We start from the raw sequence: 53,694 nt of genomic DNA, 5'->3' as shown, positions 1-53,694 counted from the left end.
CGGGCGCGCACAAGGGCAAGGCGCCCGCCCGCCGGCCCTCACGCGTATACTTCTGGCTGAGACCACTCGTCAAGACAGGCAAGGGGACACCACATGAGCCAGGAGAAGGACCCGCGGGACACCTGCGTGCTCGTCACGGGCGGCGCAGGCTTCATCGGCAGCCACACCGTTGTCGAGCTGCTCGCCAAGGGCTATAGGGTCGTCGTCGTCGACGACCTCTCGAACGCCTCCGAGAAGGTCCTGGACCGCATCGACCGCATCGTCGGCGAGCAGGAGGCCGGGCGCCTCTCGTTCTATCGGGCGGACGTCAGCGACCGCGACGCCCTGGAGGCCGTCTTTGACGATGCGCCCGTCGACTGCGTCATACACTTTGCCGGCTACAAGGCCGTCGGCGAGTCGGTCAGAAAGCCCATCGAGTATTACGCCAACAACCTGGGCAGCACGCTCACGCTCGTGGACGTGATGCGCGAGCACGACTGTCGCTCCATCATCTTCAGCAGCTCTGCCACCGTCTACGGCGACCCCGACAGCCTGCCGCTCACGGAAGAGAGCCCCAAGAAGCCCGCCACCAACCCCTACGGCTGGACCAAGTGGATGATCGAGCAGATCCTCTCCGACCTTCACGTGGCCGATCCCGCCTGGAACGTCGTGCTGCTTCGCTACTTCAACCCCATCGGCGCCCATCCTTCGGGGCTCATGGGCGAGGACCCCAAGGGCATCCCCAACAACCTGCTGCCCTACGTGGCCCAGGTCGCCGTGGGCAAACGCGACCGGATTCACGTCTTCGGCGGAGACTACGACACGCCCGACGGCACGGGCGTGCGCGACTATATCCACGTCATGGACCTCGCCGCGGGTCACGTGGCGGCCCTCTCCTGGATGGGCGGCCGAAGCGGCGTCGAGGTGTTTAACCTGGGGACCGGCCGCGGCACCAGCGTGCTGCAAGTCATCGAGGCCTTCGGCCGGGCCTGCGGTCGCACGCTCCCCTACCAGGTGGAGCCGCGCCGAGCGGGAGACGTGGCGGCCAACTACGCCGACTGCTCGAAGGCCCGCGAGCTCATGGGCTGGCAGGCGCGCTATGACATCGACGACATGTGTCGCGACTCCTGGCGCTGGCAGTCGAGCAACCCTGACGGCTACGAGGGCTAGGCGGCATCCATGGCTGACGACGCGACCTCCTTCGTGGGCTACCTCGCCGCGCGGCGCCCCCTGATCGAGGCCTACCTCGACGCCCACCTGCCTCGCCCCCGGCACGACGAGGCCTCCGTCGCAGACGCCCTCGAACGCTACCTCTACGAGCCGCTCGCGCGCTTCACGGCGACAGGCGGCAAGAGGATTCGTCCGGCCCTGGCGCTGCTGGGCTGCGAGGCCGTGGGAGGGGACCCCGCCCGAGCCCTCTCGTGCGCGGCGGCCGTCGAGCTCTTCCAGAGCGCGGCGCTGATTCATGACGACATCGCCGACGAGGGGGAGCTGCGCCGTGGCCAGCCCTGCCTTCATTTGAGCGACGGCCTGGGCGTCGCCGTCAACGTGGGCGACCTCGCGCTCGTCTGCGTGCAGGCCCTCGTGCTGCGCGACGAGGCCCTGCCAGCCGTCCTGCGCCTGAGGCTGCTCGACGAGCTGCTGTCCATGGAGGAGCGCACGTTGGAGGGGCAGGCGCTTGACCTGGGCTGGGTGCGCGACGACTGCTGGAACGTGAGCAGCGCGGACTACCTGACCATGGCGGCGCACAAGACCGCCTTCTACTCTGCAGCGACCCCCCTCGTCGCGGGCGCCCTCTGCGGCGAGGGGAATCGCGGCCAGATCGAGGAGCTCCGGACCTTTGGCATGGCGGCCGGCCTCGCCTTCCAGCTCCAAGACGACCTCCTCAACCTGACGGGGGACGGTGCGGCGCAGGGCAAGGACTTCCGGAGCGACGTCACGGAGGGCAAGCGCACGTTCATGGTGTGCCATGCCCTCGAGCGCCTGGACCGCGCCGGGAAGAACGAGCTCGTCGCCATCCTCTCGGCGCACAGCGACGACCCGGAGCTCCTTGAGAGGGCCGTCGCGCTCATGGGAAAGGCGGGCTCCCTCGACGCCGCACGCCGCCGGGCGCGCAGGCTCGCCGACGACGCCAAGAGGATCATCGGCGCGGCAAAGCTTTGCGAGAGGCCGCGCGAGCTGCTTCTCTCGATGACCGACTACTTCATTGGCAGAAGCAGCTAGCCTGCCGCCATCACGACAACAGGAGAGCAGATGGAAGCAATCAGAGCGGGTGCCTCGGGGGCTGCGGTCAGCGACATCCAGGACCGGCTGGGCGCGCTGGGCTATCGCATTGACCAGCGGGAGCTGGACGACCAGTCCTTTGGCGAGTCCACGGAGCAGGCGGTGGCCAAGTTCCGCCTTGACCACGGCATGAGCCTGGGGACCGAAGTTGACGCCGCCACCTGGATGTCCTTGGTGGACGAAGGGTATCAGTTGGGCGACCGCACGCTCTACCTGCGTCTTCCCAACTTCCATGGCAACGACGTCAAACAGCTGCAGGAGCGCCTCAACATCCTGGGCTTCTCCTGCGGCGACCCTGACGGCTACTACGGCGTCTTCACCGAGTCTGCCGTCAAGCAGTTCCAGGAGAGCCAAGGCGAACTTGCCGACGGCATGGCCTTTCAGGACACCTTTGACGACATCGAGCGCCTGCATCACGTATGGTCCGGCAAGCAGGCCGCCGGTCCCCACCCCATGGGCGGCATGAGCTTTGCCCGTGCCGCCGGCGTCCTCGAGGGCACGCGCATCTCCATCACGGCCGAGGACCCCATCTCGCGCAACGTCGCGGGCAGGATATGGAACCTCGCCTCCGCCACCAGCGAGAGAAGCTGTCTGGACCTCATCGACGGCGTCGGGGCGTCCCATCCCGACGACGAGGTGGTGCTCGTGCTCGCCTCCTCGCACCTGCCCCGTTACAGCAAGGTTCCCAATCTCGCGCTCGACGACATCGACACCCTGCCCCAGCGGCTGAGGACCGCCTGCGAGGGCGTCCTGGGCGTCCCTCCCGTCGTGCGCATCGAGCTGTCCCTGGGCCTTGAGTACGACGGGACGTTCACCACGGGCGACGCGCAGACCTTTGCCGTGATGCTCCTGGACGCCATCTGCGCCGCGTTCGACCGCTAGACGCCGCCCGCGCCCACGGCCCCGACGCGGGCGGCACGGGCGCGCGCGATGCTTCTCTGTTAGAATCACAGGGCTGGCAAGACTGCGGCAAGGCGCGTCACAACTGGGGCATCGTCCAATGGCAGGACAGCGGTTTTTGGTGCCGTCAATGGGGGTTCGAATCCCTCTGCCCCAGCCATCGCGTGACGTTCCGGCAATCTTTTGTGCCGGCGTCATCCGTCAAACGTTACACTCCCCTTACGCCGACCCCTGAGCTATCATGGGCCGTGGGCGTCTGCGCGACCGTTCGCAGACCCGTCGGACGTCACCTGCTTGGAGGCAGCATGCCAACTACAGCGATCATCCTCGCCGCCGGCGAGGGTACGCGCATGAAGTCCGCCCACCCCAAAGTGATGCACCCCCTCCTAGACCGTCCGCTCATATGGTGGGCGGTTCGTTCTGCGCGCCTGGCGGGCGTCGAGCGCATCGTCCTCGTGGTGGGCAGCGGCGCCGCGGAGGTTCGCAGCTACTTTACCGACGGTGCGGGGCAAGACGAGACGGTCGAGTTCGTCGAGCAGACCCAGCGCAAGGGAACGGGGCACGCCGTGCTGTGCGTGCGCGAGGCCCTCGGCAGGCTCCAGGGGCCGACCGTCGTCATGTATGGTGACATGCCGCTCGTCAGGCCAGAGACCATCCGCTCCCTCGTCAGCGAGGCGCGGACGCATCACAACGCCTGCACCGTCCTCACGATGACCCCGCCCGACCCCTCCGGCTACGGACGCATCGTCACGGGCGCCGACGGCGCGGTGAGCGCCATCGTCGAGGACAGGGACTGCACCCCCGAGCAGCGCAGCTCCCTCGTCTCGTGCAACTCGGGCCTCTACTGCTTCTGCGGGCGGCGGCTCTTTGACAACGTGGACAAGATGCGCCCCGACAACGCGCAGGGCGAGTACTACCTCACCGACATGGTGGGCATCCTCGTGGGCCTGGGCGAGCCCGTCTGCGCCCTGGCCGCCGAGGACTATCGCGAGCTGCTGGGCGTCAACAGTCGCTCGCAGCTCGCCGCAGCGACGGACGTCATGCGGCGGCGCATCAACGAGCGCCTCATGGGCGAGGGCGTGAGTATGCTCGACCCGAGTCAGGTCTGGGTGGGTCCCGACGTCACGGTGGGACCCGACACGACCCTGCTGCCCCAGACCTTCCTCTGGGGACGCACGAGCGTGGGCGCCGACTGCACCATCGGCCCCAACAGCCGCCTCACCGACGCCATCATCGGCGACCGTTGCCTGGTAGACGAGAGCGTCATCGTCGGGTCGGCCCTCGACGACGACGTGAGCTGCGGTCCGCGCGCGTATCTGCGAGGCGGCGCCCACCTGCATGACCATGCCAAGGCGGGCACCCACGTGGAGCTCAAGGGCACCGAGGTGGGGCGCGGGTCAAAGGTCCCTCATCTCTCGTATCTGGGAGACGCCCGCCTGGGCGACAACGTCAACATCGGCGGGGGCACCATCACCTGCAACTACGACGGCAAGCACAAGAGTCGCACCGAGATCGGCGACCACGTGTTCATTGGCTCCGACGTCATGCTCGTGGCGCCGGTCACCATTGGCGACAACGCGCTGGTGGGCGCCGCGTCGTGCATCACAAGGGACGTGCCGGCGGGGGCCCTCTCGCTGGAACGCTCCAGGCAGCTCGTCAAAGAGGGCTGGGCAGACACGTATTGGGAGCGGTTAGAGGAAGAGGACTGACGGCATGTACGAGAACCTGAGCAAGCCCACGCTCTATCAGAAGGAGATCAAGCTCTATAGCGGCACGAGCAACCCCGAGCTCTCACGAAGCATCGCTGACATTCTCCACCTGGAGCTTCAGGGCCTCAAGATCGAGAAGTTCGCCAACGGCGAGATCTACGCCCGCTTTGAGGAGTCCGTCCGCGGCGACGAGGTGTTCTTCGTCCAGTCCATCGTGGGCAACAGCATCAACGACCTGCTCATGGAGACCCTCGTCGTGGCCGATGCGGCCACGCGCGCCTCGGCCGAGAGCTTCACGGCCGTCCTGCCCCACTACGGCTACGCCCGCCAGGACCGCAAGGCCGCGGCCCGCGAACCCATCACGGCGCGCCTCGTCGCCAACCTGCTCGAGACCTCCGGCGTCGATCGCGTCATCACCCTCGACTTGCACTCCGGCCAGATTCAGGGCTTCTTTGACATCCCCGTGACGCATCTCACGGCCCTCTACCTCTTTGGCGACTACTTCAAGGAGAAGGGGTTCGACTGGGCCAACACCGTCGTCGTCTCCCCTGACATGGGCCGCGCGAAGGTCTCCAAGAAGCTCTCCGACTATCTGGGCTGTGAGCTCGCCATCGCCCACAAGAGCCGTCCTCGGCACAACTCCGCGGAGGTCATGGGCATCATCGGCAACATCGTCGGCAAGACCTGCATCATCAACGACGACATGATCGACACGGCCGGCACCCTGTGCGGCTCCATCAACAAGCTCAAGGAGATGGGCGCGGGCGACATCTACGTCTCGGCGACGCACGGCATCTTCTCGGGCAACGCCATCGAGCGCCTTGAGAGCGCCCCCATCCGGGAGTGCGTCGTCACCGACGCCGTCCCGTGCTCCGCCATCAACGGGCACACATCCAAGATCAGGCAGATCTCCGTCGCGGACTCGCTCGCGCGCTGCATCTACAACGTGTACACCAACAACTCGGTCTCCGAGTCGGCCAGCGGCCATTCCGAGATGTAGCGCCAGTGCTTCAGATCCAAGGCACTCAGGCCCCTTCGGGGCGACTGGCGCGACTGGCGTAGGCAGTGGGGCGCCGCCCATCCCCACGGCGAGCGGTGCCCCACATATAGTCAGACGTGGCTCGTGAGCCTGCCGACGCCCCGGCCGCAGCCTACGCGGGCGAGATGAGTCGCACGCGACGCACGCCCTCGATGGCGGCGAGCTCGTCAACGGGCGCCTTGGTGACGTCGCCCGTGACCTCGATGAGCGTGTAGGCGTTGCCGCCATGGCTCTTGTTGGCCATGTTCTCGATGTTGAGGTCGGAACTGGCGAGCGTGGAGCTGATCTTGCCGATGAGGCCCTGGGCGTTGGCATGAAAGACGCTGATGCGCGCGCGGCCCGCAGGCAGCGGCCCCATGTCGATCGTGCCATAATTGACGGAGTGGCTCAGGTTGCCGTTCTCAAGATAGTCCTTGAGCTCCGTGGCGGCCATGATGGCGCAGTTGTCCTCCGCCTCGCCCGTCGAGGCGCCCAGATGCGGAAGAACGATGGCGTTCTTCATGTTCGCGGTGGCCGGGTTGGGAAAGTCGCACACGTAGCGCGCGACGAGCCCATCGTCCAGCGCCTCGGCCATGGCCTGCTCGTCCACAAGGACGTCGCGGGCAAGGTTGAGGATCACCACGCCGCGCTTCATCTGAGAGAGGGCCTCGGCGCCGATCATGCCCCTCGTGTCGTCCGTGGCAGGCACGTGGATGGTGATGTAGTCGCAGGTGCGGAAGATCTCGTTGACGTCCGTGACGTGACGGATACGGCGGTCGAGCCCCCAGGCGGCGTTGATGGAGAGGTAGGGGTCGTATCCCAGCGCCTCCATGCCAAAGCGCGTGGCGGTGTTGGCGACGGCCGCGCCGATGGCGCCCAGACCGATGACGCCGAGCTTCTTGCCCGCCAGCTCGCAGCCGGCAAAGCGCTTCTTTGCCTTCTCGGTCTTCTTGGCAAGCTCGGGGTCGTCGCAGTTGTCCCGAACCCACTCGTTGCCGCCGATGATGTCGCGGCTGGCCATGAGCAGGCCGCAGAACACGAGCTCCTTGACGGCGTTGGCGTTGGCCCCAGGCGTGTTGAAGACGACGATGCCCTCCTCGGCGCAGCGGTCGACCGGGATGTTGTTGACGCCGGCGCCGGCGCGGGCGATGGCGAGCAGCCCCCGGGGGAACGTCACGCCGTGAAGGTTGGCGCTTCTCAGCATGATGGCGTCGGCCTCGCCAAGGTCGTCCGTGAGCGCGTAGTTGGGCCCAAGGCGGTCCGTGCCGACCTTGGCGATGTTGTTCATGCAGTGGATGGTGTGCACGTGTCTCCCCTTCGTTGGAATGCCGTGAGGTCGCAATCTCGCAAACGCGGGCGCCCGCGGCGCGCCGCGCACGGGCCCTACGCCCGATGATGGGCCGTCTCAAACCCCTTCATGAAGCCGACGAGCTTCTGGACGCCCTCAAGGGGCATGGCGTTGTAGATTGACGCTCGCATGCCGCCCACGCTGCGATGCCCCTTGAGGCTCACAAGTCCCTCTTGGGCGGCGGCGGCAACGAACTTAGCGTCGAGCTGCGAGTCGCCCGTGACGAAGGGCACGTTCATGAGCGAGCGGTCCTTGGGGTTCACCGTGGAGCGGAAGAGGTCGGAGCTGTCCAGGAAGTCATAGAGGAGGGCCGCCTTCTCCTCGTTCCTTGCCTTCATGCCCGCAAGGCCGCCCTGCGCCTGGATCCACTTGAAGACCTTGCCGCAGACGTAGATGCCCCAGCAGTTGGGCGTGTTGTAGAGCGAGCCCGCGTCGGCCTGCGTCTTAAAGCGCAGCAGGGTGGGCACGCCCGGCAGGTCGTCGGGAATGAGGTCCTCGCGCACGATGACTACCTGGACGCCGGCCGGCCCCACGTTCTTCTGGACGCCCGCATGGATGAAGCCAAAGCGCGTGACGTCCACGGGCTCGGAAAGGAACATGGAGGACTGGTCGGCCACGAGCTCGTGGCCCTTCGTATTGGGCAGCTCGTGGTAGGCGGTGCCATAGATCGTGTTGTTCTGGCAGATGTAGACAAAGCTCGCGTCGTCGCGAACGTCCAGGTCCGAGCAGTCGGGAATATAGGAGAAGTTCTTGTCCTTGGAGCTGGCGAGCACCTTGGGGTCACCCAGGATCTTAGCCTCCTGATAGGCCTTGTTGGCCCAGTTGCCCGTCAGGATGTAATCCGCCTTCTTGTTAAGGGCGAGGTTGAGGAAGAGCGAGGCAAAGACGAGGGAGTCGCCACCCTGAAGAAAGAGCACCTTGTAGTCGTCGGGCACGCCCATGAGGTCTCGAAGGTCTGCCTCGGCCGCGTCGATGATCGACTGGAAGGTCTTGGAGCGATGGCTCATCTCGTTGACCGACATCCCCGAGCCCCGGTAGTCGAGCATCTCGTCCGCCGCCTCCCGAAGGACGTCCTCGGGGAGCACGGCGGGGCCTGCGGAGAAGTTGAATACACGGGACATGGGCGCTCACTCCTAACGTTGCGGCGGGCTGATATGCGCGCGGCTTCACAGGTTAGGGCCTCTCATGTCAGATTTTGGGTGACGGGCCGCCAAATTATTCAGTTGCTAACAGACTCGCATGACAAGAGGGCGGCCAGGTCGCCCAGCCTGCGCTCTGCCTGGCGGCGACCCCGCAGGTACAGGTCGAGCAGACGGCCGCCGTTGCTCTCGTTGGTGGACACCTCGACCGGACGCTCCGGGGCGAGCACGAGCACGGGGGAGCGGGGATCGCGCTCAAGGTCAAAGAGGCGCCGGCGACTGGCGTTGTAGCGCTCCGCGCGCGAGGAGAGTGCCTCCAGGTAGAAGGGGTATCCGTCGTAGCGATGGGAGCGCAGGGCCATGACCTCGTTGCCGCCCTCCTTGACGTAGCCGCGGTCCTGCGTGAGCACGACGAGCGCCCTGCGGGCGGGCGGGCAGTCGGGCATGGGCGTGGCGCCGTCAAGGCCCAGCGCGGCGGCGTAAGGTATGGAGTCGGTCGTCCCCCCGTCCAGGTAACGATGGCCCTCGATGTCCACCATCTGCGAGACGAGGGGCATAGAGGCGGAGGCGCGCACCTTGACGATGTCGTCGGGAAAATGGGAGCACTCGAGGTAGGCCGCAGAGCCAAACACGACGTCCGAGGCGACCGCGAACATGCGCAGGGGATTGGCGTTGAACGTGGCGTCGTCGCTGGGATCCAGCTGGTTCTGCACCTCGTCGTACATGAACTCCCCGCCGGCAAGGTTGCCCGTCGTGGCCCAGGACCACAGGCTCATGAAGCGCCTGTCGTCACGGTACGCCAGCATGATGCGCATGGTGCGCCCGAGCTGACGCGACTTGAAGCTGGCGGCATTGATGGCGCCGGCAGACACGCCCCACACGCTCGAGAAGCCCGTGAGCCCCCGCTCCTGCAGGACGTCAAGCACGCCGGCGGTGAACATGCCCCTGAAGCCACCACCCTCGAGCACGAGGGCGACGCCTCCGTCCGCCGTGCGCGGTCGCATCACGTCAGCATCCATGGCACCTCCCGACCATTCCGACCGTCCACATATCACAGTCTACCCAACCCCGTGTTGGACGGGTGACGGGCCACGCGAGCCCCTTGCCCGGGAGACTGCTCGCCTGGCGGGACGGGCATGGCTGGTTGTCATCCTCTTGCCGGCTGCGGCAGCTGGTCGCGGAAGCTGATGGATATCTCCCCGTCGTCGTCCATCGACCAGATGGCGAAGACGTCATCCTCATCGAACCTGTCGTCGGCAGGGGCTAGCCCCCCTCCCCCACTGGGCCTCGAACTCATCCGTCAGCTCAGCCTGTTCACCGGGCACGACAACCTGCGCGAGTCGAAGGGCAAGGCGCCGGTGCTGGACCGCAGGCCGCGGCGCGAGTGGGCCGGCGACATGCCGAGGGTGCGCAGGAGCGACGCGAGCCGCCGGTCCATGAAAAGAGTTCCTGGACGGGGACGGTGTGAAGCGGACGCTCAAGGCGCGGGGCATGACCGAGCGGCAGGCGGGCTTCATGATCTCCGCCGAACTCGGCGACCGCGGCGTTCCAGATGCGAGCTGGAAATACCTGAGTAGGTCGACGCAGCGCGATCTTTTCGCGAAGGCGCTCACGCGCAGGAAGCCGACGGAGCGAGAGCTCAGGAGAGCAAACATAAAGCCCGTGAACGAGTCCCTCTACAACGCGAAGAAGAACTACGTTGAGCGCCACGGCGGAGTCGTCATGCGCGGCGGCGAGGACGTGGAGCGCCACCTGGACGTCGTCGGCGCCGACGCCTCCCACCTCCCGGGCATCATCATGCTCCGGGAGCGCCCAACCACGTCGGACGTCCTGGAGGAGGTCTTCCACTTCCAGCAGGAAGAGCGCGGGGACTACAATGAGTACGGCGCCGAGGTGAGAAGGTTGCTGAGGGAGAGGGACGCCCAGAAACACCTGATTGGCGTCGCCGAGCGGTACAATATCCCCGAGAGCGAGACACGCCAGACCGAGCTCGCTCTTGAGTACTACCTGCGGAAGCTGAAGGAGGCCGGTATCGATGAACGTGACTGACAACTGGAACGTCGCGGGGCTGACCGTCCTCACCCTCTCGGAACCGCTTCCGGACGGCGCATGGAAGAGCGTCGCCGTTGACGGCGAGAAGTTCGAGGCGCTCCGCCCAATGTACGCGGGGGACATCTCGCAAGTGAAAAACAACCCTATCGGGATTCGCGGCGAGCACGGCTTCACCGGCAAGACCATCGAGTTCCTCTAGCCCGGCGGCGTACGACGCCGAGACCATCTGACTGAGACGCAACCGCGAAGGCCGCCCCACGGGGCGGCTTTTTCATGCCGCGGCGACACCCCCGATACCCTCTCCTCGCTTGGGATAGCGAGAAAAACCCGCCTGTCCCGCGCAGGGAAGCGCGCAAACAAACCCAGGAGAGAGGAGAGGGACATGGACCCCGAAAAGAACGATAAGCCCGATAAGGGCGCCGAGGCCTTCGCCGGCGGAGACATGGACGTGACGGACACCCACGCCGACGGCCCCATCTTCGACCTTCCGGGCTACGTGCGGCAAGAGGTCGTCTGCGACCGCCATAACCGCGAGCATCTGCTGCTGACTACAGGGCAGGGCGGCGCGCGCCTCATGCCGTACCTCGACGAGAGCGGAAAGCGGAAGGTCATGCCGCAGACATAGCAAACGAAGAAGAGGGGGCCGCCCAAGCCAGGGCGGCCCCCTCTCTTATCCGACGAGCAGTATGAACGCCCGACGCACGGCGAACACCCCGAGGTGTTCGCCTACTACACTAATGGAAAGGAAATCATATTTTGATAGAATTTCAGCCTATGGGTGCAAATTGATACCCGTGGATGCAATCCAAAGGGTGTGGGTGCAGCCCCATTTTATGCATTTTGATAGAAGCATTTCCATGATTTAGATAAACAACCCGAAAAACTTATCTTCCTATCAACCCAGTAATCAAAGCCTGGATCGCAGCAACAAACGGTATTATCAAAAATGGTGTGACTACAAAATGTTCCCTGATTGCCAAATGCTTCATCCAGTTGCCGAACTCATAGTCAGGGTGTCCTTCTGTGCCGGGAATGACGATTTTATCCTTATATTTTCCCTGAAATAACAGACAATCCAGCAAAAAGAAATCTCCAAGGTTTAATATGCTCCACTGAATATATCCCATCAAAAAAAGATTCCAAAAGCCCGCAATGCCTGTATGTAAAATACTTACTGTTGAATATATGAAGCAAATCCCGCAAATTATAATTGTCAAAATGTGATTTATTTTTTTCTCTTTTTTTGTCATCTGTTCGTGTGCGGCTCTCTGAATTGCCTTTGGATAAGAATCAAAAAAATATCTCGGATCAATAAGCGCTACGGCTGCCACCGAACCGCTAAAGATTGCGGCTATCGCAATCCCGTCTAAAATCGCTCGCATTACATCCATAAAACCACTCCTTCGTCCTATCTCTTTGGAATCCAGAGGATGCACCTGTTTGTTCTATCCTTATAAGCCTCGTACTCTTTACCAAAGATTGCTATCAGCCATTTTTCTTCCGTATTCTTCATCAAAAATGTCATGAAGAGCCAATACAAAGGAATAAGAAAAAATAAAATCCAGTTTCCCCGAATTAGGATTGCTCCGATTACAATAAGGAAAAATGCCGAATAGATAGGATGCCTTACCCATGCGTAAATTCCGTCAGTCACCCCTCTACACTTTGAAAAATGTTATAAAGTTTTTTCACACAGGATGGCAAGCCAATGTTTGTCTGTGTGAAATGCTCTTATATTAGAAAATCCGACCTTTTGAAGTCTCTTTGTCAAGTCGCTCTCCTTATAAATTTTTAGTCCTTCGATGATATTTATCCATTTGTCCTGCTTGGGATTAGTTCCGTCCGACTCATTGACAATAAGAAATGTTCCACCCTTTTTTAACACGCGGAATACTTCTTGAAAGCAGTTTTCAAGCCCGGGCCAGAAATACACGGTCTCGAAAGCGGAAACTGCATCAAAGGTATTTTCGGCAAAAGTCAAACGGGAAACATCGCCCTCAACAATTTGACAGCGATTTTCTGCAATAGCTTTTTGATTGTATTTTTGTGAAGCATCTACGCTTACAGGAGAGTAGTCTAATCCTGTTATATGGCCTTGTGGACAGCGCTTTACCCAACTTGCCACATTTGCCCCGCCACCGCAACCTATGTCAAGGACAGTTGCAGAAGAAGAAACATTGACATGAGAAAAGCCCCATTCAGCTACTTTGGCATGCCCAATATTCATAAATTTAACCATCAACTTTCCTCCAAAGCCGATAGGTTTTGCTGTGTTTTGAAAAAATCCCATAACTGCTCCTTCATCCTAAAACTTCAACTTATGCCGGGTTCATTTTATTATTTTTATTTAATTTATTGACTATATTTACCTTATAAATCTGAATGATGCCACAAAGCATGGCTGTTTTTTCTTTCTTCATTGAAAACCTCATCTCGCATTGTATTTATGCACGAATATAGTCTTCAATGTCATGGCAATAACCTTCTTGATCCTTCGTCATCCTCTCACAATGCCCGTAGCCTCCCCACACTTTCATTCCTGCATGAGGATATGTTTTCCGGAGCATCCTCCTTGCCTTCTTGTAATCGAAATCCTTATCACCATAGGCAAACATACATTTCTTCTGCATCATATCGGACAATGGCGGCAGCTCCACGAATGCACAGTCGTGAACAATATTCCTTATGCTTTCCTCGCTCATGGCGATAAAATGCTTTGCCAGAAGCGGAGCGGCTTCTGTTCCAAACATTGAAGACATCCTTTTTACGCTGAGCGCCGGATCTGCTACGGCCTTTTTATGTTTTTTCAGAAATACGGATCTGAGGATCAGTTCCGGAAGTTTCGCGTTAGTGTAAAAGCTCATTCCCTCAAAGAATAAATGCTCAAACTGAATATCGTCATACTTGAGAAGCTGCAAAAGAATCACGCCTCCCAGGGAGGCTCCGAAACCAAGCTTAAGCTTCATAATCTGATTTTTGCCCAGATAATCATGAATTTGCTTTGCCTCTTCTAAAGCACTTTTGAAGGTGTCTTTCACTGCATCACCATGTGCGGAAAGATCGGGTGCGAGGTAGCGGTACTCATTTCCGATAATGTCGGCAACATAAGTCTTCATTCCATTTGCTGACGAAAGCATCGGATGGATCAGCAGAATGACATCTTTCTTTTCGCTGTTCCAATCATGCATAATCATATTCAATCACCTCAAATTTTAGTTAGTCATGTCTAACATGTAATATTGTATTATTACACACTTTACAGACTACATATTGAACAAAGTTTGAACTGGCAGACGAGTTTTACCTTGCCGTTCTGCGAATTCACAGCCTGTGCCGCATGTATAAAGGATGCCATTTGATTCCTCCATAAAGCAAGTCAAACGATATACCCACAAAGCAAACCTTTACCTAAAAAGCAAACCTTTACTTTTAAGCCAGCCCACACAGGCTATAAAAAACGAGAAAAACCCGTCCCGGAAACGACTCCGGGGCTGGCTAACTTATGCCTTAAAAAGCTGAAATCCCTTGAAATCAAGGCTTTTCGGCAATGAAAAAGGAAACATATTATTCTATCAAAATATGCTTCCTTATTTGGTGGAGCCAAAGGGGAAGCAATCGAACTTGACGGCTTCCCCTTCAGCAAAAGGGTCTTCCATCTCCCCGTTCGATATCTCCATAGGAACCTCGCGGTTGTCCTCCGAGTACCAAGACGTCACCACGAGCCTGTCCTCATGCAGGTAGATTTTGTCGACAAAGTATTCCAGAACGGAATCTCTCACCTCTGGATTGTCAAAGTCTGCATGAAGGAACTTGTCGAAGTACGCCCTTATCGAGTGCTCGCCCTCGAAAAGCGACTGCCTGACCGTCTCAGCCTCTATGGCGTCGTTCAGGGCGTCCTTTCGCTCCTGAAGCTCTGCCATGCGCCTCTGCGTGGCCTCGTTGAATATTCCTGCCTCTATCGCCTTGACGAAGTTGGCAAGCCCTTTCTCAACGTCCCTGCGCTGCTGCTCAAGGCTGAAGAGATACTCGGTGCTCTTGTAATTATCCTCATAATACTTTGCCGCGTCAACGGCGATGGACGCAAGATTCTCACTGTCGTCCAGAAGCCCTTTGAGAACGCCCGTGACGGCGTCCTCTAGCCACTCCTTGCGCACAGGCCTCTTCGTGCACCTCTTCGCCCTCTGCTCCTTGCAGTAGTAGTAATAGTGCTTGGCTCCCGTCTTGCTCGTGCCAGAGACGCCCTGCATGGAGCCTCCGCACTCACCGCAGTAGAGCTTGCCCGTCAGCCAGTAGCGTGGCGCATCCTGCGCCTGTGCGCTCGCCTTTCTCCTTGAGCCGTTGCGCTTGTTCTCGGCAAGCCTCCTCTGTGCCCTGTCGAACAGCTCCTCATTCACAATCTGAGGCATCCCGCCCTCGACGGTAATGCCACCGTGGCGATACTCGCCGATATAGGCTCTGTTCTTGAGCAGCTTGTTCATGGTCTTGACACTGAAGAGCGCTCCGCGCGTCGTCCGAAGCCCTTTAGCGTTGAAGTCGTCGCAGATGGACTGCATCGCCTCCCCGTCGGCATAGCGCGTGAACATGTCCAGCACGAAAGGGGCAACAGAGTCATCCACCACGTAATGCTTCTCATCGTCCACGCCGTAGCCCCACACCCTGTGTCCGTTGTAGAAGGCGTGCTCGGCGTTGTAGGTCATGCCACGTCTGATGTTGACGGACAGCTGCCTTGAGTAGAACTCGGCCATGCCCTCCATCATCGTCTCCATGAGCACCGACTCCGGCGAGTCATCTGGCGTGGGCTCTGCGATGAGGCAGATACGGCATCCCGCGTCGCGAATCCGCCGTTTCGCGTCCGCAAGCTCGAAACGGTCACGCCCCAGCCTGTCCGTCTTCCACAGGATGACGGCGGCCGGCCTTATCGTGCCCACCTCGGAGAGCATGAGCTGGTACTGCGGACGGTCGCTTGTCGTGCCCGACATGGCGGCGTCCTCGTACTCCTTCACGATGTTGTACCCGTGAGCCTTGGCGAACGCCTGTGCCTGCTCCCGCTGCTGGTCTATCGACGCCTCGTTCTGACTGTGGGAAGAGAAGCGATAGTAGGCTATGGCGAGGTTGTTGTCGTTTTGCTTGAATTGTTTGCTCATTGCTAAGTTGCTATCGCCTACAGCGCATCCTCTAGCTCATCTTCTGAATACCCGAACGTGTAATCCTCATCCTTGCCATTTGAAGCCCAAATCAGCGCGGCATCATATACGCTCAAACTTTCGCTATCTTCCTCATCATCCGCATACCCTGAAGAACAGTAATCGCACTGGTACGTTTCTCCGTCCCAGTTACCCCAAGAATCAAGCACACGTCTCATCCTGTGCCCACATTCAGGACACATTGCATATCTACTCATAAAAGTTCTCCTTAAATATTTTTCCTAATCGTTGATGTACTGATGTAGCCATTCGGGCATGTTCGGGTCGTCTACAGACCAAGACTCAACTTCCGTCTCCTCGCGGTCCCAATTATTCTCATGTCCATCAAAAAACTTCTGTCGATGGCACTTATATTTTGTGACTGTGCTCCCCTCGAGTCTGTACTCATTCCAGTAGTAATTTTGCTTGCCATAGCCCTTCCACTCGTTCGTGGTATAGATTGTTGGCATTTGTTATTCTCCTTCTTGAATCGAGTTGCGATTATCTACATACTCCTTCGCCGCAAGGCGCAGGAACGCAGACAGAGAGAGGCCGTACCTCTCGGCACAGCCCCTAAGCTCATCACGCTCGCTGTCCTTGAGCGATATAGACACGGACACGCGCTTCTCTTTCTTCTCTTTGCTTTCCATGGGGTCACCTCGCACAAAACCGCTCGTATATGAACCTATTATGCCATGGAACAGCTCTAAATGCAATAAGTCTTACATAAGGTTTAGTAATACTAGTCCTCGTCGTCCTTCGGTTTGTCCCATTCGGCCACCATGTCTATAAGGCGACGTGCGCGGTCCTTGCTGGCATCCCTCTTGTTCTGTATCGTCTGCCATGCCCTCTCGCAGCCTGCGTAGAAGTTCGGGTACTTCTCTTTGACCTTGTCGATGACGAACTGGGTGAAGCCAGAGGGCGCAGAACCCATCTCCTGCGCATCTTTCAACAGCTCATCGACCTGTTTTGCCTTGTCGGCAATCAGATGCGCTCTGCGGTCGTTTACGGCCTTCTGGCGGGCAATCTCACTCTCGCGTTCCGTCAGGTCGTCAGCCCACCTTTTGGCGTTCGCGATGATTTGCTTGTCGTTGTATATCTCGGGCATCCCCATGGCGTTCTTGAGGGCATATGTCGTCTCGAACACCTCATGCTTCTTCTTGTCAGCTTCCTCAATATCCTTCTTTGCCTGCGCGTGTTTTGGCTCAAGCTCTGCCAGTTCATTCTCTGCGTCCGCGACTCGCTCCTGCACGTCCTCAAGGTCGCCTATCTTCTCGTTGACCTCACCTGTCAGCCTCTGGTTCTCGTCATCCAACGCGTGCCTCAGCTCGTTTGCCTTCTCCGCCTCCTTCATGGCCGCATACTCGTTCGCCGACAGACCGTGACGCTTCGTCTGCTTATTCTGGATGTGCTCCTCTTTATACGCCCTCTTCTCCTCGTCAGTCATGTCTTTGACCGCCTCGGGGTCATACGCCTTCAGCTCATCGACAGGCCAGCCCTTCTCCTTCATTCGCTTCGGGTAGTCACGGTTGAGCTTGGCAAACGTCTTCAGGTTCACGACGCGTGAGCCTGCCAGCTTGCCATCCTTGTCGTACGCCATCGAGATGATGTGCTCGTGAGGCGCTCCCTCGTCGAGGTGGCGTTCCCTCATGCGCACATCCTCATCCCGCACAACTCCAAGCTCGCACAGAACTTCATACGAGTCAGAGAAAAACCTCTCCTGTTCCTCTGGCGTCTGAGAATTTATCCACTCCCCGTCAGGCTTGACGATGAGTGCTATTGCTACAGCTGCATCCGACCTCAGACCTCTTCCGAGATACGACGTCTTCTTGTACTCCGTCTCGTAATCTGCAACTTCTTCCTCTATCGCCTGTGTGGCATTCCACCCCTTTGAGTAGGGGCCGAGATGGAGATTGAGGTCGCTCTTGGAAGGGTCGAGATTCTTCGTCTTCGACGCCCTTTCCTCTCCCGCTTCCATAGCTATCGCCCTGAGGTTGCCAGCGTGCTTTCCGCTCGCGGCACCTCTCTTCAATTTCAACATCGGCATTCCGACTTTGATTCCCATTTTCGACACCTCCTTCGTCTGTGTCACTCATGATTTTTAGGCAGGGGCATTCCCTTCGTGGTAGCCCCGCCATATAAGACCTACTCGCACCCATATCAAAGAATTGTCGTAGTCAAGTGCGAATATCTACCCTCCGGACTTATCTAGCGATAAGTTCCTGGCCAAGAGGGCGCTGCGCCCCTCTTGACTCCCCGCTGGACTCGTATGTTGTCTCGCCACCTTCTGTGCCTGAGAACACATACTCGTCAGCGTCGGTCGCACTCGAAACTTCAGGATAAGCGACAGGCGCATCCTTCCAGTTTTCGAGGTACTCCCGAAGCATCGAGGCATCGTCCGGCACGTCAGGGAACATGTCCCTGAGCGCCTTCCCAAGCCTCTCATCGACTCTTCGTTGTGCCATGGCCTTCGCCTTGCGCACCTCGTTCGCTTTTTCTTGGAGCTTCTTCAGCTCCGCATCGAAATCTCTCATATCGTCACCTCATCCTTCCAATCAATCGCCACTTCGATTTGCAATCCCGAGCGACGCCCTCACGGCCTCGTAGCTGCTTCCGAGGTCTGCTGGTGTCGTACTGTGGGCACGGCAGTACTCGAAGACTTTCGTGCGGTAGAGCCCGCGTCGCCGTCTCGGGCGGTTATAGACATCGTTCACGTAAAGTCTCGGGCACCACTTCTCGCACGGTGTCTTGAGAACTTTCCCATCTGCTCCCTTGTCCTGCATCCATTCACCGTCGGAGCACGCAAGTTCGGCAATACGTGAAGCCAGAGCCTTGTTGCTCATAGGCGACGTCATGCCAGGATGCTCTGTGCGCAACCACTCGGCATAGCGCTCGGACAGGTAGTCATTGGGCACAAAATCCGCCTGCACGGAGTCCTTGAAGTCCTCCCAGAACTCGGCAACCGTGTCGTTCCCCAGCACCCACTCACGCTTGAGCTGAACTGCCTCTTCAGGCTCCGGAAGCTCGTAGTACCAGTCCCACTTCACGAGCGCCTGATAGGCCATGTATTCGCAGAACTCCTTGGACACCACCCACTCGGAGCGGATTGTCTTGTCGTCTGCCTTGCCAATGAACTGACCCGTGAACGGAACGTAGATGTTCCTGTCCAGCCACGCGTCGCCCTTGTCCCTCGTCTTGGGGATGTCATTGGCAGCGCAGACAATCAATGCGTGCGGGGTGTAGTCGAACATGCCCTTGTTCTTGCGCTCAACGCCTATGGCGTCGTGCGAAATGATGGACTTCAGACGGGAGTTGTCCTTCAGATACGAACCGGAATCGGAGTCCTCGCACGTAATGAGCGAGACACCGACGATATTAGACACGCCGAAACGTCCGCCGTCGCCGCCTCCGGCAAGCAGAGCGAGGCTCGATGTCATGCAACCGTCGTACCCAACCATCGCCTTGAGACAGTCAAGGAACGTAGACTTGCCGTTGTGACCCGTCTTGTTGTAGACGGTCACCATAACACGCCAGTTGTAGTAGCTGCGAAGACATGCCCCCGCCACCTTGACCAGAAGGTCACGTCCGCCCTCATACGGCACGTAGGAGTCCAACAACTGCCAAAAATCAATTACAGTGCCATCAGGCATCGTGTGTACGGGAACTGGTGGTTCTGCAGCAGGAAGAGCAGCAGCACTCTTTCTGAGAGCCACAATCTCCGGGTCAAAATCCAGCATGAGACCATGTTCATAATCCCAGATGCCGTTTGCCATGAAGACCAGGTCTGGGTCATCGCACTCGCAGACTCGGTTCTCGCGGCGGGACGCCATGTCGTGAAGCTTCTGGACGAAGTTCTTCTTCCAGTTGCCGTTCACAGCACCTGCTATCTCATGGCACCATGCGTCTATCTGTCCGTCGCCAATCTCATGGTAGATGCCCTCTGACCATTCGTACATAGCGAACACGCCCTCTGACGTCTCCTTCTCGATGGTCTCCTTTGTGCACACCATGCGGATGTACTCGCACGCGAACACAAGCTCTGCCGCCTGCACAGGGTCGATGCTTTTGACGAGCGCCCAGTTGCGGATGCTGCGACCGTATTTCTTGTCCGGCTCGGGATTGCCCGGCGCTTCGTTCATGCGAACCCACTTGATGAGGTCGTTCGTGGTCTTGACCACGTCCTCGGACAGCTCGGACAGGCTCTTTCCTGCTCGTGCACGCAAGGCATAGGTCACCGCGTCGTGCAGTGCCTTGTGATAGTTCTCGCCACCATAGAGATAGGCGGGGTTGTACACATCCCCCTGATTACCGGACGGGTAGCCACGGCCCATCGTCCAGTCCTTATGCGTAGACTTATCTGGTGCTTGATATACGGGTGGAATCGCGTTATTATTTATATATGTTGATGGGACAGTTCCCTTTGCTGACAAGGCGCGGGAGCTGTCTTTTTTATGCCGCTCATGAAATATCACCTCCTCAATCCTTCGGCATTACAGCCCTGTAATGCTTGTCAATCCATGCGTTCAGGTCTTCTGCCTTGTAGAAGACCGCACGGTGGAACTTGTAGAACACAGGCCCCTTGTGCTGTGCCCTCCACGTGCGAAGCGTGGCGGGGGCCACGCCCAGCCTGTCAGCCGCCTCATACGTGTTCAGAAAATCCTTCTTGTTGCTTTTCTCCTCCATGTCCCATACCTCCTGATTCAACATCTTGGACAAACAAAAAAGCCCCTGCCAAAACCAGAAGCGGACACAACAGAAAGTCATGTCTATCTCTGGTTTTGGCAGGAGCTTCGTTCGTCGTTATTTCACCTGCGACGCTCGGCGGTATTCCGCCTTGCGCTCGACTCTTATTCCCGACAGTTACCCCGCATCGAAGACGGGACGGGTGCTGAGTCTTTCTTTATCATACTCAATAATACTCCATCAACAACTAAAACGCAAGGTAAATATTCGCATTTCAGCAGGTCAGAAGGCTGTTCCCCTCATATATGAGCAAAAATAAGCAAAAATATTTTTATAGCTTCTGGTGGGATAGCCAGAAGAGCACACCAACGACAGCTGGAGGCTGACCACATGTGTGACCACATCAAAATAGTATGTGGTCAGCTTTTTTGAAAAATTTACGCTCGTTTACGAGGGGATTTTTTTCATTTTGACCACTTGACCACATGACCACATATAAACCGACTTTTTTTATTTTATATATGCATTTATAACACGTTTCAAATTTTTATAAAAAAGTGCCTAATGATGTGGTCATGTGGTCAGAAATAAAGTTTATCCTCATAAATAAGTCCAAAATGCTGACCACAACCCTGACCACATCAATTTTTCTTGTGGTCAAGTGGTCAGCGAATGCATTCGTTTATGAGGATTCACGTTTTTTTGCCTCTTTTCGCATGTCGTATGGCAAGGTGCATTTCGGACGCTAACGCGTCCTCAATGCAAGATAGGGCGGCCTTGCGGCCGCCAGATTTAGACAGGCGACAGATTAAAAAGGAGCACACTCACGCATGTCATCCCTTCCTGTGTCTACTGTCTTGAGGACAACGGAGACGCGAAGCGCCGCAGTTGTCCGACCCAACTAAAATGTCGCGGACGGCGCAGCCGTCCCGACCCACATCACTCAAACAATTTGCGGCTCATATAGCCGTTTTAAGACACAAAAAGAACTTAGATGAGGTAATCCTCGCCTAAGTTCTTAAAGTCGCTCTACGGCCTTCCTAGAGCGTCATATGCGGTCAATAATCATCCGCAAATCTATATACAAGCGCCAACTCATTCCTAATAAAATAGAGTTCAACGCTTCCTCTTTTGGTGGAGGTGCGGAGAATCGAACTCCGGTCCAAAGCACATCCCTGGCAGGTGTCTCCAAGCTCAGTCACGTGTTGCATCTTAGGCGAGGCGCGCCTCGTGACCCGCGCACCGCGCCCCAGTTGGTTCGGTCTTGACGTGCGGCATACCAACGACGTCCGCACGGGCGTCTCCCTTAGATGACGTCGCGCCGGGGTCGGGAGCATCCCCCGGGTTGACGGCCGCTAGCTAATTAAGCGGCGAGGGCGTAAGAGCCCTGATACGAGTTGTCGTCAATTCAATTTGACGGTACCCCTGTTTAACGTGGCGAGGAGACCACGGCCTGCTGCCCACCTCAGACATACCCTGTCGAAACCAGTCACCCCCACGGATTCTGGGGTCACTGCCACCATGCGAATGTCAACGTACCGTCATGAGCCGCTCGCGGCGAGGCTCACGTCATCATTCTACCCAATGACCCGTCGCGACAGAAGGCGTGTGCAAAAGTCCATGCCACACCACCTGTGACGGCCGACACCAGGCGCGGATGCGCCCGCCTTGCGACGCGCACGCGCCTATGAAAAGGGGGCGAGACGACCGACGTCGCCTCGTCCCCTCTCGCGCGCATGTATGTCAGAGCTTACTTCTTGTCTCCGTGAACGAGCTTGTCAACGCCCTCGGCGATGCCCTCAACGGCACCCTTGGCATCCTCGACGAGCTCGCGCGCCTTGGAGCCGGCCTGCTCGACGACGCCCTCGGACTGGAGCTTGGTGTCGCCCACGACCTTGCCGATGCCCTCCTTGACGCTGCCGATGGCACCGTCAACCTTGGCGTCAATCTTCTCGTTGGACATAGTGACCTTCTTTCCGCCCCCGGGGGCATTAAGGTTCGACCTACTTCGTGTATACCCAAGTGTCGGCCGCCGTTGCCGCGCATCGCGAGAACACACGACGCACATCTGGTCGACCGGGGCATCCCCGCCGTCAGCGTACGCGAAACATCAGGAAAAACGCCACCGCGAGCAGGACGGGGCTGGCCAGGATGGCCTGCAGCCCCCAGGGGCCGACGAGGTGGTTGCCCAGGACGGCCCCCAGTACGAAGCACGCGATCACGAAGTAATACAGCAGCCCCGTCTCAAGGTGGCGCCTCTCGCGGGCGTGCAGGAATGAGACGAGAGCCTGCGTGCCGCTGCGCAGGTTGCCGATGCACATCGTGGTGGCAAACGCATGACCGTGGAGCTTGCGAAACGCCTGCACCTGCATGCCGCAGGCGAGCGACGTCAGGCTGTTGGCGAGGAGGTTGAGGGACTCGGGCAGGGCCGCCACACAGACGAGCAGCAGCATCTCGTACGCGAGCACGATCTGGCGCCAATGCAGGGCACGTTTTGGCGCGCGCAGCTTGAGGGCATGGGCCGCGGCGATGCCCAGGGCAAACGACACGACGGGCAGCAGGTAGCGCAGGCAGCCTCCCAGGTCTCCCTGCGACAGGCCCACGCCAAGCAGCAGCATGTTGCCCGTCTGGGCGTTGGCGAACACGTGCCCGCGCGCACTATAGGAGTAGGCGTCCATGACGCCTCCCGACAGGGCCAGAAAGACGGCAAGCTCCATGGATTCGGATGTCTGCGTCGCATGCCTCACCGGCACGCACCTCTTCTCGTTGACAGTACGTCATCGCGCCCCGCCGCCCACGCATGGCTGCCGACCCCTGCGTGGCCGCCAGCCCATTGTAGGCGCATGCGAAGGGGCCTGCGGCGCACGCGCGCGGCAGGCCCCCTCTTCCTTCCGTACGCCGGCGCCTCATGCGCCGGGCAGGCTACTCCTCGACCAGCTCGAACTGGTCAGGGCCGACGCCGCAGACGGGGCAGACGAAGTCCTCGGGCAGCTCGGGAGTGTCAACCTCGGTCTCGTAGCCACAGACCAGGCAGCGGAACTTGTACGTCTTCTTCTCTTCGGCCATGTTACTTCCTCTCGTATGTCATGGAGGCGCGCCCTCTGCGCGCCAAGTTCGCCGGACACTGCGGGCCTGATGCTACGGTACCCATTTGCGGGTTCCGGCACCGTCCCCTTTCATGCTGCCTTCATATTACCCGATGTAGGATGAAGCCTTGGGCGGTGTCTTGCCCTTGAGCACGGTGTGGTAGTACCCGTAGGTAAGGGGCTGCACGTCAGAGAGCGGCCTCGCCTCCTTGACCTCGCCCACGAAGATCATATGGGTGCCCACGTCGAGCGTCTGCCTGACCTCGCATGCGATGACGCTCGCCGCGTGCTCGCACTCATAGGGGTCGCCCAGGCTGGTGGTCTCGGTCTTGACGCCGTCGAACTTGTCAATGTCAGCGGATGACCTGAAGCCGAAGCGCCCTATGTAGAGCATGTCGACGTCCTGCGTGAGCGGGCAGAGGGCAAAGTGCCCCGCCTTCTCTATGACCTGCTCGGTGTGGTTCTCCTTGTTGACGACGACCTCGACCTGAAACGGCTTGTTGGTCACCTGGAGGCCGGTGTTGATGATGCAGGCCCCCACCTCGTCGCCGTCGGCCGCCGACACCACATAAAGGCCCGACGTGAACTTGAACAGTGCCCTCTCGTCAAAGAGCTCGTCTGTCGCCATCGCTTCCTTCCTTTCCCTGCGGCCCGGACGGACCGTCCCAATATGACGCACTAGCGCACGCGAGCCTTGAGGGCGCGCTGCACCTCTCGCTCCGTGTCGCGCTTGGCCATGTCTCGACGCTTGTCATAGAGCTTCTTGCCTCGGCCCATGCCAACGCGAAGCTTTACGCGATTCCGCTCGTCAAAGTATAGTTCCAGGGGCACGAGCGCGACGCCCTTGGTCTTCATGCGCTGGTCGATGGCGGCGATCTGGCGGCGATGCATCAGGAGGCGCCGACGACGGTCCGGATCGACGTTCCAGACGCCGCCGTTGGAGTAGGGATGGATGTGGACGCCCACGAGAAAGAGCTCGCCGCCGCGCACGATGCAGAACGAGTCGCTGATCTGGCACGGGCGCTCACGAATGCTCTTGACCTCGGTGCCGGTGAGCTCTATGCCCGCCTCCCAGGTCTCCTCGATCTCGTAGTTGTGTCGGGCGGCGCGATTGTGGGCGATCGTCCTCTTCTGACGAACGCGAGCGCCTTGCCCGCCGCCCGCCTTGGGCTGAGCGACGACGCTGGGCCTACCCTTGGCCATGAGCGTCCTCCTCGTCACTTTTGCGCAGTTCGGCGAGGATGCCCTCGACCGTCTGATCGTCTGAGAGGCCGCGCGCCCTGAGCACGAAGGACGTCCGGGCCTCCTCGTTGCCGGCCAGCTCCGCCGTGAGCGCGCACGACAGCAACTCGATCACGACCTCGATGTTGGCGCCGCGCGGGATGCGCGCGTCATCCAGGAGCCTTGCCTCTTCGGCGTCATCCAGGGAGTCTGGGTCAAGGTCGCTGCCCCTGAGCTGATCAATCGTCGATGCAAGCCCCTCGCTGTGCGGCATGAGACGTCGCGCGGCCCGCAGGCAGGCCGCCCCATGGCCTGCGCGTCCCAGCTCGCGGAAGAAGTTCGCAAATATGAGGTACGCCTGGACCAGCTGCGCGGGGTCGCTCGCGCGCTCAAAGGTCTCATAGGCCAGCTGCACGCTGCCCTCGACGTCGCCCGCCTGGCGCAACAGGCTCGAAAGGCGCAGGTAGTTGTCAACGTCCATGGGGTTCCAACGTATGGCCCGCTTGAGCGAGGTCACCGCAAGCTCGCGGTCCCCCTGCTGCGCCAGGGCAAGCCCCAGATCGCCGTAGAGACGGTCGATGGGCTCGCCGACGTCATGCAGGGTGCGTCGGTCGCCTGACACCCGGCGATAGGCGACCCTCTCGAAGTCGGAGCCAAAGCTGAACCACTCCTCCTCGTCCGACGAGGGGCAGTTTTCGCTGACGTACTCCTCGACGTCGGCGGCAAGCCGTGCCAGCAGGTCGCAGGCGGCGTCCGCCTCGCCCTGCATCAGGTAGCCCTCCGCCACCTGGAGTCGCTCCGACATCGCCGACTCATCGCGCTCGTTGTCTAGCCCCACGCTGCCCTCCCTCGGACCTGCGGCGTCATGTGCGTACACGTGCATGTAGTAGCCTACCCCTTTAGGGGTGCGAGAAGCCCCCGGGCGCCGGGGAGGCAGGAGCGGCAGCCTGGCGTCGCGGCGTCAGCGCAAAGGTGATCTGGCCCCGCTCGGGGCTGGCCCCCGTCACCGTGACCTCAAGGCGAGCACCCACGCGCCATGTCATGCCGCTCTCCTCGCCCGTGAGGGTCATGCGCGCGTCGTCGTAGGAAAACCACTCGTCACCCAGCGCGCGTACCGGGACGAGCCCCTCCGCGCAGCTGTCGTCGAGCATCACGAACAGGCCGTAGCGCTCGACCCCGACGACGACGCCGGCAAAGCTCTGGCCCAGCCGCTCTTGGAAGAGCTCGGCCATCTTGACCCTCTGGGAGTCTCGCGACGCCCCGTCGGCGGCCCGCTCGCGGTCCGAGCAGCTGCGACAGATCTGGGCGAGCGCCAGGCGCACCTCCCGCTGCTCCCGTGAGTCGAGCGTCCCGTCAAGGTAGGCCAAAAGCGCCCGGTGGACCGTGACGTCGGGGTAGCGGCGAATCGGCGAGGTGAAGTGGCAGTACGCGTCTGCGCCCAGCGCGAAGTGACCCTCGTTGTGAGGCAGGTAGATGGCGCGTTTCTGGGCCCTGAGCAGCAGCGAGTTTGCAAGGAACTCGCCGTCGCCGTAGCGGGCGTCCGCAAGCACCTGCTGAATTGCCACGGGGCTACCCGCCGCAAGCGCGTCTCCCAACGACCCCTGCGCCAGACCCAGCTCCTGGAGGGCGGGCAGCGTCGCCTTGAGCGCCTCGGGAGACGGCCGCTCATGGACGCGATATGCGCACTCGACGTCGGCGTCCGCCAGCATCTTGGCGACGCCCTCGTTGGCAAGGAGCATGGCCTCCTCGATGAGGCTGGTGGCGCGGGTCCGCTCGCGCACGACCACCCCCGTGGGACGGCCCCTGTCGTCCAGCGTGACCTTTGCCTCCCTGCTCAGGAAGTCTATGGCGCCGCGGTCGTGCCGGATGCCCAGACGCAGGCGGGCGATCTCGTCGAGCACGGCGATTGACGTGGCGACGGCCTGGGCCAGGTCGGCGGCGCAGGGAAGGTCCTCGGCCGTCAGCCTGCCCTCCAGCAGAGCGTCTGCCTGCCCGTAGGTCAGGCGCGCATCGGAGCGGATCACCGACCTCGTGGCGCGGACGTCCAGAAGCCTGCCGTCGGCGCCCAGACGCATGAGGATGCTCAACGCCAGGCGGTCCTCGGCCGGCCTCAGCGAGCACAGGTCATTGCACAGGCGCTCGGGCAGCATGGGGATGACGCGGTCGGCCAGATACACCGAGCAGGTCCGCAGCTTGGCCTCATTGTCAATGGACGAGCCCCACGCCACGTAGTGGCTCACGTCCGCGATATGGACCTCAAGCTCAAAACCGTCCTCAAGCCTGCAGGCGCCGACGGCGTCGTCAAAGTCGCGAGCGTCGGCCGGATCGATCGTGACGACGCAGTGGCTGCGAAGGTCTTCCCGATCGGGGGCCGCGAAGGCCTCCGTCACGTCATCCCTCAACGCCCGAGCCTCGTCCAGGACCGCGTCGGGAAACTCGGTGCGTAGGTCATAGGAGGCGATGACCGACTCTATGGGGATGTCCAAGGCATCCCGGCTCCCGACCCGACGCTCTATGGTGACGATGCCCGCGGAGGCTCGACCCGGATACTCGAGGATGCGAGCCACCACCACGTCGCCCGCGTGAACGCCAAGGCGTCGGGCGCAGTCATCCTGGGGCGTCACAAAGAAGTTGCGACGCAGACGCACGTCAAGAGGCACGACCACGCCAAGGGGGTCGGCCGTGCCGTAGCTGCCGACAAAGGACTGGCAGGCGCGCTCGATCACGTGCTGCACCCGGGCGACGCGCTCCTGGCCGCGACGGGGTCGAGACAGGCTCACCTGCACGGTGTCACCGCTCATGGCCTCTCGCACGCCGCCGCGCACGACGGGAAAGCGACCCTCGGTCGTCTCTACCGTGGCAGAGCCCGAACGGGAGACGCGGATGACGCCTTGTGCCAGCGGCGGACGCTTGCGCGTTCCCGCGCTGCGCTTGCGTCTGCGGGAACCGCGCGGCCGTGAGGTGCCTCTGGACATGTCATGCCACCTTTCCCTCAAACCGGGCCATCCGGGTCGTCCGCCGGGACGGGCGTCATCATCATTCTATAGAATGCGTCGAACGTGGGACGCGTCGGAGCAGGCCCGGGCGCAACGTCTTGCCGGGCCGCGGGGCTTAGCCAAAACACGACATTTGTGTCAGAATCCCGGCCCAAAGCCTGCGATTTTGACACAAATGTCGTGTTTTGGCTACGGGCGGCCCGGCGCGCGGCCGGATGCTCGGCACCCTCGGCTAACGTGTGCGTCGCGATGGCCAGCTTTTGCGTTTTCCCAGGATTCGATTAGTAAGGCCCGTCCAAACGTACGCTTTGAACGAGACCCCCGAAGTATCAGACATAAAATGGGCCGGCGCGGGGATGCCGCGTCGGCCCAAAGCGCACGCTAGGGCAAAGGCCCCGGCTGGGTGCCGTCAGACTCCTTAGGCCTACACCTTGAGGTAGCGCCTCATGGCGATGGCCGAGCCAAACAGGCCCAGGAGGCAGCCAATCGCCACGAGCGCCGCATAGGTCAGCACCAGCATGGAAACGGGAACGTCAAACGACAGAAAGGTCAGGCCGGCCTGCAGCCTGGGCAGCACGATCGAGACGCCCGCCTGCAGCACGGCGATGGCAAGTAGGGACCCTATCAGAGACTCCAGCATGCCCTCGGCCAAAAACGGCCCACGGATGAAGCCGTTGGATGCACCCACCAGCCGCATGATTGCAATTTCGCGGCGGCGCGCGGAAATGGCCAGTCGGATGGTGTTGTTGATGAAGACGAACGCAATGAACGCCAGCAACGCGACGAGCACGACCGTGCCAACGCGCAGGTAGTAGGTCACGCTCAGCAGCTTCTTCACCGTCTCGCGCCCGTACTGGACGGATTGCGAGGGGTCGTTCGCGTCGTCCGCGATGCCTTTGAAGTCGGCGTCGGCAGTGAGGTTCCCCGCGACGCTCTCGACCTTGCTCGGGTCCGACAGCGTGATGACGAGCGAGGCCGGCAAGGGGTTGTCGCCGTCGAGGGCGGCGACGACGTCGCTGGCGTTCTTGTTGCTCATCTTCTGCTTGTAGCTCTCCAGGGCCTCTTCCTTGCTCTTGTAGGTGACGCCCTGGACGTACTCCCATCCCTGGACCTTCTGCTGAAACGCGTCAACGGAGGCCTTGTTGGCACCGTCCGAGAGGAAGGCCTGGATGGTGACCTGGTCCTCGACGTTGCCCGCGATGCGGTTGAGCAGCACGGACCCAACGGCAAAGAGCCCTATCACAAAGAGCGAAAGAAAGATGGTGACGATTGCACCCATGACGGTAGACCAGTTACGACGGAAGTGACGTCCTGCCTCGTGCAGGGAGTAACCAAGATTAGAGGGCACCATAGTAACCGTAGCCTCCCCTCTCCTGGTCGCGGACGATGTGTCCCGCCTCAAGGGCGACGACGCGCTTGCGCATGGAATCGACCATCTCGCGGTCGTGGGTCGCCATGACGACGGTGGTCCCCGCACGGTTGATGCGGTCGAGCAGCTTCATGATGCCCAGTGAGATGGCGGGGTCAAGGTTACCCGTCGGCTCGTCGCACACGAGGAGCGGGGGCCTGTTGACCATGGCGCGGGCGACGGAGACGCGCTGCTGCTCGCCGCCGGAAAGCTGATCGGGATAGTTGTCCATCTTCTCCGCAAGGCCCACCAGGCGCAGCACCTCGGGCACCTGCACCTTGACGACCGAGCGCGGCTTGCCGATGCACTCGAGGGCGAAGGCGACGTTCTCGTACACCGTCTTGTCAGGGAGAAGCTTGAAGTCCTGGTACACGGTGCCAATCTGGCGCCGCAGGTACGGCACCTTACGATTGCGGAGCTTCGTGAGGTTCTGGCCTGCCACGATGACCTGGCCGCTCGTGGCCTTGAGCTCGCGTGTGACGAGCCTGAGGAACGTGGACTTGCCCGATCCGGAATGACCCACCACGAAGACGAACTCGCCCGGGTAGATGTCCAGGCTCACGTCCTCGAGCGCCGGCTTGTTGGGCTGGGCGGGATAGATGAGCGTCGCGTTCCTGAGCGAGATGGTGGGAGTCCCGGTGCGGTCAATCGTGGGCGCGTCTCCGGCGATCATGGGAGAGAAGACGCTCTCGTCGCCCTGGACGTCAACCGACGACTCGTCATCCGCGACCTGAAGGGCCGTGGACTCGTCGGTAAGGTCAAGCGAGTTCTCCCCTGCCGGGCGGACGTCGGTCGCACCCACGTCGCCCGTCGGGCGGACGTCGGGCCCTGCGGCGCTTATGAACTCCGGTTCGCTGATAGGAGCCGTGCCCCCGGACAACGCCGAGGAGCGTACGGCGGCCATGGCCGCCTCAAGCTCGTCGTCCAGCACGGAGCCGTCGCCCTGTCGTTGCGCGGGCGCCTGGGGCGCCGACGACGCGTCCCCACGGTCTCCCGGCCGCTCGCTGCTGCGAAAATGGTTGGCCACAAGTGCTCCTGATTCTACGTAGCAATCACTGACAGATTCGAACGTATTGTAGCAAAGCGTCTCATGGTGCCCTGAATTTGCACGTCACACACAGACGAGCGGCACGCGCGGAGGAGGGGCCGCTCCCACTGCAGGTGGGGCGGCCCCGCCCTCATACGAACGTGGCGCGGCGGCAGTCGGGACAGCTGGCCCCACGTCGTCTCGCTCCCGCCGTCATGTGCGAAAGCGGTGCGACGTTGGCGTTAGCGGACGAACGCCTCGATGGCCTTGGCGACGCCCTCGCCGTCGAGGCCGTACTTGTGGAGCAGATCGAGCGCGGGGCCCGACTCGCCAAAGACGTCGTACATGCCCACCTTCTTGACGGGCGTGGGACGAAGGGCCGAAAGCGTCCCGCACACCGCGTCGCCCAGACCGCCGATGACGGAGTGCTCCTCGACGGTCACGACCCGACCCGTCTTCGTGGCGGAGGCCACAAGCAGCTCCTCGTCGAGGGGCTTGACCGTCGCCATGTTGATGACCTCACAGCTTACGCCCTTGCCGGCGAGCGCTTCGGCCGCCTCGAGGGCAAAGCCCACCTCCAGGCCGCAGGCGACCACGGTGACGTCCGTGCCCTCGCGCTCGACGGTGCCCTTGCCAACCTGGAACTGATAGCCCTCGCTATGGATGACGGGGGCGGCAAGACGGCCCAGGCGCAGGTAGACGGGGCCATCGGCCTCATATGCCGCGACGACTGCGGCGCGCGCCTCGACGTCGTCCGCCGGCACGATGACCGTCATGTCCGGAATGGTGCGCATCAGGGCGATGTCCTCGTTGCACTGGTGCGTGGCGCCGTCCTCGCCCACCGAGATGCCGGCGTGCGTGGCGCCGATGACCACGTGAAGGTGAGGATAGCCGATGGAGTTGCGCACCTGCTCAAAGGCGCGTCCGGCGGCGAACATGGCAAAGGTGCTCGCAAAGACCTTGCGTCCCGTCGTGGCGATGCCCGCGGCGACCCCCATGAGATTCTGCTCGGCAATGCCCACGTCAATGAAGCGGTCGGGATGGGCGGCCTTGAACTTGCCCGTCTGCGTCGCCGCGGCAAGGTCGGCGTCAAGGACGACGAAGTCGTCATGGGCGGCGCCAAGCTCCACCAGGGCGGCACCGTAGCTCTGGCGCGTTGCGATCTTCTGAACGTCTGCCATCTTGCTAGTCCTCCTTCGCAAGCTCGGCCATGGCCTGGGCGTACTGCTCGTCATTGGGGGCCTTCCCGTGCCAGCCGACCTGATTCTCCATGAACGAGACGCCCTTGCCCTTGACCGTGTGGGCGACGATGCAGCTGGGCTTGCCCTTGGTGGCGCGCGCCTCGGCGAAGGCCTCGCGCAGCTGGGAAATGTCGTTTCCGTCGGCGACGTCGATCACGTGGAACTTGAAGGCGGCAAACTTGTCGCCGATGGGCTGGGGGGAGTTGACCTCCTCGAGGGTGCCGTCGATCTGCAGGCCGTTGTGGTCGACGATGACGCACAGGTTGTCCAGCTGATGATTGCCCGCCAGCATGGCGGCCTCCCACACCTGGCCCTCCTCTATCTCACCGTCGCCGCAGAGTGCGTAGGTGCGCCAGTCGTCGCCCCAGATCCTCGCGGAGAGCGCCATGCCCACAGCCGCCGAGATGCCCTGGCCCAGGGAGCCCGTGCTCATGTCAACGCCGGGAGTGTCCCTCATGTTGGGATGGCCCTGCAGGCGCGAGTCAACGTGGCGCAGGGTCGTGAGCTCCTCCTTGGGAAAGAACCCGCGCTCCGCGAGGGTGGCGTACAGGCCGGGCGCGGTGTGTCCCTTCGAGAGGACCAGGCGGTCGCGGTCGGGCTTGGCGGGCTCTGCCGGGTCGATGTTCATCTCCTCGAAGTAGAGGTAGGTAAAGATCTCCGTCGCGGAGAGCGAGCCGCCGGGATGCCCCGACTTCGCCGCGTGCGTGCCCGTGAGGATGCCCTTGCGAATCTCCTTGGCAACCTTTCTGAGCTCGTCATCTGTCATTGCGTCTCCTTGTCCTTGAGAAAGCGGGCGATAAAGAGAAGGCGGCAGGGCACTCGTCCCTGCCGCCAAGGCAAGCCATGCCTACTTGGCGTCGCCGGTGACCTTTGCCCAGTCGGCGGCAAAGAGCTCCAGGCCGCGGTCGGTGAGCGGATGATGGACGCAGTTCTTGAGCGCGCCAAAGGGAACGGTGGCGATGTCGGCGCCCATGAGGGCCGCCTGGGTCACGTGGTGAGGAGTGCGCACGGACGCGGTGATGATCTCAGGACCGCCCTCCTCGTCCCAGTAGCCATAATCGTAGTTGTGGACGGCGTCCACGATCTCCTCCAGGTGGTCCAGGCCCTCGTCGCCGATGTCGTCAAAGCGCCCGACGAAGGGCGAGATGTAGCGCGCGCCGGCGCGGGCGCCCAGGAGCGCCTGGGGGGCAGAGAAGACGAGCGTCATGTTGACGCGAATGCCCTCAAGGGCAAGGTGGTGAATCGCGGGGAGCGACTGCTCGGTGACGGGCAGCTTGACCACGATGTTGGGAGCCAGGGAGGCAAGGTGCTCGGCCTCCTTGATCATCTCCTCCGTGGTCTCGGCCGTGGATTCCGCGGACACGGGCAGCCCCTCGCAGATCTCGCAGATCTTGACCATGTGGCCCTCGAAGTCGGCGAGCTTGCCTCCCGTCTTTGCGTAGAGCGACGGGTTGGTGGTGACGCCCGAGAGGCATCCCCAGCTTGCCGCCTGGCGAATCTCGTCAAGGTTGGCGGTATCGACGAAGAATTTCATGACGTGCTTCCTTTCACCTCTTGAGCCGTTGGAACCTACTTATGACCATTGTATCGTGTCGAGACGGGCCGCCGGCAGTGGCGGGGGCCATAGGTACCAAATTGGCGCCGCATGTCCGTACAAGCCGTCAGGAGCGAGCCTACGCCGCATCGGGCCTACGCCGCCGCGACGGCCGCGGCAGCGCGCAGCGCCGCCTCGATCTTCTCGCGGCAGAAGGCGGAGGCATGGGCGACGTCGTCCTTCCACGCGTCGGAGCCCAGATACCACATCTCGCACACGTAGCGACGTACGCCCTGGGGAACGAGCTGCGAGAGCCCGCCCTCGTAGTCGGTCGTGCCCTCGCCAAAGAGCATGTCGCGGTAGTGTCCCGCCTTGGTGGCCTTGAGGTGCGCGGCAAAGATGTGCCCCGCGCCCAGCGCGATGTCGTCGGCCACGGGCGTCCCGTAGATGAAAGACGCGTTCGTGAGGTTGCCCACGTCGGGATACACGCCCAAAAAGGGGCTGCCGACCTCGTCGACGTACTTCATGGCCTTGCCGACCGTGTCCATGAAGGGCGTCTCCATGGTCTCAAACCCCAGGACGACGCCGCCGGCGGCGGCCATCTCGGTGGCCTTGGCCAGGTTCTCGGAGAAGTACCTCTCGGACTCCCCCCAGGCGTCCTCGTCGTAGTAGGCGTCATATCCCGCCAGCTGGATGATATGCAGGCCGAGATCGCAGGCGAGCTCAAGCGCCTTGTCCATCATCGTCAGGGCGTAGGCGCGCTTCTGGGGGTCCTTGGCGCCCAGGGGCCACTTGCGATGGCCCGAGAGACACATCGACCCCACGGGAACTCCCGTGTTCCGTGCCGCCTGGACCACCTTAGCGCGCTCCTGGGCCGTCCAGTCGAGTCGTGCCTGACGCGCGTCAGTCTCGTCCACTGAAATCTCAAGGTAGTCAAAGCCGCAGGAGGCCGCCACCCCCAGGCGCTCCTCCCAGTTGAGCCCCGCGGGCGTGGCCTTCTCGTACAGCCCCAGCTGATAGGTCTTAGTCATGGTCTCTCCCCTCGAAGGAGAAGGCGCCGACCCTCGCCCACGGCCAGCGCCCCCCTCAGTTTTTCTCGAAACAGCTGCCGCGCGCCGTGCCTCGGCGGCCTACTTCTGGCCGTAGTAGGCATTGGGGCCGTGCTTGCGCTGGTAGTGCTTGTCCTGCAAATACTGGGGGGCAGGGCCCGCCTGAGGTGCGAGAAGCTCGGTGCGGGCGGCCATCTTTGCCACCTCGTCGAGGACGACGGCGTGATAGACCGCGTCGGCCGCGTCCTTGCCCCAGGCGAAGGGGCCGTGGTTGCGCACGAGACAGCCGGGCTGGGCCAGGGGGTCCTTGCCCTCGAAGCCCTCGGCGATGACCTTGCCCGTGTTAAGCTCGTAGGCCTCCTCGATCTCCTGCTGGGTGAGCCCCCGCATGCAGGGCACCTCGCCATAGAAGTAGTCGGCGTGCGTCGTGCCGTAGCAGGGGATGGCCCTGCCGGCCTGCGCCCAGGCGACCGCCCAGCTTGAGTGCGTGTGAACGACGCCGCCCACGGTGTCTCCCCACCTCTGATACAGGAGGGCGTGGGTGGGCGTGTCGGAGGAGGGGTTAAGGTCGCCCTCGACGACCTTGCCCTCGAGGTCGCACACCACGAGGTCCTCGGGCCTGAGGCTCTCATAGTCCACGCCGGACGGCTTGATGACGAAAAGGCCCCTCTCGCGATCCAGCTCCGAAGCGTTGCCCCAGGTAAAAACCACCAAACCGTGCCGAGGCAAGTCCATGTTTGCCTCGTAGACCTTCTCCCTGAGTTCCTTGAGCATCATCGTGTCGTCCTTTCTCGGTCGCGGGCGGCTCGCACGCAACGACTACGTCGGCCCCATTTTACCCTTTAGCCGTCTGAGCGCGGTCCCCTGTGGCATGGTTGGGCCACAAAAGGGCGCAAGTGCGGGGCTGCGGCGAAGGGCTGAGGAACGTCAGAGGGGCGGCTACGCCATGGCTCCGCCGGCCTGACTGGCATGGTCGGCCTCGTCGGCCAGCGCCTCCATGTCATCCCACAGCCCGTCCAGGCATGCCACGGCCTTCCGATAGACGGCGTACTTGCGCTCGTACGTATCTCTGAGCGCCTCGTTGGGCGAGAAGGTCCTGCCCACGCCCACCATGCGCTCGACGGCCTCCTCCATGCTCGCGTAGCGGCCCGTGGCGACGGCGCCGGCAATAGCGCAGCCCAGAGCGCCCGCCTCGTCGGCGAGGACCGTCTGGACGGGAAGCTGCATGACGTCGGCAAAGAGCTGGGACCAGACCTCGGAGCGCGCGGCTCCCCCCGAGAGCCTGATGGCGCGCGGAGCGTCCTTTCTTGAGGCAAGAAGCCGGTCGAGGTGCTGACGGTGACAGAACGTGATGCCCTCGTAGACGCTGCGAGCGAGGTGGCGCCGGTCGTGCGAGACGTCAAGTCCCACGAAGGTCCCCCGAGCGTTCTGGTGGGCGTTGGAACCCATGAGAAAGGGCAGGAACGTGGGAACGAAGCAGTGGGGGCCGACCTCGGCCACCCAGTCGTTGACAACCTCGTAGACGCTTTTGCCCGCGTTCTTCGCCTCCTGGGCCACCTCGGGCAGAAGCCGACGGATGAACCACTCGTTGTTTCCCGCCGACGTGGCGCTCGACTCCTCGATGAGGTACGTGCCCGGCAGGCAGTACAGGGAGTTCATGGCGACGCTGCCGTCGAGGACCGGGGCGTCGCGGATGTACTCGTTGATGGACCAGGTGCCGGCGATCATGCAGACGAGGTCACCCGTCACGACGCCGGAGGCGAGCGCACAGGCGTCGATGTCAAAGAAGCCGCCGATGACGGGCGTGCCCGCCACGAGCCCCGTCTGTGCGGCGGCCTCTTCGCTCACCACGCCCGCGATCTCGACGGAGGAGCAGAGCGGCGGGAGGGCGCCACTCACCTCCTCGATGCCGAAGAGGGCAAGCAGCTCGGGGTCGAACTTTTTGGTGTGGAGGTTCATGAGGCCGCTGCCCGAGTAGTCCGTGAGCTCGGCGCGCGCCTCGCCGGTGAGGCGGAACCTCAGGTAGTCCTTGCACTCGAACACATACGCGATGTTGGCATATGCCTGGGGCTCATGGTCCTTGAGCCAGGCGAGAAGCGCCACGGGCTGGCAGCTCATCACGTGTTGGCACGACAGGGCGAACGCCCGCCGCTCCGTGCCGTCGGCCCGCCAGGCGCGCACGTACTCGTGGGCGCGATTGTCGGTGGACGAGATCGCGGGGCGGACGGGCGCGCCGTCCTTGCCCCACAGGTAGAGCCCCTTTCCGTGCCCGCAGACGCCAACGCTTGCGACGGCCTGCGCGGGGATGCCGGCATCCTTGAGGACGCCCCGCAGGACCGCGCAGTTTGCCCGCCACACCTCCTCCATGTCGCGCTCAACGAAGTCGGGCCGCGGCGTCTGGGAGGAGGTGGCGACCGAGCAGACGGCCAGCTGGGCACCCGTCTCGTCAAAGAGCGCCGCCTTTGTCGCGGTGCCTCCGTTGTCCAGGCCGATGTAGTAGCTCATGCGTCCCTCCTGGCGTCAGCCGTTCGCATGAAGCGGACGGGATGGGGGCTTCTCGACTAGCAGTCTATGCCGGCAAGCTCGAAGCAGCGCTGGAGGAACTTCCTGGCATGCTCCTCCAGCAGCCACAGGTGCGCCCCGGGGTGGCCATGAATCTCCACGGAGGCGTACACGTCGCTCACGCCCGCGGGCGTGTCGAACGAGGCCACGGTCCTCAGGATCTGGGAGCCCACCTCGGGCGTCAGGAAGCCCTCGGTCTCCCAGTCGGGGGCCATGGCGCAGTCCATATGCAGGTCGCCAAAGCACGGGTGCGAGACGTCAGTGATGGCGTCGCAGAGATGGACCTGCGCGATGTAGGGAGAGGCAAGCTCGAGCGATCGCGTGAGGTCGATGCCGCCCAGCGCCTCATGGGCGCTGTCCCAGTGGATGTAGACGTTGGAACACTGCTCGAACAGGGGCTTGAACCAGACGACGTCCTCCTCCATGGGGCCGATGAGCTGCTTCTTGTAGGCAAAGCGGTCGAGAGGCTCGATGGTGAGCTTCTCGCCGAGGCCGTCCATGTGCTCGGCGATCTCGACGATGGACTCGGCGAGCGCCACCTTGGCAAAGCCGCGCAGGGGCGCGCCGGGGTCGTCGCCCGAGGGGATGCAGATGTTGGTGTAGCCGCAGTCGGCGGCATAGCGCGCAAGCTGCTTCACGAGGTCAACGGCGCGGCGACGGCCGTCCTTGTCCAGGTCGGCGAGGCTGAGGCCCTGGGCCTTGACGTAGGGCGTGACCGAGGTCCCGCCAAAGAGGCCCTGCTGCTCGATGATCGAGCGGACGGCTTTGCGATTTTCGCCGTCAAAGAACACGGGAAGCTCGACGCCCCGGTAGAAGTCAAGACGCGCGACCCTCCTTAGCACCTCGAGCATGCGTGCCTCGTCGTACATGTAGGGCATGAACATCTCAAGCAGGTGAGTGGAGGTCTTGATGGTCTGGGACATGGCGTTTTCCTTTTGGAAGTACTGACATTCCAGATTTGGAACACTGGAACAAAAACTAGGATGAACCTGGGGTGAAACTCACTCACATTCAATAGACTATACAATTGATATTTCATATATGCACTCATACATGAACGGTAGTATATCGAGTTCAGACGGAATATATGAGCTCTTTACATTGTGAGTTCACAAAGCATGTTCATACTCGTTTCATTACCTGTAATTTTTGTTTTAGGCGAAAGGAAGCGCTCATGAACATCACCGTCATCGGCTGCGGGGCAATGGGCGGGCTCTATGGTGCCTACCTGAGCCAGCGCCACAACGTGACCGTCCTCGACGTGACGAAGGATGCCATCGACGCCATCAACGCCGAGGGCCTCGAGATCGTCGAGCCCGATGGGACGTCCGCGGTATACCATCCCCACGCTGCAACGACGACCGAGGGCATGGCTCCCCAGGACCTCGTCATCGTCTTCGTGAAGGCGCTGTTCACCGATGCCGCCCTCGCCTCGGACGCCAGCATCATCGGTCCCGACACCTACCTTATGACCCTCCAGAACGGTGGCGGCCATGAGGAGGTCCTGGGCAAGTACGCCGCTGCCGACCACGTAATCATCGGCACGACGCAGCACAACGCCTCCCGCCTGGGCATTCGCTCCATGCGCCACGGCGGCAGCGGCAAGACGGTCATTGGCGGAACCGCCGCCACGCTCAAGCAGCTCTCTCCCATCGCCGAGGCCCTGACCATCTGCGGCCTTGAGACCGAGGTCAGCACAGACGTGCAGAGGCTCATCTGGAATAAGCTCTTCACCAACGTCTCGGCCAGCGCGCTCACGGGCCTCTTCCAGATGCCCCTGGGCTTTGTCGCTACCGATGAGCATGCCTGGCTGCTCTGCACCAAGCTCGTCCGCGAGGCGGTCGAGGTCGCCCACGCGGCGGGCTTCGACTTTGACGCCGACGAGAAGATCGCCGAGGTGCGCCACGTATGCGAGGCGAGCCCCGAGGGCGTCACGAGCATCCAGGCCGACATCGCCGCCGGAAGGAGGACCGAGGTCAACACCATCAGCGGGTTCGTCGTCTCCTGCGCCTCCAGGCACGGCGTCGCCGCCCCCAACCATGAGTTTGTGGTCTCGGCCATCCACGCCCTCGAGGGCAGGGCGCTGGCGCTGCGCAGCGCCTAGGCTACTGCGTCACCTGCGTCCTAAGGTAATCTCCGGCGTCAACTCGCTGTCACCTGGCACGGGCCCGAAATCGAAGTAGTCCGCATGGTCGATCACCATCTGGTCAAAGAACTCGACGTAGTGGTTGAGATGACCGTACATGAACGTGTACAGCTGATCCTTGGTAAGACGGGTGCCAAAGGCAAGCCTCTTGTAAAAGTCCTCATGGTCCTTGTAGAACTCCGTCGCCTCGCTGAATCCGTACACCAGGCCCATGTAGCGCACGCGGTCATAGTGTGACGAGGCGGCCTTGATCAGGCGCCAGGTGAACTCGAGCCCGGACCCTTCGAACACGACGCGATGAAACTCGTCGTCAAGCTCGCCTACGCGATGTATGTCAATGTCGTCCGCCGTGAGCGCCTCCCTTTGGCGGGCGAGGCACTCACCCAGGCGCATGATGTAAGCGCTGGGAAGCCTGCCCGCCATACGAAAGAGCGTGGCGGCCTCGACGTCGGTCCGCAGCAGAGACCCCTGACGCATGGCGCTCACGTTGATCTTGGAGACGTGCGTCGCGCTCTGAGGCTCGACGTCCACGAGGAGCTGCTCGCGCAGCTTTCCGATCGCCTGATGTACGGGCGTCTTCGAAACGCCGAGCTTGCCCGCCACCGAGGCCTCCCTCAGCAGCGACCCAGGCGCCATGATACACATGAAGATGTTGTATCTGAGGCAACGATAGGCGTACTCCGCGCTCGTCTCGCCCTCCAGGCGGTCCAGGACCCTCATCTCGGACGCCGCGTCGTCACCTCCCCGCTTTGCCGTGGGAGTGGCGGATTTCATGACCGCGCGCACCAATGCCGATTCCATCGTGACCTACCATTCGGAGGATTCTCGCCTGTGCCTGGCACTTCACGAACGACAATGCGGGGTGAGGCGCGCGGGGTCGGCTGTGTTTGCCTGCTCGTATGCTGATATATCACATTATAGGGAGGCGCAGCATATCGTAGGGTGACGTGTGCATGTTGCTGCCCAACGGGGTCTACATGCCCCGCCGACGCACGGGGCGTCGAGCATCTTGGCATTGGAGGCCCTGGTTGCCTTTGAACGTCAGCTTGCCAGACGACGAAGGGGGGCGGCCACAGGCGCGGCCGCCCCCTCTTGGGTGCCCTGGAGGCTATGCCCTGTCTTACAAGACGGAACGGTACGGCACGTTGGGCTCGTGATCGAAGCAGTCATGGAAGCCGCGGTCGTACATGTACTCCTTCTTGTCCTTGTCCAAGGGGTAGGTGTAGTCACCGCCCGGCTGCCAGTAGTACGGGTGGAAGGTGTAGCCCAGACGGTCCTTGCGCATCTGGTAGAGAACCTCGATCTCGCGCTGGTCGGCCATGAAGTTGGTCCACACGTCCCAGTGGATGGGAATGACGACCTTGGCCTGAAGCGCCTCGGCCATGCGCAGGACGTCACTGGCCTCCATCTTGTCCTGCATGCCCACGGGGTTGCAACCAAAGGAGCCAAAGGCCACGTCCACGCCGCCGTACTCCTTCATGATGTCCTTGCCGTGCTTGGCAAAGTAGATGGAGTAGTGCGAGTCGCCGCTGTGGTAGATGTTGCCGCCCGGCGTGACGAGCAGGTAGTTGACCGCCTTCTCGTCCATGTCCATCGGGCACTTGCCCCACAGGTCCTCGCGGTCGGGTCCGGTGGAGTCGGTCGTGGTGATGCAGGTGCGGTCAAAGGAGTCGAGCACCACGATCGTCATGTCCTTGACCTTGATCGTGTCACCCGGCTTGACGACCTTGATGCGGTCCTCGGGAACGCCCCACGTGCGCCAGAACTCGGCGGACTTCTCGGGCCCGATGAAGGGCACGGGCACCTCGTTGCCCTGCTCGTCAACCGTGGTCATGCCGGACTGGATGACGTGCGCCGCCCACTCCTTTGACATGTGGTCCTGGTGGTAGTGCGTTGCCAGGACGGCGTCCACGTGCTTGAAGCCAAAGGGGTCAAACACGTAGGGGATGTTGCGCAGGTTGGGCTGCATGGCACGGCATCCCGCCATGTTGGCCATCTGATGGCCGACCTTCATCAGCCCGTTGCCATGCGTGCGCTTACCGTTGCCGGTCCACAGGTCAATGGTGACGTTGGCGTCGCCCGGCGTCTTTACCCACATGCCGGTGCAGCCGAGCCACCACATCTTGACGTTGCCCTCGGGCACCGTGCAATTCTCTATGTCCTCGTTGAGCCAGGTTCCCCACTCGGGGAAGGTGCTCATGATCCAACCCTCGCGGGTGACCTCGTCGATGGCGGACATGCATTCCTCCTTACTCATGTTCCGGGAGCCAGCGTGACCTGTCTCCCGCAGGCGGTCTTGGCCTCTGTGACGCGCGCGCTAGGCCGTGACGTCGTACAGGGCCGCCTCGTCAGTCTCACGGTTGGTCGAGATGATGTGGTCTCCGTGCTCGTCGGAAAAGACGCTGACGTTGGCCGGGCCGTGGTCGTGATCGATGATCTCGACCTGGTAGGCGCCATCGTCAACGTACAGGCGCAGAAGGTCACGACCATCCCTGCGGTTTCCCAGGACGGCACAGGGGCTCCCGGCGAGCGTTCCCGACCAAATTGCGTGCAGGAAGGCGCGCTTCTCAGGGTCCTCCCAGACCTTCTGGTAGCTGTCCTCATGCTCGTTGCGATGCCAGACCGAAAGGGTGTCCCCATGGAACGCGGAGATGACGACGAGCTCGTCCAGACCGTCCCCGTCCAGGTCGACCAGGGTCATGTCGCTCGCATGCTCAACCGCCAGGCAGTCCACCTGCCAGGCCTCGCCCATGCGCGCGGGCGGCGTGTAGCGGAAGACGCCGGCAGCCGTTCCCACGAGCGCGTCGGGGCCGTCGGGCACCGCGCTGAACCCGTGGTTCTGAAGCTGATAGGGGGCGACGCACGTCAGCTCGAGCTGATGGTTCTCGTCATAGTCCTCGAGCCTCTCGGGCAGCGGCGCGACATAGACCGCCCCGGGAGTCTTCCAGTCGTCCTTGAACTTGCGGCACGCGGACTTGATCGTGCAGGCGATGAGCCACCTCTGGCCGTCGGCACCCTTGAGGACGCCAAAGCGATGCACGTACGGCAGGTCGCAGAGGACGCTGCGCCTCCAGGAGCCGTCCTGCTGGCGCGTGTACGTGACGATCTTTGCGTCGTCGGCGCCAAAGTTGGGCGAAAAGAACTGGTACGTCGCCATGAGCTGGTCGCCGCGCCCAGGCGTCTGCATGACGGTCATGACGCCGCCGGGACCATCGCAGACGTTCTCCATCGGCGTTCCGTCAAGCCTGAAGCGGCGAATGGGGCCGTCCTTCTCGGTGGCGATGACAAAGCCCGGCACGTCATCGGCGTCAAACAGGCCGATGGCGTAGCACTTGGGCATGTCCGTCGCGATGACCCTCTTTTCGTAGTTCATATGTCGCCTCTCTTTGGGACGCGTCTCTACTTCGCGAACTTCTTGTCGACGCCGGCCTCGATGAACTTCTCCTCGATCTCCTTGTCCGAGAGAACGTTCTTGAGGCCGATGCAGATGACCTTGCCCGAATCTGCCGCGCTCTTGAACATGTTCTCAAAGTTGCGGGGAAAGAGCGCGATGTCAAAGCTCGTGGCGGTCGAGGTACCTTCGGCGAGCGCGCAATGGTGGACCTGCGAGACGTCCATGCCCAGCTTCTTAGCGACGCGCTCGACCGTCAGCTGCATCATCAGGGACGTTCCGGAACCGTTGGCGCAGGCGCATAGGATCTTTGCAGACATGATCTCTCCTCTCGTTGGCGCCCGAGGGCGCACGTGCGACGGCTGGGAACCGACGTTGCGCCGGCCCCCAGCCCAAGTGCTGCTACGACTTACTTTGCGGCGTCAGCCACCTGCTTGGCGAGGGCCGCGTCACGGAGCTCGGCGTACTTGTCATAGTCCTCAACCTCGAGGAAGTACGCGCTCTCGCCGTTCTCGTCCTTGGGGGCCGAACGGTACTGGAGCTGCGGGATGATGAGCAGGAACACGGCGACGATGGCGATGCCGATCCAGCCGGCGTACTTCATGATGACCGTGAAGAGGGGCCAGACGACCGCCCAGTCGAACATGCCGAGGTAGCCGCCGTACTGGTACATCTGCACCCAGGAGGCGATGAGCGCCGAGCCAAAGACCTGGCAGAGGCCGCAGATGAAGGGGATGATCAGGCAGGCCTTGAGCCCTCCCTTGTTGTTCGCAAAGACGCCGAGCGTGGCGTTGTCAAAGAACAGGGGGATGAAGCCGGCGACCACGAGGACGGGGCTCTTGATGAGAATCAGGACGGCGATGGCGATGAACTGCCCGATGGCGCCGGCCATGAAGCCCAGGGTGACGGCGTTGGTGGAGCCGAAGCCAAACGTGACGGCGCAGTCCACGCCGGGCACGGAGCCCTTGAGGAGCTTGTTGGAGATGCCCTGGAAGGACACCGTGAGCTCGGCCACGAAGGTGCGGACGCCAAGCTGGAGAATCGTCAGGTACACGGCAAACTGGAAGCAGTTGTACATGATGTAGAAGACGAAGCTCTTGCCCGCCTTGAGGGCGGCGTTGCCCGTGAGCAGGTACGTGGCGGCCGTCTGGTCCTTGTCAGAGAGCTTGATCAGGAAGTCAGGGCCGATGACGATGAGGATGATGCCAAAGAAGAGCGTCATGAGCAGCGCGGTGGAGACCATATTCTCGTTAAACATGGAGAGCCAGCCGGGAAGCTCGATGTCCTCGAGCTTCTTGTCAAAGATGGAGGTCTTGCCGGGGTTCTTGGCCTGACGGATCTCGTCACGCTTGCGCATCCATCCAGCGGCCTTGGAGGCCAGGAAGATGCCGAACATCTGCTGATGGCCGATGGCGAAGCCGGCGCCCTCGGTAAGCTCCTGGGCGGGGCCGATCGTAAGGTTGGAGCCGACGGCCCAGTATAGGCCCAGAAGAATCGTCATGACGACGAGCGCAGGCACGCTCATGAGGCTGGGGAAGCAGAACATGATGAGCCACAGGGCCGTGGCCGCCTGCTGCACCTGGACGTTGCCCGTGGTGAAGATGGCGCGCAGCTTCGTGTAGCGCTTGAGGGCGACAAGCAGGATGTTGAGAATGTACGCAAACAGAAGCAGCAGCATGTACTGCGAGACGTTGGCGTTGGCCAGGAAGGCGGGGCCGTTGCCGGCCGCGGCCGCCTTGACGCCGGCATCCACGGCGTTGTTGCCAAAGTAGGGGTCGATGACCATGGCGCTCAGGTTGAAGCGCTGGCTGAGCCCGACGGTGATGGGACGGAACGACGAGATGAGCCCGCCCGAGCCAACCGACAGAATCATGTAGCCGACCGACGCCTTGATGAAGCCGGCGAGGACCTCGTACCACTTCTTGCCGAGCAGGCAGTAGCCGATGACGACGATGAAGCCGATGATCCAAGCGGGCTGCGACAGAATGGTCTTGGAGAACCAGTTGACCGCTGCCAGCAGAATGTCCATTTCCTCTCCTAACGGATAGTGCGGGTACGTTTACTCGTCCCCGACAAGCTTGTCAATCTCCAGGAGCTCCTCGGGACTCTCGATCTTAGAGAGCCTGTCGATGACCTCCTCGTTTGACATGACGGCAGCCAGCCGCTGCATGTTCACCAGATGCGACTCCGCGTCGACGTCGCTCAGGGTGAAGAAGACGGTGGCCGTGGTGTCGGGGTCATCCTCGGCACCAAAGTGGACCGGCTCCTTGACCCTCATAAAGCTGATGGCCTCCTTGTTGGTGCCAACTGCGCCCGCGACCGCATGCGGCATGGCGACGCCGGGGATGAGGACGATGTAGGGACCGTGCTCCTCGACGTTCTTGATGAGGCAGTCCGCGTACTCGCTCTCGACGCTGCCGTCCGCCACAAGCGGCTTGATTCCCTCGCGCAGGGCGTCACGCCACTCCAGGGGCCCGTCCACCAGGTTGAAGTGCTTGAGTTCGTACAGCTGAGAAAGAAGCATGTGTTACACCCCCCTTCACGCAGGTCGTCGTCGTATGCGCACGATCGCCAGGTTCAGGAATCTAGAAACGGTCGTGTTCCAGGACCTCTCTCCCTTACCTCTCGCCCCTGATGGTACTTCATGTGAATGTTTATTGCGCTATTTAATTTCCTATTGAATGTTTGTGATGAATGTAATTATTTTATTTTGAGTTCTTTCGTTCATTAAAATGACGGAATGCAGCGATTCCTCTAAAATGTGCTGCTGGTGGACGAATGAAGATTCATGTGGTTTTTTCCGCTCACCCGGGTGAACGGTGCGTTTTGACTGGTGAACGGTACATTGCCATGGTAACGGCGCGGGCAGGAGGCACCATGCGCGTTCATAACAGGCTCGTCAAAAAGCGGCGCGACGCCCTGGTTGACCTGCTGGCCGAGGGAGGAAGGGCGAGGGTCGCCGACCTTGCCGCCTATTTTGACGTCTCGGCTCTCACCATCAGACGCGACCTCGACACGCTTGCCGACGAGGGAATCGTCAGGAGGATGCACGGCTCCGTGGAGCTGATTGACCCCCTCGGGGGACCCATGAACTCACGAGCCATCACGGCCAAGCTCGCCATCGCCCGCGAGGCGGCCCGACTCGTCGAGGACGGGGACACCGTCTTCGTCAACACCAGCTCAACCGCGCTGTCGGTGCTGGAGCACATCACGGCGCAGAACGTCACCGTCGTGACGAACAACGGAAGGGCGCTCCAGCTCACGCTGCCCCCCAACCTCTCCGTCATCCTCACGGGCGGCGACGCCCGTCTACCCAAGTGGTCGATGACCGGCGAGTTCGCGCTCAAGAGCGTCAGGAGCGTCAACGCGGCGAAGGCGATCATGGGCTGCTCGGGCCTCTCCGCCAAGGGGGGCATCACCACGCTCGTGTCGCACGAGACGAGCATCAACTCGCTGATGATAGAGAACGCTGACATGCACATCGTCGTCGCTGACGGGACTAAGATCGGCATGAGCGCCAGCTTCCGCTACGGGACGCCCGACCAGATCGACATGCTCGTCACGGACGAGAGCGCGGACCCCGCCGAGCTCGCCCGGCTCGGGCGCGCCGGCGTGCGCATGGTCATGAAGCCGGGGGAGCGTCTGCTCGACGCCTGACGCGGCGCGGCGCCTATGCCCCTACGAGCTCCCCAGGCGACTGAAGCCCTCGCCAAAGGCCTCGTGAACCTCCGAGACGATCACTATGGCCTCGGGGTCCAGGGAGGCGACGATCTCCTTGAGCCTGACCGTCTCGTTACGCCCGACAACCACCATCAGGACGGGGCGCGCATTGCCGCTCCACACCCCCCGCGCCTGCAGCTCGGTGCAGCCGCGCCCCAGGGTGTAGAGCACCTCGCGCGCGATGTCGGCATGGAGCTCCGAGATGACATAGCACACACGCGCGGTAAGCGGGCCCTCGAGCACCATGTCCAGGACGCGGGCGGCGACATACATGGCAACCCCGGCGTACAGCGCGTTGGTGAGCGAGAAGACAGGAACGGACAGCAGCAGCACCGACCCGTCGACGAGCATGACGAGCACCCCCATGGAACTGCCCGTACGTCGGGCGATGAGCTGGCAGATGAGGTCGGTCCCGCCCGTGTTGCCGCCGCTCATGAAGACGAGCCCGATGCCGGCGCCCGATATGACGCCGCCCCATATGGCGCAGATCAGCAGCTGCCCCTGAGCCGGCACGGGAACGAGGGGCGCGAGGGCGTCGGTGAAGAAGCCCGAGGCCAGGATGCCGACGATGCTCTGCATGATGTAGCTGACGTCCTTCGTGGACACGTAGACGTAGATGAGCAAAAGCGCGTTCATGCCGATGGTCTGGATGCCCACAGGCAGGTTGACGCCCATCTGCGCCGCCACGGCAGACGTGGTCGTCGCCAGGCCCGTGAGCCCGCCCGCCGCAAGGCCGTTGGGAATCTCGAACATGTCGACGCCCAGCGCGTAGATGAACGACCCCGCCAGAATGAGGAAGAGCTTTCGGGCCAGCTCGCGACGAGAGACGCGCGGAAGGGGCAGAAAGGGCCTAGGCATCGTGCCCCCCTCCCACAGCCCATCGATGGTAGCCGACGACAAACCTGTCAAGGTCGCCGTCGACGAGGACGGAGTCCACGTTGCCCGTCTCGACGCCGCTGCGCAAATCCTTGACGAGCTGGTAGGGATAGAGCACGTAGCTCCTGATCTGATTGCCGAAGCCGATCTGATGCTTGGGCCCCCGCAGCTCGTCAAGCTCCGCCTCGCGCTTTGCGAGCTCCAGCTCAAAGAGGCGGCTGCGCAGGATGTTCATGGCGAAGGCCTTGTTCTGGAGCTGGCTCCGCTCGTTCTGGCAGGTGACGACCGTTCCCGTGGGAAGGTGCGTGATGCGCACGGCGGAGTCGGTGGTGTTGACGCCCTGGCCGCCGTGCCCCGAGGCATGGTAGACGTCAATGCGCAGGTCGGCAGGGTCAATGTCAACCTGGACGTCATCAGGCAGCACGGGAAGCACCTCGACGCCGGCGAACGTCGTCTGCCTGCGCCTCTTGGCGTCGGTGGGCGAGATGCGCACGAGCCGGTGGACGCCCTGCTCGCCACGAAGCATGCCGAAGGCGTTCTTGCCGCTCACCGTGAAGGTGGCGCGGTCAAGGCCGATGACCTCCGCGGCGGGGGCGTCGTTGACCGTGACCTTCCACCCTCGACGGGCGCAGTAGGCCTGGTACATCCTAAAGAGCATGCCGCACCAGTCCTGGGCCTCAAGGCCCCCCTGCCCCGGCGTGATGGTGACGATGGCGTCGCCGCCGTCGAACTCCCCCGTGAACCAGCTCGCAAGCTCGAGGTCGGAGAGTCGGCCCTCAAGCTCGGCGATGAGCTCGTCGGCCTCGGCGAGCACGTCCTCCTCACCGGCCTCCCTGCCCAGGTCATAGGCTGCCTGGGCGTCATCAAGCTGCTCGCGCGCCAGGACGAGCTGCGAGATCTCGTCCTTGGCCTGCGTGAGTTCGGACATGACCTTGCTCGCCGCCTCCGCGTCGCTCCAGAAGTCGGTGGAGCTGACCTGACGCTCGAGACGCGCGACGAGGTCGCGCTTCTGGTCTATGCGGAGGTAGCTCTCGACCTCGTCGAGGCGCCGCGCGAGCGCGTCCATGGACGCCTGGGTGACCTCGGCCATCTATGCGTTCCTGCCATGGCAGTGCTTGAACTTCTTGCCGCTCCCGCAGGGGCACGGATCGTTGCGTCCCACCCCCACATAGGGGTTCGGGTCCTCGGACTTGCGGTAGGTCGCGGGCTTTTCGCCTGCGGGCGCGCCGTGCGCCGGGGCCATGTGCGCCGGGGCGCGTCCTTGTGCCCCCGCAGCGCCGCTGCGGGACCCTTGGTCGCCATCTACCTCGGCCGGACCCGAGAAGCGCGCGCCGCGCAGGCTGGCGCCGCCGTCGGCCTCGACGCTGCGGGGCGGTCGTCCCGACGAAATGCCTATGCGCAGGATGGTGCGCAGGAAATCCTCGTACATGGTGCTGACGAGCTCGGTGAACGCGGCGTAGGCCTCCGTCTTGTACTCGACGAGGGGGTCGCGCTGGCCATAGCCCCTCAGGCCGATGCCGGTCTTGAGATAATCCATCTCCTGCAGGTAGGCCATCCAGCGTGTGTCGATGACGCGAAGCATGACCTGGGACGAGAGGGCCTGCATGGCCCCCTCGGGCAGCAGCTGGGACTTCTCCTCGTAGCAGCGGGTGACGTACTCGTCAAACAGGTCGCAGATCTCCGCCTGACTCATGTCGCCCTCGGGCTGGGGGGCATCGTCCCTGCCCGTGAGCTCAGAGACCCACTTGGTGAGGCCCGAGAGGTCCCAGTCGTCCATGTCCTGGTCCTCGGGGCAGTAGACGGCGACGTTGCGCCGCACCGCCTCGTACGTGACCTCGTTCACGTGACCCACCAGGTCCTTGCCGTCCAGGATCTTGTTGCGCTCCTCGTAGATGACCTGGCGCTGCTTGTTCATGACGTCATCGTAGTCCAGGACGTTCTTGCGCATGGCAAAGTTGACCTCTTCGACCTTGTGCTGGGCGCCTTCCACGCCCTTGGTGATGACCTTCGTCTGAATGGGCAGGTCCTCAGGAACGTCGGCTCGCTCGAGGATGGAGGCCACGCGGTTCATCTTCTCGCTGCCGAAGAGGCGCATGAGGTCGTCGTCGAGCGACAGGTAGAACTGCGTCTCGCCGGGATCTCCCTGTCGTCCCGAACGGCCGCGCAGCTGGTTGTCGATGCGCCTGCTCTCGTGGCGCTGCGTGCCGATGACGCACAGACCGCCCGCCGCCTTGACCTCCTCGCGCTCCCGCGCGCAGATGTCCCTGGCCTCGGCGAGCGCCGCGTCAAGTTCCTCCTGGCTGGGCTCCAGGGGCTCCTGCCCCTCGGCGGACTTGGCAAAGTAGCCACGCTCGCGCAGCATCTCGCGGGCGAGCTCGGTGGGGTTGCCGCCCAGCAGGATGTCCGTGCCGCGGCCGGCCATGTTCGTCGCGATGGTCACGGCGCCCCGACGGCCGGCCTGCGCGACGATCTGCGCCTCGCGCTCATGGAACTTGGCGTTGAGGACCTCGAAGTCGCGAATGCCCCTCTTCTGCAGGATGCGCGCGAGGCGCTCCGAGTTCTCGATGGAGACGGTGCCCACGAGGCAGGGCTGCCCCTTGGCGTGGCGCGCCACGACCTCGTCGGCGACGGCGTTGAATTTGGCGTGGGAGTTGCGGTACACCAGGTCGTCATGGTCCTTGCGGATGACGGGCCTGTTGGGCGGTATCGCCTGCACGGGAAGGTGGTAGATCTCGCGAAACTCGGCGTCCTCGGTCATGGCGGTGCCCGTCATGCCGGAGAGCTTGTCATACAGACGAAAGTAGTTCTGCAGGGTGATCGTCGCGAGCGTCTGGTTCTCCTCGCGGACGAGCACGCCCTCCTTGGCCTCGATTGCCTGGTGGAGCCCCTCGGAGTAGCGCCTGCCCTCCATGGCGCGACCCGTGAACTCGTCGACGATCTTGACCTCACCGTCCACGACCATGTACTGCTGGTCGCGATGAAACATGTACTGCGCCTTGAGCGCCTGCTGGAGGTGATTGACCAGCTGGCCCGAGGGGTCGGCGTAGATGTCATCCACACCGAGCTTTGACTCGATCTTGGAGAGCCCCAACTCGGTCGCCGCAATGGTGTGCTTGGCCTCGTCCATCTCATAGTCGACGTCGGCGGTCAGGCCGCGCACGGCGCGCGCGAAGTCCTTGTAGGTGCTGGCCGACTTGGTCCCCACGCCCGAGATGATGAGGGGCGTGCGCGCCTCGTCGATGAGGATGGAGTCAACCTCGTCGACGATCGCAAAGTGATGTCCCCGCTGCACGCGCATGTCGGCCCGGGTCACCATGTTGTCGCGCAGATAATCGAAGCCAAACTCCGAATTGGTGCCGTAGGTGACGTCAGCGGCGTAGGCCGGCCTCTTGGACGACAGGTCCATGCCGTTCTGCAGCAGGCCGACATCCATGCCCATGAAGCGATAGAGCTGCCCCATCCACTCGCTGTCGCGCTTGGCGAGGTAGTCGTTGACCGTGACGATGTGCACGCCCTCGCCCGCGATGGCGTTGAGGTAGCCCGCGAGCGTCGAGACGAGCGTCTTTCCCTCGCCCGTCTTCATCTCGGCGATCATGCCGCTGTTGAGGGCGATGCCGCCGATGACCTGCACGTCAAAGTGACGCATGCCCAGCACGCGCGACGACGCCTCCCTGACGGCGGCAAACGCCTCGGGCAAAAGCTCGTCAAGCGTCTCGCCGGCGGCATAGCGCTCGCGGAAGCGCGCGGTCATTGCCCTCAGCTGATCGTCGTCGATGCCCCTGAAGCGCTCCCCCTGATCGTTGACCAGGTCCTTGATTCGTTCGAACTCCTTGAGCTGCCTACCCGCTCCACGCGAGAGCAGCCTGGTGAACAGATTAGCCATCGAGCCCCTTCTCAGTGCCCGGCGCAGGCCGTGCCCACGCTCAGTTTCCAGTATCACTGTATCAATTGTGACGTGGGGAGGTGCGCGCGGCCGGCCGACCCATGAAAACGGCACCAGCGGTGTCAGGACTCCGGGCAGAGACGTCCTATCGCCTCGGAAAAGGCCTGCTCAAGCGTCCTCGATCGTCGCCGCGCGCCCCGCGCCGTCATGCGCTGGTAGCGCTCGTACATTGACTCCACCTCGGCGACGCGCCCCAGCTGGGCGAGGGCCTCCACCAGCGAGATGGTCACGTCCTCGCGACGAGGCTCCCCCATGAGCGCGTCGCGGGCGAGCAGGGAGGAGAGATACGGCTTGCCCTGCCTGAGCGCCGCCTCGCTGCCGGCTGCCAGGGAGCTGACGTACAGGCGTTGGAGAGCGCGTGCATGTCGGGAGGCAAAGCCCGACACGTCATCCAGGGAGACCGAGGGTCCCGTCCCGTACCAACGTCGCGCCAGACAGGCATGGGTGACCGTCTCGTCGTCGCTGCCGTCGTTGCCCAGGGAGAGGAGGGCCTCCTCGCGGAACATGTCCACGTCGCAGACGATGAGGCTGACGTTGAGCGATATGGTCCCGTCGGTCCGGCTGCTCAGGATGGGCTCTATGCCGCGACGACGCGCACGCAGCACCTTGCGGACCGTTGAGGTCGCCTCGTACAGGCGCTGCTTGCCCCGCTCATAGTCGATCTCGCCCCAGATGGCGGTCAGCGCGTCGCGCTTGGTCGTCTTATGGCCCTTCACCAGGGCAAGAAGGGCCAAAAGGTCACGGGCTCGTCGCGCGACGAGCCGCTCCGGCCCGATGACCTCCCCGTCCACCTCGACCGAGAAGCTTCCCATGATCGTTAGGCGGACGCGTCGGGGACGCTGGGGGTCCTTGCCCCCCTCGCGCGATCCCAGCGCGACGGGCCTCGTCCGTCGTGGCGGGGCCATGCGCGCGGGACAGGGGGATATCGTGGTGCGCTCCACCCTCAGCCAGCTCTTGGGAAGCCCCGAGCGCAGCACGTCCGCGAGTGCGCCGGCATGGCGCAGCATGAGCCTGAGCGTCCAGGCCAGCTCGCGAGGGAAGCTGGAGCGCGCGAGCACGTCCAATCTCACCTGTCGAGGGTCATCGCCCCGGGCGATGGCGCCGGCCATGCGACACAAGTCTCTCACGGGCGACGCCGCGCCTCGTGCCATGGGCTCGCCCGCGCCCGGAACGTCATTCACCCCGAGGCGGGCGACGAGCGCGATGAGCTCGGCGCAGTCACACAGAAACGGCGCGTTCTGGCGCTCGATTAAGGACTTGACCCGTTGGGTGCGAACGATCGCGCGGGCCTGGGCGCCCGACTTGACGTCTCCCATGCCCGCCAACAGGAGCAGAACGGCCTCCACCATCACGTCCCCCTGCGCATGGGAGAGGGAGAGGAGCCGCTCCACGCCGGGTATGCCTAGGGCGTCGCCGAGCAACACGTCCAACGCCGAATCAAGCGTCCGGGCATAGAGGCCGAGACGACCGGGTGACGCCTCCCACAGAAGCGTCCGCGCCTCGTCCAGGTCGCGCCCCTCTTCAGGGGAGCGGCATGACCCCGACAAGGCCTCGGCAAGCAGGAAGTCGACGCAGAGCAGCGCTCCCGGCACGTTGTCGGGCGCCCGTCGCTCCGGACAATCCATCAGGTCGTTGAAGACGTCAGAGAACCGCCCGCCCAGCAGCCGTTCGGTGCAGCGCAGGTGTCGCTCCAGCAGCTCCCCGTGCTCCCCGAGGCCGGCCAGCACGACCTCGTCGAGCGGCGCGGGGGCGAGGCCCGCGAGGAGGTCTCGCTGGCGCTCCATGACCGCAAGGCAGCATCGTGCGCAGTGCTCGCGATCGGACGGCCGCTGTGGGGGTGGCAGAGCCCGTCCCTCGCCATCGCAAGGCAAGACATGTCGCCCGTTGAGCTCCTCGATCGCCCGACCGAGCAGCGCCGGTCGCACGTCCCCGTCATCCGGCCGGTTGCGCGCATGACCCAGGCAGAGGCTCACAAAATCCGTCTTTCCGCGCATGAGAAGCTCGAATCCCCAGCTCATGCCGATATCATAGAAATCGCCTACGTCCGTGACTTGCCGACAGACCTGCTCGGCGCGAACGAACTGACCTCGCGCGCACAGCACCCGCGCGCAGGCGGTGGCAAGCGGGGAGAACGGCGGCAGCATGCTCTTGAGCATGCCCAGGCAGTAGCCAAAGGGTATCTCCTCGGTGACTCCCGCGACCGAGAAGCTCGAGCGGGACAGATCGACGCCCAGCAGCGGGGCCTGATCCTGCTCCCAGGCAAGGAGCTCTGCGTCAAGGCGGCCCAGCAGGACCTCAAGGTCGTCAAAGCTGCCTGACCCCAGCAGGATCATGGCAAGCCGCAACTTGATCTCATCCGGCGGGAGGGAGTCACGAACGTGCGCGATGACCACCCTCCTGAGCGTGCGTGCGAACCTACCGGGGGCGGAGCTGCTCCCAAAGTCGCCCATCCTGGCGCGCTCGTCATCACCCAGCGCGTCGAGAAGCGAGGGGATGCCGTGCGTCAGCTCAGCCAGACACCCCCCGTCGGGCCGAGAGCTGACGACATCCGCCACGTATGACAGCAAGCTCTGGTTGTCAATACGTCGGGCCTCTGAGAGCAGATGGTAGAGGCCGTCAGCCTCGGGAAGAAGACAGACGACGACCAGCGCGCCGGCGGCGACCATGCGTCTCAGCGCCTGAGCCTCTCGACGAACGTCGCCCTCGGTGCCGGACGGGACGCGATCAACGCCGACGGCAACCCTGCGCCCATGCTCCCTGAGGGATACGACGTCGCGACAGAGCCGATTGAGCCGAACGGGGGGCGTCTCCGCGCCGCACGCGTCAAGCGTCGCGCGGCGAATCTGGGCCCCGCGCTGGGCCTCAGCCAAAAGCAGGGCGTCCATGAAGCTCGTCTTGCCCATGCCCGTCTCGGCGCACAGGACAACGAGGGACGCCTCGTCGTCGCACCCCAGGCCACGGGCCATACCGTCGGCCACGCGAAGAAGGGGCGAGCTGATGCGCAAAAACAGGTCGTCAGTGAGGGTCTCATCCCCGGCAGGCAAGCGCTGTTCGTCAATGGACATGGGGCTCTCCCTTCACAACGGCAACAGGTCCCGGCGACGCGGCCGGGTAGCCCTTTATAAATCCTTTACCATTGCTGAAGAGCCGAAAACCCCGGGAGGCCGGCCGGGCGCGAGCTGAAAAGGCGCCAGGGCGCC

At 62.4% G+C, this 53,694-nt stretch carries 51 protein-coding genes, 1 tRNA gene and 1 other RNA gene; 11 read left to right on the top strand and 42 right to left on the bottom strand.

All coding sequences use genetic code 11. From position 1 onward, the window contains the following. The first annotated feature begins 93 nt into the window (after nt 1-93). The 6 genes from galE to HMPREF2826_RS03460 all read left to right on the top strand — a co-directional run bounded on the left by galE (nt 94) and on the right by HMPREF2826_RS03460 (nt 5,871). Nucleotides 94-1,149: a UDP-glucose 4-epimerase GalE gene (galE, locus tag HMPREF2826_RS03485; protein ID WP_070639250.1), complete on the top strand. Its 1,056-nt coding sequence runs from the start codon at nt 94-96 to the stop codon at nt 1,147-1,149. Nucleotides 1,150-1,158: 9 nt separating this feature from the next. Then, the gene (locus HMPREF2826_RS03480) at nt 1,159-2,202 is read left to right on the top strand and encodes a polyprenyl synthetase family protein (protein WP_070639248.1); all 1,044 of its coding nucleotides are present in this window, start codon (nt 1,159-1,161) and stop codon (nt 2,200-2,202) included. A 30-nt stretch (nt 2,203-2,232) separates the two neighbouring features. Next, nucleotides 2,233-3,144, top strand: coding sequence for a peptidoglycan-binding domain-containing protein (locus HMPREF2826_RS03475; RefSeq protein WP_070639245.1), 912 nt, complete (start codon nt 2,233-2,235; stop codon nt 3,142-3,144). 104 nt (nt 3,145-3,248) lie between these two features. After that, nucleotides 3,249-3,322 (top strand) — tRNA-Gln (locus HMPREF2826_RS03470). Between the two features lie 145 nt (nt 3,323-3,467). Beyond that, nucleotides 3,468-4,871, top strand: a complete 1,404-nt coding sequence (glmU, locus tag HMPREF2826_RS03465; RefSeq protein ID WP_070639242.1) for a bifunctional UDP-N-acetylglucosamine diphosphorylase/glucosamine-1-phosphate N-acetyltransferase GlmU — start codon at nt 3,468-3,470, stop codon at nt 4,869-4,871. 4 nt (nt 4,872-4,875) lie between these two features. Further along, nucleotides 4,876-5,871, top strand: coding sequence for a ribose-phosphate diphosphokinase (locus HMPREF2826_RS03460; RefSeq protein ID WP_070639240.1), 996 nt, complete (start codon nt 4,876-4,878; stop codon nt 5,869-5,871). A 151-nt stretch (nt 5,872-6,022) separates the two neighbouring features. Here the strand turns inward: HMPREF2826_RS03460 and HMPREF2826_RS03455 are convergent, their stop codons facing one another. The 3 genes from HMPREF2826_RS03455 to HMPREF2826_RS03445 all read right to left on the bottom strand — a co-directional run bounded on the left by HMPREF2826_RS03455 (nt 6,023) and on the right by HMPREF2826_RS03445 (nt 9,395). After that, the gene (locus HMPREF2826_RS03455) at nt 6,023-7,195 is read right to left on the bottom strand and encodes a 3-phosphoglycerate dehydrogenase family protein (RefSeq protein ID WP_148138323.1); all 1,173 of its coding nucleotides are present in this window, start codon (nt 7,193-7,195) and stop codon (nt 6,023-6,025) included. A gap of 77 nt (nt 7,196-7,272) precedes the next feature. After that, nucleotides 7,273-8,358 (bottom strand): 3-phosphoserine/phosphohydroxythreonine transaminase, encoded by a 1,086-nt coding sequence (gene serC / locus HMPREF2826_RS03450; protein ID WP_070639238.1) that lies wholly within the window; start codon nt 8,356-8,358, stop codon nt 7,273-7,275. A gap of 98 nt (nt 8,359-8,456) precedes the next feature. Continuing rightward, nucleotides 8,457-9,395 carry a patatin-like phospholipase family protein gene (locus HMPREF2826_RS03445; RefSeq protein ID WP_246824675.1) on the bottom strand — a complete coding sequence of 313 codons (939 nt, stop codon included), beginning with the start codon at nt 9,393-9,395 and terminating at the stop codon, nt 8,457-8,459. Nucleotides 9,396-9,867: 472 nt separating this feature from the next. Between HMPREF2826_RS03445 and HMPREF2826_RS03440 the strand changes: the two genes are divergently transcribed. The 3 genes from HMPREF2826_RS03440 to HMPREF2826_RS03430 all read left to right on the top strand — a co-directional run bounded on the left by HMPREF2826_RS03440 (nt 9,868) and on the right by HMPREF2826_RS03430 (nt 11,053). Beyond that, entirely contained in the window at nt 9,868-10,425 is a 558-nt protein-coding gene (locus HMPREF2826_RS03440) for a hypothetical protein (RefSeq protein WP_070639236.1), read from the top strand. Then, nucleotides 10,412-10,627, top strand: a complete 216-nt coding sequence (locus HMPREF2826_RS03435) for a hypothetical protein (protein WP_070639234.1) — start codon at nt 10,412-10,414, stop codon at nt 10,625-10,627. The genes HMPREF2826_RS03440 and HMPREF2826_RS03435 overlap by 14 nt, the downstream gene beginning before the upstream one ends. A gap of 183 nt (nt 10,628-10,810) precedes the next feature. Next, a complete protein-coding gene (locus HMPREF2826_RS03430) occupies nt 10,811-11,053 on the top strand; it encodes a hypothetical protein (protein ID WP_070639233.1) in 243 nt (80 codons plus the stop codon). A 259-nt stretch (nt 11,054-11,312) separates the two neighbouring features. On the opposite strand, the gene HMPREF2826_RS09065 is transcribed toward HMPREF2826_RS03430, so the two are convergent. The 29 genes from HMPREF2826_RS09065 to HMPREF2826_RS03310 form a co-directional block, all read right to left on the bottom strand. Beyond that, complete coding sequence (locus tag HMPREF2826_RS09065; protein WP_083307228.1) at nt 11,313-11,819, bottom strand: hypothetical protein; 507 nt, start codon at nt 11,817-11,819, stop codon at nt 11,313-11,315. Nucleotides 11,820-11,836: 17 nt separating this feature from the next. Further along, nucleotides 11,837-12,082: a methyltransferase family protein gene (locus HMPREF2826_RS09060; protein WP_083307227.1), complete on the bottom strand. Its 246-nt coding sequence runs from the start codon at nt 12,080-12,082 to the stop codon at nt 11,837-11,839. A 21-nt stretch (nt 12,083-12,103) separates the two neighbouring features. After that, nucleotides 12,104-12,718, bottom strand: coding sequence for a class I SAM-dependent methyltransferase (locus HMPREF2826_RS09055; protein WP_083307226.1), 615 nt, complete (start codon nt 12,716-12,718; stop codon nt 12,104-12,106). Nucleotides 12,719-12,872: 154 nt separating this feature from the next. Further along, nucleotides 12,873-13,622: an alpha/beta hydrolase gene (locus HMPREF2826_RS03425; RefSeq protein WP_070639232.1), complete on the bottom strand. Its 750-nt coding sequence runs from the start codon at nt 13,620-13,622 to the stop codon at nt 12,873-12,875. A 393-nt stretch (nt 13,623-14,015) separates the two neighbouring features. After that, a complete protein-coding gene (locus HMPREF2826_RS03420) occupies nt 14,016-15,572 on the bottom strand; it encodes a recombinase family protein (RefSeq protein ID WP_070639231.1) in 1,557 nt (518 codons plus the stop codon). Between the two features lie 17 nt (nt 15,573-15,589). Next, nucleotides 15,590-15,829, bottom strand: a complete 240-nt coding sequence (locus HMPREF2826_RS09050; protein ID WP_148138322.1) for a hypothetical protein — start codon at nt 15,827-15,829, stop codon at nt 15,590-15,592. 24 nt (nt 15,830-15,853) lie between these two features. Further along, nucleotides 15,854-16,081, bottom strand: coding sequence for a hypothetical protein (locus HMPREF2826_RS03415; RefSeq protein WP_070639230.1), 228 nt, complete (start codon nt 16,079-16,081; stop codon nt 15,854-15,856). A 3-nt stretch (nt 16,082-16,084) separates the two neighbouring features. Continuing rightward, nucleotides 16,085-16,261: a ribbon-helix-helix domain-containing protein gene (locus HMPREF2826_RS09245; RefSeq protein ID WP_148138321.1), complete on the bottom strand. Its 177-nt coding sequence runs from the start codon at nt 16,259-16,261 to the stop codon at nt 16,085-16,087. Between the two features lie 92 nt (nt 16,262-16,353). Next, complete coding sequence (locus HMPREF2826_RS03410) at nt 16,354-17,676, bottom strand: plasmid recombination protein (RefSeq protein ID WP_070639226.1); 1,323 nt, start codon at nt 17,674-17,676, stop codon at nt 16,354-16,356. A gap of 139 nt (nt 17,677-17,815) precedes the next feature. Further along, nucleotides 17,816-18,145, bottom strand: coding sequence for a hypothetical protein (locus HMPREF2826_RS03405; protein ID WP_070639224.1), 330 nt, complete (start codon nt 18,143-18,145; stop codon nt 17,816-17,818). Between the two features lie 21 nt (nt 18,146-18,166). Then, on the bottom strand, nt 18,167-19,942 hold the full coding sequence (locus HMPREF2826_RS03400) for a phage/plasmid primase, P4 family (protein WP_070639222.1): 1,776 nt from the start codon (nt 19,940-19,942) through the stop codon (nt 18,167-18,169). A 145-nt stretch (nt 19,943-20,087) separates the two neighbouring features. Continuing rightward, nucleotides 20,088-20,294 carry a helix-turn-helix transcriptional regulator gene (locus HMPREF2826_RS03395; RefSeq protein ID WP_070641068.1) on the bottom strand — a complete coding sequence of 69 codons (207 nt, stop codon included), beginning with the start codon at nt 20,292-20,294 and terminating at the stop codon, nt 20,088-20,090. Nucleotides 20,295-21,426: 1,132 nt separating this feature from the next. After that, nucleotides 21,427-21,791: a transfer-messenger RNA gene (ssrA, locus tag HMPREF2826_RS03390) on the bottom strand. 253 nt (nt 21,792-22,044) lie between these two features. Then, on the bottom strand, nt 22,045-22,257 hold the full coding sequence (locus tag HMPREF2826_RS03385; protein WP_070639219.1) for a CsbD family protein: 213 nt from the start codon (nt 22,255-22,257) through the stop codon (nt 22,045-22,047). Between the two features lie 130 nt (nt 22,258-22,387). Beyond that, nucleotides 22,388-23,047, bottom strand: coding sequence for a YoaK family protein (locus tag HMPREF2826_RS03380; RefSeq protein WP_371440568.1), 660 nt, complete (start codon nt 23,045-23,047; stop codon nt 22,388-22,390). A gap of 169 nt (nt 23,048-23,216) precedes the next feature. Next, nucleotides 23,217-23,360 carry a rubredoxin-like domain-containing protein gene (locus tag HMPREF2826_RS03375; RefSeq protein WP_058270589.1) on the bottom strand — a complete coding sequence of 48 codons (144 nt, stop codon included), beginning with the start codon at nt 23,358-23,360 and terminating at the stop codon, nt 23,217-23,219. Nucleotides 23,361-23,486: 126 nt separating this feature from the next. Beyond that, nucleotides 23,487-24,008 carry a flavin reductase family protein gene (locus tag HMPREF2826_RS03370; RefSeq protein ID WP_070639215.1) on the bottom strand — a complete coding sequence of 174 codons (522 nt, stop codon included), beginning with the start codon at nt 24,006-24,008 and terminating at the stop codon, nt 23,487-23,489. A gap of 50 nt (nt 24,009-24,058) precedes the next feature. Further along, on the bottom strand, nt 24,059-24,583 hold the full coding sequence (gene smpB, locus HMPREF2826_RS03365) for an SsrA-binding protein SmpB (RefSeq protein WP_083307224.1): 525 nt from the start codon (nt 24,581-24,583) through the stop codon (nt 24,059-24,061). After that, complete coding sequence (locus HMPREF2826_RS03360) at nt 24,570-25,439, bottom strand: tetratricopeptide repeat protein (protein WP_168163973.1); 870 nt, start codon at nt 25,437-25,439, stop codon at nt 24,570-24,572. The genes smpB and HMPREF2826_RS03360 overlap by 14 nt, the downstream gene beginning before the upstream one ends. Before the next feature lie 61 nt (nt 25,440-25,500). Continuing rightward, nucleotides 25,501-27,576, bottom strand: a complete 2,076-nt coding sequence (gene rnr / locus HMPREF2826_RS03355; RefSeq protein ID WP_070639213.1) for a ribonuclease R — start codon at nt 27,574-27,576, stop codon at nt 25,501-25,503. Between the two features lie 445 nt (nt 27,577-28,021). Continuing rightward, the gene (ftsX, locus tag HMPREF2826_RS03350; protein WP_070639211.1) at nt 28,022-28,948 is read right to left on the bottom strand and encodes a permease-like cell division protein FtsX; all 927 of its coding nucleotides are present in this window, start codon (nt 28,946-28,948) and stop codon (nt 28,022-28,024) included. Further along, nucleotides 28,935-30,032 carry a cell division ATP-binding protein FtsE gene (gene ftsE / locus HMPREF2826_RS03345; RefSeq protein ID WP_070639209.1) on the bottom strand — a complete coding sequence of 366 codons (1,098 nt, stop codon included), beginning with the start codon at nt 30,030-30,032 and terminating at the stop codon, nt 28,935-28,937. The genes ftsX and ftsE overlap by 14 nt, the downstream gene beginning before the upstream one ends. A gap of 242 nt (nt 30,033-30,274) precedes the next feature. After that, nucleotides 30,275-31,213: a transketolase family protein gene (locus HMPREF2826_RS03340; RefSeq protein WP_070639207.1), complete on the bottom strand. Its 939-nt coding sequence runs from the start codon at nt 31,211-31,213 to the stop codon at nt 30,275-30,277. A 4-nt stretch (nt 31,214-31,217) separates the two neighbouring features. Continuing rightward, nucleotides 31,218-32,039, bottom strand: a complete 822-nt coding sequence (locus HMPREF2826_RS03335; RefSeq protein WP_070639204.1) for a transketolase — start codon at nt 32,037-32,039, stop codon at nt 31,218-31,220. An 81-nt stretch (nt 32,040-32,120) separates the two neighbouring features. Then, nucleotides 32,121-32,807 carry a transaldolase family protein gene (locus tag HMPREF2826_RS03330; protein WP_058270581.1) on the bottom strand — a complete coding sequence of 229 codons (687 nt, stop codon included), beginning with the start codon at nt 32,805-32,807 and terminating at the stop codon, nt 32,121-32,123. Between the two features lie 155 nt (nt 32,808-32,962). Further along, on the bottom strand, nt 32,963-33,838 hold the full coding sequence (locus HMPREF2826_RS03325) for an L-ribulose-5-phosphate 3-epimerase (protein ID WP_070639202.1): 876 nt from the start codon (nt 33,836-33,838) through the stop codon (nt 32,963-32,965). Between the two features lie 99 nt (nt 33,839-33,937). Beyond that, nucleotides 33,938-34,633, bottom strand: coding sequence for an L-ribulose-5-phosphate 4-epimerase (locus HMPREF2826_RS03320; RefSeq protein WP_210388960.1), 696 nt, complete (start codon nt 34,631-34,633; stop codon nt 33,938-33,940). A 162-nt stretch (nt 34,634-34,795) separates the two neighbouring features. Further along, complete coding sequence (locus tag HMPREF2826_RS03315) at nt 34,796-36,361, bottom strand: FGGY-family carbohydrate kinase (protein ID WP_070639200.1); 1,566 nt, start codon at nt 36,359-36,361, stop codon at nt 34,796-34,798. A 56-nt stretch (nt 36,362-36,417) separates the two neighbouring features. Further along, nucleotides 36,418-37,341, bottom strand: coding sequence for a sugar phosphate isomerase/epimerase family protein (locus HMPREF2826_RS03310; protein ID WP_070639198.1), 924 nt, complete (start codon nt 37,339-37,341; stop codon nt 36,418-36,420). Between the two features lie 251 nt (nt 37,342-37,592). Here HMPREF2826_RS03310 and HMPREF2826_RS03305 point away from each other — a divergent pair, with 251 nt between their 5' ends. After that, on the top strand, nt 37,593-38,522 hold the full coding sequence (locus tag HMPREF2826_RS03305; protein WP_070639196.1) for a ketopantoate reductase family protein: 930 nt from the start codon (nt 37,593-37,595) through the stop codon (nt 38,520-38,522). Nucleotides 38,523-38,531: 9 nt separating this feature from the next. On the opposite strand, the gene HMPREF2826_RS03300 is transcribed toward HMPREF2826_RS03305, so the two are convergent. From HMPREF2826_RS03300 to HMPREF2826_RS03275, 6 genes are all read right to left on the bottom strand, one after another. After that, on the bottom strand, nt 38,532-39,338 hold the full coding sequence (locus HMPREF2826_RS03300) for a GntR family transcriptional regulator (protein ID WP_168163972.1): 807 nt from the start codon (nt 39,336-39,338) through the stop codon (nt 38,532-38,534). A 346-nt stretch (nt 39,339-39,684) separates the two neighbouring features. Then, on the bottom strand, nt 39,685-40,803 hold the full coding sequence (ulaG, locus tag HMPREF2826_RS03295; protein WP_070639192.1) for an L-ascorbate 6-phosphate lactonase: 1,119 nt from the start codon (nt 40,801-40,803) through the stop codon (nt 39,685-39,687). A 78-nt stretch (nt 40,804-40,881) separates the two neighbouring features. Continuing rightward, nucleotides 40,882-41,937 (bottom strand): hypothetical protein, encoded by a 1,056-nt coding sequence (locus HMPREF2826_RS03290; protein WP_070639190.1) that lies wholly within the window; start codon nt 41,935-41,937, stop codon nt 40,882-40,884. 26 nt (nt 41,938-41,963) lie between these two features. Beyond that, nucleotides 41,964-42,275, bottom strand: a complete 312-nt coding sequence (locus HMPREF2826_RS03285; RefSeq protein WP_070639188.1) for a PTS sugar transporter subunit IIB — start codon at nt 42,273-42,275, stop codon at nt 41,964-41,966. Nucleotides 42,276-42,364: 89 nt separating this feature from the next. Continuing rightward, the gene (locus tag HMPREF2826_RS03280) at nt 42,365-43,984 is read right to left on the bottom strand and encodes a PTS ascorbate transporter subunit IIC (protein WP_070639187.1); all 1,620 of its coding nucleotides are present in this window, start codon (nt 43,982-43,984) and stop codon (nt 42,365-42,367) included. Nucleotides 43,985-44,014: 30 nt separating this feature from the next. Then, nucleotides 44,015-44,479: a PTS sugar transporter subunit IIA gene (locus HMPREF2826_RS03275; RefSeq protein WP_058270565.1), complete on the bottom strand. Its 465-nt coding sequence runs from the start codon at nt 44,477-44,479 to the stop codon at nt 44,015-44,017. 353 nt (nt 44,480-44,832) lie between these two features. Here HMPREF2826_RS03275 and HMPREF2826_RS03270 point away from each other — a divergent pair, with 353 nt between their 5' ends. Further along, nucleotides 44,833-45,612: a DeoR/GlpR family DNA-binding transcription regulator gene (locus HMPREF2826_RS03270; protein WP_070639185.1), complete on the top strand. Its 780-nt coding sequence runs from the start codon at nt 44,833-44,835 to the stop codon at nt 45,610-45,612. 21 nt (nt 45,613-45,633) lie between these two features. Here HMPREF2826_RS03270 and HMPREF2826_RS03265 read toward each other — a convergent pair whose 3' ends face one another. The 4 genes from HMPREF2826_RS03265 to HMPREF2826_RS03250 form a co-directional block, all read right to left on the bottom strand. Further along, complete coding sequence (locus HMPREF2826_RS03265) at nt 45,634-46,533, bottom strand: YitT family protein (protein WP_070639183.1); 900 nt, start codon at nt 46,531-46,533, stop codon at nt 45,634-45,636. Then, nucleotides 46,526-47,641, bottom strand: a complete 1,116-nt coding sequence (gene prfB / locus HMPREF2826_RS03260) for a peptide chain release factor 2 (RefSeq protein WP_070639181.1) — start codon at nt 47,639-47,641, stop codon at nt 46,526-46,528. The genes HMPREF2826_RS03265 and prfB overlap by 8 nt, the downstream gene beginning before the upstream one ends. Then, nucleotides 47,642-50,434 (bottom strand): preprotein translocase subunit SecA, encoded by a 2,793-nt coding sequence (secA, locus tag HMPREF2826_RS03255; protein ID WP_070639179.1) that lies wholly within the window; start codon nt 50,432-50,434, stop codon nt 47,642-47,644. Between the two features lie 122 nt (nt 50,435-50,556). Continuing rightward, on the bottom strand, nt 50,557-53,559 hold the full coding sequence (locus HMPREF2826_RS03250; protein WP_070639177.1) for an AfsR/SARP family transcriptional regulator: 3,003 nt from the start codon (nt 53,557-53,559) through the stop codon (nt 50,557-50,559). Nucleotides 53,560-53,694: the final 135 nt, after the last annotated feature.

Source organism: Olsenella sp. HMSC062G07 (assembly GCF_001811895.1).
Lineage (GTDB): Bacteria > Actinomycetota > Coriobacteriia > Coriobacteriales > Atopobiaceae > Olsenella_F > Olsenella_F massiliensis.
The sequence above is the reverse complement of the archived record's forward strand: the minus strand, read 5'-3'. Positions and strand labels throughout refer to the sequence as shown.

Excerpts from the sequence above, each read along its gene's own strand:
- HMPREF2826_RS09245 (WP_148138321.1), bottom strand. The coding sequence starts at position 16,261 with ATGGAAAGCAAAGAGAAGAAAGAGAAGCGCGTGTCCGTGTCTATATCG.
- HMPREF2826_RS03420 (WP_070639231.1), bottom strand. The coding sequence starts at position 15,572 with ATGAGCAAACAATTCAAGCAAAACGACAACAACCTCGCCATAGCCTAC.
- HMPREF2826_RS03410 (WP_070639226.1), bottom strand. The coding sequence starts at position 17,676 with ATGGGAATCAAAGTCGGAATGCCGATGTTGAAATTGAAGAGAGGTGCC.
- HMPREF2826_RS03405 (WP_070639224.1), bottom strand. The coding sequence starts at position 18,145 with ATGAGAGATTTCGATGCGGAGCTGAAGAAGCTCCAAGAAAAAGCGAAC.
- HMPREF2826_RS03475 (WP_070639245.1), top strand. The coding sequence starts at position 2,233 with ATGGAAGCAATCAGAGCGGGTGCCTCGGGGGCTGCGGTCAGCGACATC.
- HMPREF2826_RS03305 (WP_070639196.1), top strand. The coding sequence starts at position 37,593 with ATGAACATCACCGTCATCGGCTGCGGGGCAATGGGCGGGCTCTATGGT.
- HMPREF2826_RS09050 (WP_148138322.1), bottom strand. The coding sequence starts at position 15,829 with ATGAGTAGATATGCAATGTGTCCTGAATGTGGGCACAGGATGAGACGT.
- HMPREF2826_RS03285 (WP_070639188.1), bottom strand. The coding sequence starts at position 42,275 with ATGTCTGCAAAGATCCTATGCGCCTGCGCCAACGGTTCCGGAACGTCC.
- HMPREF2826_RS03395 (WP_070641068.1), bottom strand. The coding sequence starts at position 20,294 with ATGGAGGAGAAAAGCAACAAGAAGGATTTTCTGAACACGTATGAGGCG.
- HMPREF2826_RS03335 (WP_070639204.1), bottom strand. The coding sequence starts at position 32,039 with ATGACAGATGACGAGCTCAGAAAGGTTGCCAAGGAGATTCGCAAGGGC.
- HMPREF2826_RS03270 (WP_070639185.1), top strand. The coding sequence starts at position 44,833 with ATGCGCGTTCATAACAGGCTCGTCAAAAAGCGGCGCGACGCCCTGGTT.
- HMPREF2826_RS03370 (WP_070639215.1), bottom strand. The coding sequence starts at position 24,008 with ATGGCGACAGACGAGCTCTTTGACGAGAGGGCACTGTTCAAGTTCACG.
- HMPREF2826_RS03250 (WP_070639177.1), bottom strand. The coding sequence starts at position 53,559 with ATGTCCATTGACGAACAGCGCTTGCCTGCCGGGGATGAGACCCTCACT.
- ftsX (WP_070639211.1), bottom strand. The coding sequence starts at position 28,948 with ATGGTGCCCTCTAATCTTGGTTACTCCCTGCACGAGGCAGGACGTCAC.
- HMPREF2826_RS03400 (WP_070639222.1), bottom strand. The coding sequence starts at position 19,942 with ATGGGCCGTGGCTACCCGTCCGGTAATCAGGGGGATGTGTACAACCCC.
- serC (WP_070639238.1), bottom strand. The coding sequence starts at position 8,358 with ATGTCCCGTGTATTCAACTTCTCCGCAGGCCCCGCCGTGCTCCCCGAG.
- HMPREF2826_RS03330 (WP_058270581.1), bottom strand. The coding sequence starts at position 32,807 with ATGAAATTCTTCGTCGATACCGCCAACCTTGACGAGATTCGCCAGGCG.
- HMPREF2826_RS03480 (WP_070639248.1), top strand. The coding sequence starts at position 1,159 with ATGGCTGACGACGCGACCTCCTTCGTGGGCTACCTCGCCGCGCGGCGC.
- HMPREF2826_RS03320 (WP_210388960.1), bottom strand. The coding sequence starts at position 34,633 with ATGATGCTCAAGGAACTCAGGGAGAAGGTCTACGAGGCAAACATGGAC.
- HMPREF2826_RS03460 (WP_070639240.1), top strand. The coding sequence starts at position 4,876 with ATGTACGAGAACCTGAGCAAGCCCACGCTCTATCAGAAGGAGATCAAG.
- HMPREF2826_RS03290 (WP_070639190.1), bottom strand. The coding sequence starts at position 41,937 with ATGAACTACGAAAAGAGGGTCATCGCGACGGACATGCCCAAGTGCTAC.
- HMPREF2826_RS03275 (WP_058270565.1), bottom strand. The coding sequence starts at position 44,479 with ATGCTTCTTTCTCAGCTGTACGAACTCAAGCACTTCAACCTGGTGGAC.
- HMPREF2826_RS03435 (WP_070639234.1), top strand. The coding sequence starts at position 10,412 with ATGAACGTGACTGACAACTGGAACGTCGCGGGGCTGACCGTCCTCACC.
- smpB (WP_083307224.1), bottom strand. The coding sequence starts at position 24,583 with ATGGCCAAGGGTAGGCCCAGCGTCGTCGCTCAGCCCAAGGCGGGCGGC.
- HMPREF2826_RS03440 (WP_070639236.1), top strand. The coding sequence starts at position 9,868 with ATGACCGAGCGGCAGGCGGGCTTCATGATCTCCGCCGAACTCGGCGAC.
- prfB (WP_070639181.1), bottom strand. The coding sequence starts at position 47,641 with ATGGCCGAGGTCACCCAGGCGTCCATGGACGCGCTCGCGCGGCGCCTC.
- HMPREF2826_RS03385 (WP_070639219.1), bottom strand. The coding sequence starts at position 22,257 with ATGTCCAACGAGAAGATTGACGCCAAGGTTGACGGTGCCATCGGCAGC.
- HMPREF2826_RS03425 (WP_070639232.1), bottom strand. The coding sequence starts at position 13,622 with ATGATTATGCATGATTGGAACAGCGAAAAGAAAGATGTCATTCTGCTG.
- HMPREF2826_RS03430 (WP_070639233.1), top strand. The coding sequence starts at position 10,811 with ATGGACCCCGAAAAGAACGATAAGCCCGATAAGGGCGCCGAGGCCTTC.
- ulaG (WP_070639192.1), bottom strand. The coding sequence starts at position 40,803 with ATGTCCGCCATCGACGAGGTCACCCGCGAGGGTTGGATCATGAGCACC.
- secA (WP_070639179.1), bottom strand. The coding sequence starts at position 50,434 with ATGGCTAATCTGTTCACCAGGCTGCTCTCGCGTGGAGCGGGTAGGCAG.
- HMPREF2826_RS03340 (WP_070639207.1), bottom strand. The coding sequence starts at position 31,213 with ATGGCAGACGTTCAGAAGATCGCAACGCGCCAGAGCTACGGTGCCGCC.
- HMPREF2826_RS03325 (WP_070639202.1), bottom strand. The coding sequence starts at position 33,838 with ATGACTAAGACCTATCAGCTGGGGCTGTACGAGAAGGCCACGCCCGCG.
- HMPREF2826_RS03445 (WP_246824675.1), bottom strand. The coding sequence starts at position 9,395 with ATGGATGCTGACGTGATGCGACCGCGCACGGCGGACGGAGGCGTCGCC.
- rnr (WP_070639213.1), bottom strand. The coding sequence starts at position 27,576 with ATGTCCAGAGGCACCTCACGGCCGCGCGGTTCCCGCAGACGCAAGCGC.
- HMPREF2826_RS09065 (WP_083307228.1), bottom strand. The coding sequence starts at position 11,819 with ATGGATGTAATGCGAGCGATTTTAGACGGGATTGCGATAGCCGCAATC.
- glmU (WP_070639242.1), top strand. The coding sequence starts at position 3,468 with ATGCCAACTACAGCGATCATCCTCGCCGCCGGCGAGGGTACGCGCATG.
- HMPREF2826_RS09055 (WP_083307226.1), bottom strand. The coding sequence starts at position 12,718 with ATGGGATTTTTTCAAAACACAGCAAAACCTATCGGCTTTGGAGGAAAG.
- HMPREF2826_RS03315 (WP_070639200.1), bottom strand. The coding sequence starts at position 36,361 with ATGAGCTACTACATCGGCCTGGACAACGGAGGCACCGCGACAAAGGCG.
- HMPREF2826_RS03280 (WP_070639187.1), bottom strand. The coding sequence starts at position 43,984 with ATGGACATTCTGCTGGCAGCGGTCAACTGGTTCTCCAAGACCATTCTG.
- galE (WP_070639250.1), top strand. The coding sequence starts at position 94 with ATGAGCCAGGAGAAGGACCCGCGGGACACCTGCGTGCTCGTCACGGGC.
- HMPREF2826_RS03415 (WP_070639230.1), bottom strand. The coding sequence starts at position 16,081 with ATGCCAACAATCTATACCACGAACGAGTGGAAGGGCTATGGCAAGCAA.
- HMPREF2826_RS03265 (WP_070639183.1), bottom strand. The coding sequence starts at position 46,533 with ATGCCTAGGCCCTTTCTGCCCCTTCCGCGCGTCTCTCGTCGCGAGCTG.
- HMPREF2826_RS03310 (WP_070639198.1), bottom strand. The coding sequence starts at position 37,341 with ATGTCCCAGACCATCAAGACCTCCACTCACCTGCTTGAGATGTTCATG.
- HMPREF2826_RS03300 (WP_168163972.1), bottom strand. The coding sequence starts at position 39,338 with ATGAAATCCGCCACTCCCACGGCAAAGCGGGGAGGTGACGACGCGGCG.
- HMPREF2826_RS03375 (WP_058270589.1), bottom strand. The coding sequence starts at position 23,360 with ATGGCCGAAGAGAAGAAGACGTACAAGTTCCGCTGCCTGGTCTGTGGC.